Annotated in this window: 49 protein-coding genes and 15 tRNA genes (1 of these 64 running past the window's edge); 36 read left to right on the forward strand and 28 right to left on the reverse strand. The window is 40.5% G+C overall.

Annotated features, from left to right (window positions below):
- Positions 1 to 316: 316 nt before the first annotated feature.
- Both bcp and LPA49_RS09860 read right to left on the reverse strand, forming a co-directional pair.
- Positions 317 to 799, reverse strand: coding sequence for a thioredoxin-dependent thiol peroxidase (gene bcp / locus LPA49_RS09855; RefSeq protein WP_036969646.1), 483 nt, complete (start codon positions 797 to 799; stop codon positions 317 to 319).
- Between the two features lie 10 nt (positions 800 to 809).
- On the reverse strand, positions 810 to 1,343 hold the full coding sequence (locus LPA49_RS09860; protein WP_036969643.1) for a glycine cleavage system protein R: 534 nt from the start codon (positions 1,341 to 1,343) through the stop codon (positions 810 to 812).
- A 367-nt stretch (positions 1,344 to 1,710) separates the two neighbouring features.
- Here LPA49_RS09860 and bamC point away from each other — a divergent pair, with 367 nt between their 5' ends.
- Together bamC and LPA49_RS09870 are read left to right on the forward strand one after the other, a co-directional pair.
- Positions 1,711 to 2,772 carry an outer membrane protein assembly factor BamC gene (gene bamC / locus LPA49_RS09865; RefSeq protein WP_230236447.1) on the forward strand — a complete coding sequence of 354 codons (1,062 nt, stop codon included), beginning with the start codon at positions 1,711 to 1,713 and terminating at the stop codon, positions 2,770 to 2,772.
- 71 nt (positions 2,773 to 2,843) lie between these two features.
- A complete protein-coding gene (locus LPA49_RS09870; protein WP_074988603.1) occupies positions 2,844 to 4,211 on the forward strand; it encodes a YjiH family protein in 1,368 nt (455 codons plus the stop codon).
- A 31-nt stretch (positions 4,212 to 4,242) separates the two neighbouring features.
- On the opposite strand, the gene LPA49_RS09875 is transcribed toward LPA49_RS09870, so the two are convergent.
- Both LPA49_RS09875 and LPA49_RS09880 read right to left on the reverse strand, forming a co-directional pair.
- Positions 4,243 to 4,386 (reverse strand): DUF2897 family protein, encoded by a 144-nt coding sequence (locus LPA49_RS09875; RefSeq protein WP_074988602.1) that lies wholly within the window; start codon positions 4,384 to 4,386, stop codon positions 4,243 to 4,245.
- Between the two features lie 249 nt (positions 4,387 to 4,635).
- Positions 4,636 to 5,172 carry an acyloxyacyl hydrolase gene (locus tag LPA49_RS09880; protein ID WP_065979777.1) on the reverse strand — a complete coding sequence of 179 codons (537 nt, stop codon included), beginning with the start codon at positions 5,170 to 5,172 and terminating at the stop codon, positions 4,636 to 4,638.
- Between the two features lie 237 nt (positions 5,173 to 5,409).
- On the opposite strand from LPA49_RS09880, the gene LPA49_RS09885 reads away from it, so the two are divergent.
- Together LPA49_RS09885 and LPA49_RS09890 are read left to right on the forward strand one after the other, a co-directional pair.
- Positions 5,410 to 6,003, forward strand: coding sequence for a phospholipid-binding protein MlaC (locus tag LPA49_RS09885; RefSeq protein WP_065979778.1), 594 nt, complete (start codon positions 5,410 to 5,412; stop codon positions 6,001 to 6,003).
- A gap of 256 nt (positions 6,004 to 6,259) precedes the next feature.
- Positions 6,260 to 7,597: an ankyrin repeat domain-containing protein gene (locus tag LPA49_RS09890; protein WP_036969633.1), complete on the forward strand. Its 1,338-nt coding sequence runs from the start codon at positions 6,260 to 6,262 to the stop codon at positions 7,595 to 7,597.
- A gap of 281 nt (positions 7,598 to 7,878) precedes the next feature.
- Here LPA49_RS09890 and LPA49_RS09895 read toward each other — a convergent pair whose 3' ends face one another.
- Genes LPA49_RS09895 through LPA49_RS09915 form a run of 5 tightly spaced genes read right to left on the reverse strand, consistent with a single transcriptional unit; the run spans position 7,879 to position 11,418 of the window.
- The gene (locus LPA49_RS09895; protein ID WP_036969630.1) at positions 7,879 to 8,340 is read right to left on the reverse strand and encodes a DUF2069 domain-containing protein; all 462 of its coding nucleotides are present in this window, start codon (positions 8,338 to 8,340) and stop codon (positions 7,879 to 7,881) included.
- Positions 8,337 to 8,891 (reverse strand): NAD(P)H:quinone oxidoreductase, encoded by a 555-nt coding sequence (gene wrbA, locus LPA49_RS09900; protein WP_036969628.1) that lies wholly within the window; start codon positions 8,889 to 8,891, stop codon positions 8,337 to 8,339. The genes LPA49_RS09895 and wrbA overlap by 4 nt, the downstream gene beginning before the upstream one ends.
- Positions 8,891 to 9,238, reverse strand: a complete 348-nt coding sequence (gene arsC / locus LPA49_RS09905; protein WP_230236449.1) for an arsenate reductase (glutaredoxin) — start codon at positions 9,236 to 9,238, stop codon at positions 8,891 to 8,893. The genes wrbA and arsC overlap by 1 nt, the downstream gene beginning before the upstream one ends.
- A gap of 55 nt (positions 9,239 to 9,293) precedes the next feature.
- The gene (locus LPA49_RS09910; RefSeq protein ID WP_036969619.1) at positions 9,294 to 10,751 is read right to left on the reverse strand and encodes a M48 family metalloprotease; all 1,458 of its coding nucleotides are present in this window, start codon (positions 10,749 to 10,751) and stop codon (positions 9,294 to 9,296) included.
- Between the two features lies 1 nt (position 10,752).
- Positions 10,753 to 11,418 (reverse strand): hypothetical protein, encoded by a 666-nt coding sequence (locus tag LPA49_RS09915; protein WP_036969618.1) that lies wholly within the window; start codon positions 11,416 to 11,418, stop codon positions 10,753 to 10,755.
- Positions 11,419 to 11,785: 367 nt separating this feature from the next.
- Between LPA49_RS09915 and LPA49_RS09920 the strand changes: the two genes are divergently transcribed.
- On the forward strand, positions 11,786 to 12,853 hold the full coding sequence (locus tag LPA49_RS09920) for an AI-2E family transporter (protein ID WP_230236451.1): 1,068 nt from the start codon (positions 11,786 to 11,788) through the stop codon (positions 12,851 to 12,853).
- A 118-nt stretch (positions 12,854 to 12,971) separates the two neighbouring features.
- Positions 12,972 to 15,242, forward strand: coding sequence for an aminotransferase class V-fold PLP-dependent enzyme (locus LPA49_RS09925; RefSeq protein WP_230236453.1), 2,271 nt, complete (start codon positions 12,972 to 12,974; stop codon positions 15,240 to 15,242).
- A 261-nt stretch (positions 15,243 to 15,503) separates the two neighbouring features.
- Here the strand turns inward: LPA49_RS09925 and LPA49_RS09930 are convergent, their stop codons facing one another.
- On the reverse strand, positions 15,504 to 16,538 hold the full coding sequence (locus tag LPA49_RS09930) for a LacI family DNA-binding transcriptional regulator (RefSeq protein ID WP_230236455.1): 1,035 nt from the start codon (positions 16,536 to 16,538) through the stop codon (positions 15,504 to 15,506).
- 349 nt (positions 16,539 to 16,887) lie between these two features.
- On the opposite strand from LPA49_RS09930, the gene pgi reads away from it, so the two are divergent.
- The 4 genes from pgi (at position 16,888) to LPA49_RS09950 (ending at position 24,249) form a co-directional block, all read left to right on the forward strand.
- Entirely contained in the window at positions 16,888 to 18,534 is a 1,647-nt protein-coding gene (pgi, locus tag LPA49_RS09935) for a glucose-6-phosphate isomerase (RefSeq protein ID WP_118844156.1), read from the forward strand.
- 269 nt (positions 18,535 to 18,803) lie between these two features.
- Positions 18,804 to 20,276, forward strand: a complete 1,473-nt coding sequence (zwf, locus tag LPA49_RS09940) for a glucose-6-phosphate dehydrogenase (protein WP_036969609.1) — start codon at positions 18,804 to 18,806, stop codon at positions 20,274 to 20,276.
- 5 nt (positions 20,277 to 20,281) lie between these two features.
- Positions 20,282 to 20,992, forward strand: a complete 711-nt coding sequence (pgl, locus tag LPA49_RS09945) for a 6-phosphogluconolactonase (protein WP_036969607.1) — start codon at positions 20,282 to 20,284, stop codon at positions 20,990 to 20,992.
- 608 nt (positions 20,993 to 21,600) lie between these two features.
- Entirely contained in the window at positions 21,601 to 24,249 is a 2,649-nt protein-coding gene (locus LPA49_RS09950; protein ID WP_036969601.1) for a TonB-dependent receptor, read from the forward strand.
- A gap of 33 nt (positions 24,250 to 24,282) precedes the next feature.
- Here the strand turns inward: LPA49_RS09950 and LPA49_RS09955 are convergent, their stop codons facing one another.
- Positions 24,283 to 25,296 (reverse strand): cupin-like domain-containing protein, encoded by a 1,014-nt coding sequence (locus LPA49_RS09955; protein WP_230236457.1) that lies wholly within the window; start codon positions 25,294 to 25,296, stop codon positions 24,283 to 24,285.
- Between the two features lie 62 nt (positions 25,297 to 25,358).
- Between LPA49_RS09955 and LPA49_RS09960 the strand changes: the two genes are divergently transcribed.
- From LPA49_RS09960 to LPA49_RS09970, 3 genes are all read left to right on the forward strand, one after another.
- A complete protein-coding gene (locus tag LPA49_RS09960; protein WP_074988592.1) occupies positions 25,359 to 26,063 on the forward strand; it encodes a SapC family protein in 705 nt (234 codons plus the stop codon).
- Positions 26,064 to 26,208: 145 nt separating this feature from the next.
- Positions 26,209 to 26,913: a SapC family protein gene (locus tag LPA49_RS09965; RefSeq protein ID WP_036969596.1), complete on the forward strand. Its 705-nt coding sequence runs from the start codon at positions 26,209 to 26,211 to the stop codon at positions 26,911 to 26,913.
- A 127-nt stretch (positions 26,914 to 27,040) separates the two neighbouring features.
- Positions 27,041 to 28,075 (forward strand): isoaspartyl peptidase/L-asparaginase family protein, encoded by a 1,035-nt coding sequence (locus tag LPA49_RS09970; protein WP_036969594.1) that lies wholly within the window; start codon positions 27,041 to 27,043, stop codon positions 28,073 to 28,075.
- 118 nt (positions 28,076 to 28,193) lie between these two features.
- Here the strand turns inward: LPA49_RS09970 and queF are convergent, their stop codons facing one another.
- Complete coding sequence (queF, locus tag LPA49_RS09975) at positions 28,194 to 29,039, reverse strand: NADPH-dependent 7-cyano-7-deazaguanine reductase QueF (protein WP_036969589.1); 846 nt, start codon at positions 29,037 to 29,039, stop codon at positions 28,194 to 28,196.
- Positions 29,040 to 29,098: 59 nt separating this feature from the next.
- On the opposite strand from queF, the gene syd reads away from it, so the two are divergent.
- Positions 29,099 to 29,638, forward strand: a complete 540-nt coding sequence (gene syd, locus LPA49_RS09980) for a SecY-interacting protein (RefSeq protein WP_036969587.1) — start codon at positions 29,099 to 29,101, stop codon at positions 29,636 to 29,638.
- 242 nt (positions 29,639 to 29,880) lie between these two features.
- On the opposite strand, the gene LPA49_RS09985 is transcribed toward syd, so the two are convergent.
- From LPA49_RS09985 to LPA49_RS09995, 3 genes are all read right to left on the reverse strand, one after another.
- A complete protein-coding gene (locus tag LPA49_RS09985; protein WP_036969585.1) occupies positions 29,881 to 30,654 on the reverse strand; it encodes a Zn-ribbon-containing protein in 774 nt (257 codons plus the stop codon).
- Positions 30,654 to 30,920 (reverse strand): hypothetical protein, encoded by a 267-nt coding sequence (locus LPA49_RS09990; RefSeq protein WP_036969583.1) that lies wholly within the window; start codon positions 30,918 to 30,920, stop codon positions 30,654 to 30,656. The genes LPA49_RS09985 and LPA49_RS09990 overlap by 1 nt, the downstream gene beginning before the upstream one ends.
- Positions 30,921 to 31,075: 155 nt before the next feature.
- Positions 31,076 to 31,306 (reverse strand): DUF2789 domain-containing protein, encoded by a 231-nt coding sequence (locus tag LPA49_RS09995; protein WP_036969581.1) that lies wholly within the window; start codon positions 31,304 to 31,306, stop codon positions 31,076 to 31,078.
- A 148-nt stretch (positions 31,307 to 31,454) separates the two neighbouring features.
- Here LPA49_RS09995 and LPA49_RS10000 point away from each other — a divergent pair, with 148 nt between their 5' ends.
- Positions 31,455 to 32,105, forward strand: coding sequence for a GNAT family N-acetyltransferase (locus tag LPA49_RS10000; RefSeq protein WP_118844163.1), 651 nt, complete (start codon positions 31,455 to 31,457; stop codon positions 32,103 to 32,105).
- Positions 32,106 to 32,794: 689 nt separating this feature from the next.
- Here the strand turns inward: LPA49_RS10000 and LPA49_RS10005 are convergent.
- The gene (locus tag LPA49_RS10005; protein WP_036969572.1) at positions 32,795 to 33,094 is read right to left on the reverse strand and encodes a DUF3301 domain-containing protein; all 300 of its coding nucleotides are present in this window, start codon (positions 33,092 to 33,094) and stop codon (positions 32,795 to 32,797) included.
- Positions 33,095 to 34,123 carry a DUF3549 family protein gene (locus tag LPA49_RS10010; protein WP_036969569.1) on the reverse strand — a complete coding sequence of 343 codons (1,029 nt, stop codon included), beginning with the start codon at positions 34,121 to 34,123 and terminating at the stop codon, positions 33,095 to 33,097. It abuts the gene before it with no gap.
- A gap of 107 nt (positions 34,124 to 34,230) precedes the next feature.
- Between LPA49_RS10010 and LPA49_RS10015 the strand changes: the two genes are divergently transcribed.
- The 11 genes from LPA49_RS10015 (at position 34,231) to msrB (ending at position 45,056) form a co-directional block, all read left to right on the forward strand.
- The gene (locus LPA49_RS10015; RefSeq protein ID WP_036969562.1) at positions 34,231 to 34,554 is read left to right on the forward strand and encodes a YqcC family protein; all 324 of its coding nucleotides are present in this window, start codon (positions 34,231 to 34,233) and stop codon (positions 34,552 to 34,554) included.
- Positions 34,547 to 35,320 carry a tRNA pseudouridine(65) synthase TruC gene (gene truC, locus LPA49_RS10020; protein WP_036969558.1) on the forward strand — a complete coding sequence of 258 codons (774 nt, stop codon included), beginning with the start codon at positions 34,547 to 34,549 and terminating at the stop codon, positions 35,318 to 35,320. The genes LPA49_RS10015 and truC overlap by 8 nt, the downstream gene beginning before the upstream one ends.
- Entirely contained in the window at positions 35,307 to 35,753 is a 447-nt protein-coding gene (locus tag LPA49_RS10025; RefSeq protein ID WP_036969555.1) for a flavodoxin, read from the forward strand. Before truC ends, LPA49_RS10025 begins: the two co-directional genes overlap by 14 nt.
- Positions 35,754 to 36,020: 267 nt before the next feature.
- Positions 36,021 to 36,752 carry an RNA methyltransferase gene (locus LPA49_RS10030; RefSeq protein WP_036969551.1) on the forward strand — a complete coding sequence of 244 codons (732 nt, stop codon included), beginning with the start codon at positions 36,021 to 36,023 and terminating at the stop codon, positions 36,750 to 36,752.
- A 60-nt stretch (positions 36,753 to 36,812) separates the two neighbouring features.
- Positions 36,813 to 40,208 carry a chromosome segregation SMC family protein gene (locus LPA49_RS10035; RefSeq protein ID WP_230236459.1) on the forward strand — a complete coding sequence of 1,132 codons (3,396 nt, stop codon included), beginning with the start codon at positions 36,813 to 36,815 and terminating at the stop codon, positions 40,206 to 40,208.
- Positions 40,209 to 40,244: 36 nt separating this feature from the next.
- Positions 40,245 to 40,949 carry a cell division protein ZipA gene (gene zipA, locus LPA49_RS10040; protein ID WP_036969545.1) on the forward strand — a complete coding sequence of 235 codons (705 nt, stop codon included), beginning with the start codon at positions 40,245 to 40,247 and terminating at the stop codon, positions 40,947 to 40,949.
- 84 nt (positions 40,950 to 41,033) lie between these two features.
- Positions 41,034 to 43,055: an NAD-dependent DNA ligase LigA gene (gene ligA, locus LPA49_RS10045; protein WP_230236461.1), complete on the forward strand. Its 2,022-nt coding sequence runs from the start codon at positions 41,034 to 41,036 to the stop codon at positions 43,053 to 43,055.
- Positions 43,048 to 43,392: a DUF3392 family protein gene (locus LPA49_RS10050; protein ID WP_036969540.1), complete on the forward strand. Its 345-nt coding sequence runs from the start codon at positions 43,048 to 43,050 to the stop codon at positions 43,390 to 43,392. Before ligA ends, LPA49_RS10050 begins: the two co-directional genes overlap by 8 nt.
- A complete protein-coding gene (locus tag LPA49_RS10055) occupies positions 43,389 to 43,883 on the forward strand; it encodes a DUF2919 domain-containing protein (protein ID WP_065979790.1) in 495 nt (164 codons plus the stop codon). The genes LPA49_RS10050 and LPA49_RS10055 overlap by 4 nt, the downstream gene beginning before the upstream one ends.
- A gap of 2 nt (positions 43,884 to 43,885) precedes the next feature.
- Complete coding sequence (locus LPA49_RS10060; protein WP_036969534.1) at positions 43,886 to 44,344, forward strand: hypothetical protein; 459 nt, start codon at positions 43,886 to 43,888, stop codon at positions 44,342 to 44,344.
- Positions 44,345 to 44,612: 268 nt separating this feature from the next.
- On the forward strand, positions 44,613 to 45,056 hold the full coding sequence (gene msrB / locus LPA49_RS10065) for a peptide-methionine (R)-S-oxide reductase MsrB (protein ID WP_036969532.1): 444 nt from the start codon (positions 44,613 to 44,615) through the stop codon (positions 45,054 to 45,056).
- 5 nt (positions 45,057 to 45,061) lie between these two features.
- On the opposite strand, the gene LPA49_RS10070 is transcribed toward msrB, so the two are convergent.
- From LPA49_RS10070 to LPA49_RS10115, 10 genes are all read right to left on the reverse strand, one after another.
- Positions 45,062 to 47,011 carry an ATP-binding protein gene (locus tag LPA49_RS10070; RefSeq protein ID WP_065979791.1) on the reverse strand — a complete coding sequence of 650 codons (1,950 nt, stop codon included), beginning with the start codon at positions 47,009 to 47,011 and terminating at the stop codon, positions 45,062 to 45,064.
- Complete coding sequence (locus LPA49_RS10075; protein ID WP_167330958.1) at positions 47,008 to 48,366, reverse strand: extracellular solute-binding protein; 1,359 nt, start codon at positions 48,364 to 48,366, stop codon at positions 47,008 to 47,010. Before LPA49_RS10075 ends, LPA49_RS10070 begins: the two co-directional genes overlap by 4 nt.
- Positions 48,367 to 48,392: 26 nt before the next feature.
- Positions 48,393 to 50,027, reverse strand: coding sequence for a response regulator (locus tag LPA49_RS10080; RefSeq protein ID WP_036969529.1), 1,635 nt, complete (start codon positions 50,025 to 50,027; stop codon positions 48,393 to 48,395).
- A gap of 690 nt (positions 50,028 to 50,717) precedes the next feature.
- A tRNA-Val gene (locus tag LPA49_RS10085) sits at positions 50,718 to 50,793 on the reverse strand.
- A 38-nt stretch (positions 50,794 to 50,831) separates the two neighbouring features.
- Positions 50,832 to 50,907 (reverse strand) — tRNA-Val (locus tag LPA49_RS10090).
- Between the two features lie 35 nt (positions 50,908 to 50,942).
- Positions 50,943 to 51,018: transfer RNA gene (locus tag LPA49_RS10095), tRNA-Val, on the reverse strand.
- Positions 51,019 to 51,061: 43 nt separating this feature from the next.
- A tRNA-Val gene (locus tag LPA49_RS10100) sits at positions 51,062 to 51,137 on the reverse strand.
- A 38-nt stretch (positions 51,138 to 51,175) separates the two neighbouring features.
- Positions 51,176 to 51,251 (reverse strand) — tRNA-Val (locus tag LPA49_RS10105).
- A gap of 46 nt (positions 51,252 to 51,297) precedes the next feature.
- Positions 51,298 to 51,373 (reverse strand) — tRNA-Val (locus tag LPA49_RS10110).
- 34 nt (positions 51,374 to 51,407) lie between these two features.
- Positions 51,408 to 51,483: transfer RNA gene (locus tag LPA49_RS10115), tRNA-Val, on the reverse strand.
- Between the two features lie 647 nt (positions 51,484 to 52,130).
- On the opposite strand from LPA49_RS10115, the gene LPA49_RS10120 reads away from it, so the two are divergent.
- From LPA49_RS10120 to LPA49_RS10165, 10 genes are all read left to right on the forward strand, one after another.
- A tRNA-Ala gene (locus tag LPA49_RS10120) sits at positions 52,131 to 52,206 on the forward strand.
- Between the two features lie 38 nt (positions 52,207 to 52,244).
- Positions 52,245 to 52,320, forward strand: a tRNA-Glu gene (locus LPA49_RS10125).
- A 129-nt stretch (positions 52,321 to 52,449) separates the two neighbouring features.
- Positions 52,450 to 52,525: transfer RNA gene (locus tag LPA49_RS10130), tRNA-Glu, on the forward strand.
- Between the two features lie 94 nt (positions 52,526 to 52,619).
- Positions 52,620 to 52,695: transfer RNA gene (locus tag LPA49_RS10135), tRNA-Glu, on the forward strand.
- Positions 52,696 to 52,789: 94 nt separating this feature from the next.
- Positions 52,790 to 52,865, forward strand: a tRNA-Glu gene (locus tag LPA49_RS10140).
- Between the two features lie 94 nt (positions 52,866 to 52,959).
- A tRNA-Glu gene (locus LPA49_RS10145) sits at positions 52,960 to 53,035 on the forward strand.
- A 182-nt stretch (positions 53,036 to 53,217) separates the two neighbouring features.
- Positions 53,218 to 53,293: transfer RNA gene (locus LPA49_RS10150), tRNA-Glu, on the forward strand.
- Positions 53,294 to 53,475: 182 nt separating this feature from the next.
- Positions 53,476 to 53,551, forward strand: a tRNA-Glu gene (locus LPA49_RS10155).
- Positions 53,552 to 54,262: 711 nt separating this feature from the next.
- Entirely contained in the window at positions 54,263 to 55,345 is a 1,083-nt protein-coding gene (locus LPA49_RS10160) for an extracellular solute-binding protein (protein ID WP_230236463.1), read from the forward strand.
- Entirely contained in the window at positions 55,342 to 57,573 is a 2,232-nt protein-coding gene (locus tag LPA49_RS10165; RefSeq protein WP_230236465.1) for an ATP-binding protein, read from the forward strand. The genes LPA49_RS10160 and LPA49_RS10165 overlap by 4 nt, the downstream gene beginning before the upstream one ends.
- Positions 57,574 to 57,594: 21 nt before the next feature.
- On the opposite strand, the gene gloA is transcribed toward LPA49_RS10165, so the two are convergent.
- Positions 57,595 to 57,671, reverse strand: partial view of a lactoylglutathione lyase gene (gloA, locus tag LPA49_RS10170; RefSeq protein WP_036969520.1) — the final stretch only. The gene runs 322 nt beyond the window's last position; the window shows 77 of its 399 coding nt (coding positions 323-399); its start codon lies off the right edge, out of view; its stop codon occupies positions 57,595 to 57,597.

Consider the following 57,671-nt stretch of genomic DNA (forward strand, 5'->3'; position numbering starts at 1 on the left):
GCAACGCCTTATAGAGCTGATTTAGCTTAGTCACAGCTATAAGGTGAATAACACTGCTAGAGTAAGCCGAGTAAAGGTAAGTAGAAAACGAATGTAATGTGATGACAAGCACGCAAGGTGAAACCTGAGAGTTGCGATGGTACGTGGATACCTTAACCTCGATAAGGAGCCTTGAATACAGTGGATTAAGCCATTCAGGTCTCGGGGTAGCTCCCCACAATAAGGCCGAATATACGTGAACTTGCTATTATCAAATTACACTTTGAATTTTCTTGCCTTACAGGGGGAGTCCATATACGTAACTCGTAACTCGTAACTATTTATTCTGCGCTAAATAATCAAGCACAACCTGATGATGATCTTTGGTTTTAAACTTATCAAACACGTGCTTGATTTTACCATCTTGGCCAACTAAAAAGCTGATGCGGTGAATACCCTCGTACTCTTTACCCATAAACTTTTTGTAACCCCAAATACCGAATGCATCGGCAATGGCGTGATCTTCATCGGCTAACAGATCAAAGTTAAGCTCTTTCTTTGTTTCAAAATTCTTTAGTCGTTTGATTGGATCAGGGCTAATACCAACAACGTGCGTATTGAACTTAGCAAGCTCTGCTTTTTCATCACGAAGGTTTTCAGCTTGCACTGTACAACCAGGAGTTGATGCTTTAGGGTAAAAATAAACCAGTACTTGCTGCTCTTTTAAAAGATCAGCTAAGACAACGGTTTCGTCGTTTTGGTTTTGTAAACTAAAAGCAGGGGCTGTGTCGCCAGCTTGTAGTGGATTAATTTTCTTCATGCTTTGCTCCTTAGCGAATGCGTCTGAATATATAGTCTACGTTCAAACTACGAGAAAGATCTTCAAAGCTCACTTTAAAGTGATCAATATCGACTTCTACAGGGATATTAAACTCTAGTTCGCAGCGCATTTTAAGTTCGTCATTCTCTTCATAGGTATCTGATTTAAGAGAACAAATACTGATATGATTGTCAGCAAAAAAGCGCGTTACTTTGCTTAGTGTTCCCGGTGTGTCAATACCTGTGTATTCGAGGGTGTAACCAGCACAAAATTCACACGCAACATGACTTGCTGTGCGTTTCATCATGGTTAATAAGCCAAGCTCCATGCCTTTTGTAGGCAATGTATGCTCAATGCGGCTAATTGCTGACATATCGCCAGCCAATAACATGATAAAGGTAAATTCGTTGCCCAAAATAGCAATGCGACTGTCAATTATATTGCAATGGCAATCACTCACTAACTGAGTCAATTCGCTAACGATACCGGGTCTATCTTCGCCAATCGCAGTGAGCACTATCTGATGATTTGTAAAAACAGTCATGGAATTTTAAGTACCTAGTAATTAATAATACCAATAGATATAAGCCAGAATAAGCCTTGATTTCACGTGAGTTTAATAACGCACGGCGGCAAAGTTTAACATAATTTACTCAGTTAACGATAGCGACGATTAATTAAGCCGTGAATAAAGTGCGCTCTTTCTTGTTTTTAGGGGCATCAGAAAGTACCATAGTTAAAATTTTGCAAGGTGATAAGCAAACACATACGTTACGCTAACCCAAACCATTCGGGTTTTTTGCATAAAATAAAAAATGTAAAGTTAAAAGTGATTTTACAGTGAACCAAATCGGCATTACCCACTCATATATTTGTTAAAAAAATTAAGGGTTTGCTAAGGAGAAATATCTGTGCAGTATTGGATCTCAAAGGCGCTTGCTGTAAGCGTATTGGTAAGTTTAACTGGGTGCGGTGTATTTACCGATGAAGCACACCATAAACGTAATTATCGTGCTAACGAACCGGTTAAAGCGCCTGAAGGACTTGCGCAACCAGCTCAAGATCCGACTTATAAAATGGAAGTGGCTCAGTACGACAATAATCCTGAAGCGAGAAATTATCGTCCACCGGCGCAAGTGATCACCATTGCACAAGGTAGCTGGGTTGAAGAAGGCGATAAAGACGCACGTGTTTATTTTGATAAAAATGACGGTATCGTTGATTTAGATGAATTTATTTGGGATTCCGTTCACGCGGTACTGAATGAGAGTAATACCCGTGCCGTTAAAGAAGATAAGTTATTAGGCAGCATAGAAACTGATTGGTACACAATCATCAAGCCTGAATATAGCTGGTTTTGGGAAAGCGAAACGGAAGTGTCACAGCAGCGTTTTCTTTTTACAATTGAAGAGAAATCGCATCAGCGTACAGCATCTTTAAATACAAAACTGGTTGATTATAAAAGTGACTCACAAGAATTAACACCGCTTCTACAACAACAATTAGAAGTGCGTGCTTTAAACCAAGTAATCGCTGAGTTTGACTATCGTTATCGTCAACTTGAGGTTGAAATGCGTAAACAACAAGGCATTATTTCGCTTGAAATGGGCTTTGATAACAAAGGTAACGCCGCATTAGTTACTGAGCAAGATTACTTTGTTGTGTTTGATCGTTTTTCTGGTTTCTTAGAGCGTTTATCTTTCACCATTGTTGAAATTGATCAAGAGCGCGGTTTGATCACGGCTGATTACAAAAAGCCAGAGTCAAGCGTGTGGGATTCTATTTGGGGTGAAGAGCTTGCAGAACTGCCTATTGAAGATGGCCAATACCAAATTCTTGTTAGTCGTACCAATGAAGGTGGCACAAGCCTGACTTGGATGGACTCAGAAGGCAATACACTTGAGCCGGGTACAATGAATGACCTACAACAAGCATTAGAAAATGCGCTGCGCCAACGCGGCATCAATATTTAATAATTAAAAAAGTTAAAACCACCACAAAAAGAGCCTAGCCGCTCTTTTTGTGGTTTTTACAGGTTGAAAATATGTCTAACTTAAACGCTGCAAACCGCAGTAACTTGCGAACTTTGTTTACCTTTTTCGTTCCTTCACTTATAGGTGTCTTCTTGTTTATGACGCCGGTACCCATAGGTGAAGCAATGACAATTCCAATTGCTGTTATGGCAAAAGCTGTGCAGGAGTGGATTGCGCCATTTGCATTGGGGTTAATTACCACAATTGTGTGTATCACAGGTGTTATGTCGTTAATAATAAAGTTTTTTAAGCCAAGAGCGCTGTTAAAAATATTTATTATTAAACATTTGTTTGATGTAAGTTGGCTGTGGTTGACTGTGCGTTTGCTCGGTATGGTATTTATTATATTAACGTACACGAAGCAAGGTCCCGAAATGATTATTTCGGGTGATACAGGGGCATTAGTTTTAAACGACCTCCTGCCGGTACTTTTTTCGGTGTTTATTTTAGCGGGTTTACTGCTGCCATTATTACTCAACTTTGGTTTGTTGGAGCTTGTTGGTACGTTACTGACAAAGGTGATGCGCCCTTTATTTGGTGTACCAGGACGAAGCGCAGTTAACTGCGTAGCGTCGTGGCTTGGTGATGGTAGTGTCGGTATTTTAATGACCGCACGCCAATATGAAGACAAGCATTATACACAACGTGAAGCTGCGATTATTGGTACCACATTTTCTGCGGTATCAATTACTTTTTGTTTGGTTGTTATTGGCCAAGTAAAATTAGAACACTTGTTTGCTCCATTCTATTTGACCGTGTGTTTAGCGGGTTTTGTTGCCGCTTTAATTGTTCCGCGCTTACCGCCTTTACGTTTTAAGAAAGATTTGTATGTTGACGGCACAGAACCCGACAAGCATGCAGAGTCAGTGCCAGAAGGGAAAACTCTTATTACGCATTCTCTCGATGTTGCTTTAGCTAAAGCACGCACAGCCCCAGGCGTTGTAGGTACGCTAAAAGAAGGCTTACACAACGCATTTGACATGGTTTTTGCTGTATTACCCGTGGTGATGGCTGTGGGTACATTTGCCCTGATTATCGCTGAATACACTGCCATTTTTGAATACATGGGCAAACCATTTGTGCCATTTTTAGAATTACTGCAGGTCCCTGAAGCAGAAGCAGCGGCGCAAACTATTATGGTGGGTTTTGCCGATATGTTTATACCGTCAATATTAGCGGCGGGAAACATTGAGAGCGATGTCACCCGTTTCATTATTGCTGCTATGAGTGTCACGCAGTTAATTTACATGTCTGAAGTAGGGGCATTGTTATTAGGCAGCAAAATCCCAGTGAATATCGTTGAATTGTTTTTAATTTTTATTTTAAGAACATTAGTAACGCTGCCGGTCATTGTATTGATGGCGCATTGGTTAGTGTAAACTCGTCAGCGCATAATCAAAAAAGCCCTGATCAATCAGGGCTTTTTTGATCATTCTCGTCTTTTTTTTCGGGCTTTTTAAAGTCCATTTTTGCTGCATGTTTTAATAAAGCAAGGTTGCCAATAACAACCCCAAACACGGCCACGACGATTGCAATTTTTTGCCAGGTTTCCATAGGTACACTCAGCTAATTCATCAACCTAGATAGTAGCACTTATATCAATCCGCAAAAATACTTAATCATTTTGAGTGTTCAAACCAGTCGCTACCTGCGTTAAAAATGTCTGATTTACGACTGCATGGATGCAGGAGGTAGATCAATGCAGGAGCAATTGCCGAGAACAACTAAATAACTAAATTTTTGCCTTGTTATCAACGCGGTTTTATTGCCTCAAAATAGATCTCTTAATTAATCACAATGGTATTAAAAGCGTTTTGCATAAGAAAGAGAAATAAAATCAAGTCCAGGGTTTGGGCTTTTGAATCCCGCATTAGAGTAATGTAAATAGCGTAGTGCTAACGAACGGTTATCACCTAAATCAGCAACCAAGCCTAACCTATCTTCAAACTGGTAGTGAGTGCTAACATTTTTTCCTGCAAAGTGGGTGTCATCTAAAATTGAGACGCCTATACCAAACTCAACCGACACCGGTATACCTTTAACATTGAACACGGGGTATTGAATCACGGGTGACATTGCTAACACCACGTTAGTTTGATGATTGTTTTCTTTACCGTATTGCCAAATGTTAAAACTCGATTCGAAGTATAAACGACCGTACTTGAGTGGTAATTTCTCGCTCGGGATATGATATTGGTAGGCTAATTTAATGCCTTTCACGTCGCCTTCACCTTGAATATAATCAATTGCATAACCATGATTTGAAGCTGCATAAAGCGGGCCTGCGACCAAAGCCGTTGCGCAAAGTATGAGGGTTTTTAATTGATGCATTTTTTTCATATCGGTACTTCTCTTTGTGACTGTGAGAATGTAGATAAGGGCAGGGGGTGGCCGTTTTCAATGTGCGAAAATACACAGACGCTGTGCAGGCTCGTGGTTTTAGAAGTAATTATATGAAAATGCTAATAAAAACTGATTGGTGTCATTTTGGCATTAAAAAGGTGTCGTATTGGTTCTTTTTCTTTGGGGTAGTAATCGGTATATTAGCGAAAATTTTTTGATCCAGAAGCACACACAATGACCAGATTAGTTAATTCATTCTTGCTAATTGCAACACTCTTTACGGCCAGTGTAAGCGCCAGTAATGTGAGTTCGCCAAAGCAGTTATTAGAATCAGTAACAGCCGATTTATTTGTTGATATCGCCAATGTGAATGCCAAAGGTGATGCAAGCCCTGAAGCAATGAGCAGTATTGTAGAGCAACGTTTACTGCCACACATGGATATTAAATTTGTATCTTACAAACTGCTAGGTAAGCATATTAAAGGTTTACGCCGCGAACAGGCTGTTGAGTTTATTGCTGCTGTTGAGCACTATTTAACGGTGACTTATGCGGGTGCGCTTATGAAGTACACCGGGCAAAAAGTTATTTTCGATCAATCTCAGTTAGTCGATGGTGAATATGCAACAGTGAAAACGCAAATTGTTGACGATAATGCCCCAGCCATTGATTTACACTTTAAGTTGCGTCAAGGCAAAGACAAGCAATGGAAAGTTTACGATATCGTTGCTGAAGGTATTTCGCTCTTAAGTGCAAAGCAAAAAGAAGTATTGCAACGCATTAGCCAAGTAGGCATCGACCAAGTAACACACGAATTAGCCAGTAAATAAGTTTATATAGTCTCCAACCAAGCAGTGTGCTCCGTGTGTGTGCCACTGCTTTTCTATTTTCTTTAAAAATCACCTACTTTGCGCTAGCACCTCGTACCCTCTGTGGTAGAATCAAGCTACTTTTCTTATTAACCTAAGTATCTGTCAAGATACTCGTTTTTTGGTCGCAATATTAAGCTCAGTGTCAGTTATATTTTGTTATAACTGAGTGCTTAATAAGACCTCGAATAATGTGCAGCGGAGTTGTGTTTTTTTAATGGAAAATGTACTGATTTGGCCGAAGGAATACCCGTTACTGATCAAAGGATTAGCTGAGCAAAACGGGGCTTATATTTTAGATGCTTTAGAAGCTTGGCCTGCATGTCGTTCAACAAATGAAGATGACGGTGTGTGCACGACGGTTCTGCCACCTATTTATTACCTTACTTGGTTAACACCGCTTGAGCCTTTTGAAGAGTGCTACTTTCAGCATATTTCTGAGTTTGATGAATCTGCGCAGCACTATATAAATGCAATGAAAACGCATTTTCTAGACAACGATTACACCCCAGAAAGCCTTGTACTTATGCTCTGCCAGCGTCTTGAAAAATACGCCAGTGCATTTGCGCAATCAGCGGTTAAAACACCGATTACACTTATTCACCAGCTATTCAATCGTCGTTATTTTACGGTGATTGAGCATGTGCTGAATCAAGGTGCAAAAATGTCTGCACAAGACGTGCTTGAGCTGTGGACTGAAGTGGATTTTAGAGATCGTCTTAGTGGCTTTATCCCTGAAACGGTTGCTGACCTGGAACACTTAACCAGCCTTGCAGCAGATAAAGTCGCGCAAGGGGAAGACTACTTTACGTTATTGAAGTTGGTCTCGCCAGACGTTGATTCTGTCGCGTTACTTGAGCAAGCTCTGTTAGCGCATTTAAGTCATGAAAGTGCAAAGCAAACAATGGCAAAGCGCTTTATTGAGCAAGGGGCAACAGGCACACTTGCTGACGAAAACGGTAAAACTGCGTTTATGTGGGCGATAGAAAAAGGCTACGTAAATGTTGTTGAAACGATACTCGAACATCAAGATAAAACGCGACAAGATAACAAAGGTAATACCGCATTACATTATGCCGTGTTTGCCCAAAGTGAACCTTTGTTAGTGTTTTTGTTAAAATCGGGGTTTGATTTTCGAGTCCGTAATAACGAAGGTTTAAGTTGTTATCGCTTAGCGGTCAGTATAAAAGCAGATAACTTGGTAAAATGCCTAGAGCGCGATTTTGGGATTAAAGAACTTTCACCAGAAGGGCAGTTCGAACGTGTGAAAAAAGTGCATTTGCTGCATGCCATCGTCACTTTGCTTTTCCCTGTGCAGTTGTTCTTCTTTTTTGATGATAGCATTGCTATAAAAAGTGAATTAACGCTGAGCTTTACCTTGCTTGCCATCATGTGCTTTTTCTTTGCAACGAGCTTAAAGCGTTGCGCGCTTTACCCACATTTACGCCACCCTTGGGGACTCTTTCTACTGCGTATGTTTTCGTTGTTTAGTTTGGTCGCACAAGTTGGTTTGGCAAGCATTGTAGCATTAGCGACACTTTCAGAGCTTGTTTAATACCATTAATTCGTAATAATACTTAATCATTTTGAGGGTTTAACCTGTCGCTATCTGCGTTAAAAATTGCTGATTTACGACTGCATGGATGCAGGAGGTAGAGCAATGCAGGAACCATTGCCGAGAACAACTAAATAACGATTTTTTTGCTTTGTTATCAGCGATGTTTTAGCCTCAACACTGCTCATTTAATTAACCGAATTGAATTGGGATAAGTATAGAAGTGTGGAGTTTCCGCTTTTATTTCAATAAAAAAACGGCAACCTTGGTTGCCGTTTTTGCTATTTTTTAGACTCGCTTTCGTGGGCGGCTTTTTCTTCTGCTAACTCTTCTTTGAGCTTACGAATTTTTAATCCTAACTCTTGCCCTCTATGGCGTGCATAATAAGTGCAACCAATAAACATGAGGCTTGCAAAGGTTAACTCAAGTAACACCCAAATAAGCTGATCTTGGGCTACCCAAAGCAAGGTAAAGCCATGAATAAAATAGAACATGACAATAAAGTTAGCCCATGCGTAGGTGTAGGGCTTGTCTTGAATAATTCCTTTTAATGGCAATAGCAATGGCACAATATAAACAACAAATATAAATGCGTTGCTGTGGCCTTCTCGTGGTGCAATTAAAAATAACCAAATTGGCATTAAAATTAATAAACCAATGTAACCAATTAATGCAAAACGTTGAAAACGCTTTGTAATCGGCTTTTTGGCTACAGGGTGGTTTAACTCAGACTCTGAGCTCATTGTAATTTACTCGCAATCAGTGCCAGACGTTTTCCAACACTCTGACAAATTTTTATTTCGTCTTTACTTAGAACATTGCTGTTATTACTACCCGCGACATGTGTTGCGCCATAAGGCGTACCCCCTGTTTCGGTGCCAAGCAGTTCAGGTACGTCATAGGGAACACCAAGCAACATCATACCGTGATGTAACAGTGGTAATGATAAATTAAGCAGTGTGGCTTCGTTTCCGCCATGCATACTACTTGATGACGAGAAGACACAAGCAGGTTTATCAATCAGCTGGCCTTTAAGCCATAAATCGCTGGTTGTTTCCCAAAAGCTTTTTGCTTGTGAGGCCATCATACCAAAGCGTGTAGGAGTGCCAAACGCAAGGCCATCACAGTTAATCAAATCATCTTTACTGATCACGATGTCGTGCGGTTGACGTTGTACAAACGTACGCAATAAGGCGTTTGCCCCTTGCTGCTCAATAGCATCGCAAATCTCATGGGCCATGGCTTCTAAAGAACCATGGCTTGAGTGGTATAAAACAACAATATTGGTTGTCATTAAAGCACGCTTAATACGTTTTCAGGTGGACGACCTAGGGCCGCTTTGTTGTTATTTATAACAATTGGACGCTCAATTAATTTAGGATTAGCAACCATTGCAGCACGCAGTTTGCTTTCATCTTGCTCGTTCTTTAAATCAAGTTCTTTATAGATATCTTCTTTGGTGCGCATTAATTCTCGCACAGAAGAAAAACCAAGCTGGTCTACAAGCGTTGCGATTTGCGCTTCATCTAGTGGCGTTTTTAAGTATTCAACCACGGTAGGTTGTACGTTATTGCTTTCGAGTAGGGCAAGTGTCTCACGTGACTTTGAACAACGTGGGTTATGATAAATAGTAACAGACATGGTGTGTTCTCTAAATTTATGAATTTGGTTTATTTTAGGGCAAGCGTGGCGAGACTTAAAGTCTCGCTAGTTCTTTTTGCAGTTGACGATATTGTGTTAGAAGTGCTTTTAAGCGTTGTTGCTTAACGAGCTCTTCAGGCTCAACAAAATTAAGCGCTTTTTGAATTTCGTCAGCGGCTTTTAAATAGGCTCCATACTGGGCAAGTACATCGGCATTTGCTTCATGATATGACGCCATATTTTCTTGTTTTTTATAAACAGAGGCAATTAATTGCTTCCCTAAGTTATGTTCTGGCTTTGCTAATAAAAACGATTTTAAAATACGCTCAGCGAGTTCGTATTGTTCCGCTTCAATTGCTGCATTTGCGTAGTTTAGGGTAATTACTTGATTGTTTGGCCTATCAACATCCAGTTTTGCTAAATACGTCACAGCCTCAGCGGCTTTGCCTTGCGCAATAAGTAAATCAGTGTGGGTGTCGATATAAAATAGGTTTTTAGGGTCTTCCTTCAGTAAAGGCTCAAGAATATTGGCTGCTTCATCCAGCTTTTTTTGATCTAACAAACTAATGCCTAATCCGTATTTCAGTGCGGTGTTGTGTACGGTATTTTCACGCATTAACTTACGAAATAAGTCTTCAGCAGCTTTTGATTTCTGGTAATAGCGAGCAATAACTCGGCTTTTTGCTAAATTGAACTCGAGGCTGTCTTCGAAATGTTTTTTTGGATATTGCTCGGCACGTAGGCGAACATCAGACACCCTGCTTTCAGGTAATGGGTGAGTTAACAAAAACGCCGGTGGCTTATACTTGTAACGAATTTGTGCAGCCAGTTTAGTTAAAAATTCACTCGATTGGCGCGGATCGAAGCCGGCATTATTGAGTGTTTGCATACCAATACGGTCAGCCTCTTGTTCTGCAGCTCGGCTGTGTGTTAGTTGGCTAAATGCCGCTTGTGTTTGGTTAGCTGAAATAATAGCAATACCGGCATCGGGAGCAACGACGGTTGCTAAAATACCAGCAATCATACCGGCAATGGTTAAAGCATTATTGTCTTGTTGTTGTTGAATACGACGCGCTAAGTGACGTTGTGTTACGTGTGCAATCTCGTGACCTAGTACCGAGGCAAATTGACTTTCATTATCGGCTTGTGCAATGAGACCCGTGTGTACACCAACATGACCACCGTAAAAAGCAAACGCATTTATTTCGGGGTTGTCGATCCAAAAAAATGAAAAGGGGAAACGCACATCATTGGCATTGGCCACCAATCGACGGCCTAAAGTGGTGAGGTATTCATCAAGTACCGGATCAGATACGACAGGGGATGAGCCGCGAATTTGCATCATCATAACTTCGCCGATTGCTTGCTCTTTTTCAATCGGCAATGCTTGCAGTGCTGAGGTACCTAAATCTGGAAGCTTAAAATTTGTTTGTGCCTTCAACGGCTCACTATGCAGTATCGAAAACGTTAATAATGCACTGCATAGTGTAATAAAGGCTGATTTTATTCGCATTTTATTCCTTGTTGATTTGTTCACCTAGCATGACTTTGGCTATATCAATTTCGTCGCTGCATGCACGGCTATCTTTTTCGCACAATTGATAGAAATCTTTTATTGTGACTCCATCTAGCTTAACAACGTTCAACTCCCGTTGTAAAAAAGTTATGATTTTATGCACAACTTTATGAGCATGAAGGATCAGTGCTTTATCTGCTTTATCGCCTCGTTCAAAGTAAAATGCAATAAATTTATGTAGCTGATTGATACGAATCAGATTTTTCATAGTATGTGGATCCCACACACGAAACTCCATAAAGCGATTATCTTTAATATACTGATCGACCGTGACATCTTTTGCATAAGGATAAGCCCACAGCTCGAACCCTCGGTCCGTGAAGCTTTGGTGCAAAGCAAGGCGCGGCTTATTATTACACACTATTTCGCCTAATTCTGTTTCGTGTCCATCAAGTATATCAAGATTCCAATTTCGCGGGTCGATAAGCCGCTTTACTGCATTGTCAAAACCATGATCTAAAATACCTTCCGATTCGCTGACCGAAGATGCCACCATGTGATAAAATGGAGGCAATTCCCCCCAGTTTATTTGTTTTTTAAACCAATTAATCTCTTTAAGAGTTGGATTCGCTGGTAATTGCGCTTTATTATGCGAGCCAGGCATCGTGTTTCCTTTACTATCCGGTATCCGATAAGGATAAACTATTGCTTTGCGTGTTTTAAGAAAAAAATGATTTATTGCTCATTATAAAGACTTATTTTTTAATGAGTGCTGTGATCTAATACTTATTATTCATATAAATTACGTAGTTGATTCGTTATGTTGATGTGTGATTTGCGGCCATTTAAATGCCCGCAACAGTTTATTCAGTTTAAATTAGGGTTAAATAAGGCAGTATCTGCCAATCAATCAGTTACTTTTACATTTAATGCTGCTGAGTCGAGTGAGGATATGCAGCGATTTTTAGAAAAACATCATTACCATTTTAAAATTGACCTAAAATTAGGTGTACTCATTGTGGAGCCAATTCGTGTTTGAATATGTAAAAGCTTGGTACGAAAATAAATTTTCCGACCCCCATTCGGTCACCTTATTGTTGCTGCTAATTGCAACGGTGGCGCTGTTTTACTTTTTTGGCTCTCTTATTGTGCCGGTGTTGGTTGCGCTGGTCATTGCATATTTACTTGATTGGCCTGTTGTTCATTTAGAAAAGCTAGGCATGAAGCGCTTTACGGCCTCTATTTTAGTGATGCTGTTATTTAGCGGTTTGATGATCATGATTTTAATTGGAATGGGGCCTGTACTTTGGCAGCAAACCAGTAATTTAGTGCAAGAAACCCCCTACATGATAGAAAAAGGGAAAGCGCTGCTGCTACATTTACCTGAAGATTACCCCAGTTTAATTACCTCTGAACAAGTTAAGTCGATAGTCAGTAGCGTTGAAGCAAAAGTGATTGAATTTGGTCAACTTGCGCTGTCGGTTTCGTTAACGTCGTTAAAAGATGTGGCTGCTTGGCTTATTTATCTGATTTTGGTGCCACTGTTAGTTTTCTTTATGCTTAAAGACAAGCAAGAATTAACACAAAGTGCTGAACGATTAATTCCAAAACAACGCCGCCTTATTATCCAAGTATGGCAAGAGATGAATCAGCAAATCATGAATTACATTCGTGGCAAGGTGTTTGAAATTTTAATTGTCGGTACTGCTTCATTTATTGCATTTGCGGTGCTTGATTTACGTTATGCAGCATTACTTGGCGTTTTAGTGGGCTTATCGGTGCTTATTCCATTTGTTGGCGCTGCTTTGGTGACGATTCCGGTTGCGGCTGTTGCGCTATTCCAATTTGGTTTAGAGACCCAATTTTGGACAATCCTTATTATTTATGGGGTAATTCAGGCGCTCGATGGCAATGTGTTAGTTCCGCTGTTATTTTCGGAAGCTGTTGATTTGAATCCTGTATTTATAATCGTTGCGGTTTTATTTTTTGGTGGCTTATGGGGATTCTGGGGCGTGTTTTTTGCGATACCGCTGGCGTCGCTTGTTAAAGCACTAATTAATGCCTGGTCATCAAAGCAGGTCGATCTTACTCCTAACTAGCTTAGTATTAAAAGCTATATAAAACGCACTTTACTGACTAATTGATTATTATAATTTACACGTGAAAAATGTAAAATAGGTTATAAGATATATCTTTTAGTAATATGGTGCGTTTTTCATGGCAAATTTTTTTCTTCCAGACGATGCTAATCAGCAGATTTATTTAGATGCAAACGCAACGACACCGGTACTTCCACAAATTGCAGATGTAGTGTCTCATACTATGCAAGTCTGTTTTGGTAACCCATCGAGTTCACACATCACAGGTATTCAAGCAAAATATCTATTAGAACAAACACGAAGCAAAGCACGTGATGTGATTGGGGCGTCTGATGGCGACATATTGTTTACCTCGGGAGCAACTGAAGGTATTCAAACTGCTGTTGTATCGACATTAATAGCGGCAAAAAATCATCAAATTGAAAATCCAGTGTTGCTTTATGGCGCCACAGAGCACAAAGCGGTTCCAAATACACTAAAGCACTGGAACAATGTGCTGGATATTAATGCGCAAGTGTTGGCTATTCCGGTTGATAAATACGGCATTTTAGATCATGAGTTCATCCGCAAGCATGCTGCAAATGCTCTAATGATCTGCACTATGGCAGTCAATAATGAAACGGGTGTGTTTCAAGACTTAGCGGCTATCGAGCAAGTGATCCGCAGTGAAAACACGCGCGTCGCTTGGATGGTCGATTGTGTTCAAGCTTTAGGTAAAACCCGTTTGGCTTTAAGCCAAACCACAATAGACTATGCGCCTTTTTCTGGCCATAAACTGTATGCACCCAAAGGCATTGGGGTGCTATATATTCGTAAAGGCAGTGCATACACTCCGTTTATTGCCGGTGGTGGTCAAGAAAGCGGCATGCGCTCTGGCACAGAAAACTTACCGGGTATTGCTGGCCTGAACGAGTTGTTTTCGTTATTGCTTGATAAAGATAATCACACCTTTAAACCACTAGAGCAGTTACATGCTTTTCGCAAGCAGCTGCATGAAGCACTGATTGATACGTTTGGCAGTATTACGTTTAATCATGAATTTGAGTATTCAGTGCCAACGACATTAAATTTTGCTGTGAACGAATTAACCAGCAAAGAGGTGATGGACTTATTTGATGCTGCGGGTATTCGTGTTAGTGGTGGATCTGCGTGTAGCTCTGGTGCGAATCGCAGCTTTGTACTTGATGCAATGGGCGCATCTGATTGGCAGAGTGAAAATGCAATTCGGATGTCATTTGGTCCAGCGGTAACCGAGCAAGAAATTAATTATGCCTGCGATAAAATCCGTTCGCTTAAACCTATTCTTGAAGCAAATTGCTTGGTGGTTTCGGACAGCACTTCACCTCAACAAGAGGTCTGTGCAATTGGTTTGACTCAATTACGTCATCAAGCAGCGTGTTGTTGGTTATACGTTGATAGCAATAAGCATGCAGTTGTGATTGATCCAATTATTGAGCTGATACCGCGAATGGCTAAAATTGTCGCAACACAAGGTTTGTTAGTTAAAGCTATTTTAGACACACACAAACATCAAGAACGCTTATCTGCTCGCTGTTTACTTGCTAAAGAATTAGCAGAGCAGTACGTAGGCAATGAAACAGACGAATTAGGCTGGCCTGTTAATGATGAAACAATAGCACTTAATACCGCGCGTTTACGTAAAGTCGCGACACCGGGTCACAGCCAAGACAGTGTGAGCTATTTACTCGAAAATAGCCTAACAAATGATGTTAGCTATTGTTTCTGCGGTGATTTAATTCTTCCTGGTGGGTTAGGTAACACAGTAATTAGTGGCAGTGATACGGCACAAATGGTGCAATCATTAAGATCTCTCGCTACGCTGATTGATGATACTACGCTGATTTGCTCGGGACATGATTACCAGCAATGCTTTGCGATGGATTGGCATGCACAAAAAGCGACGACTCCTTTATTAGCGACGTTGCTTAATGGGCAGTTAAGTGAGGCTGAATTTATTGAATTAAAGCAGCAAGCCGATCAACAAAAGCAGCACACAAGTCACCCATTGTGTGGTTACGTTGATGTGCTTGAAAGCTCGCCAATGAAACAGCTTACATCAACGGATGCCAAAGCTATGTTAGGCGATCAAGCAACCTATTTGATTGATACCCGTGAACCTTACGAACATGGTGTGGCTAATCTTGCTGAGGTATTTAATGTTGAGAACGCGAAAGTTATCAATATTCCATTGAGCCGTATGGCAAATGCGATAGTGCAAGGACAACTCGATAAAGCGAAAAATTATATTTTAGTGTGCCGCAGCGGTAATCGCTCAAAGCAGGCTGCAAATAATTTATCGCAATTAGGGTTTGAACATGTTTATAACTTGAATGGCGGACTCGCACTGATCAATTCCAATCAGCAATAATACTTAATTTTTGAGGGATTAAACCTGTCGCGACCTGCGTTAAAAATGCCTAATTTACGACTGCATGGATGCAGAGCAATGCAGAAGCAATTGCCGAGAACATCTAAATAACAACATTTTTGCCTTGTTATCAACGCGGTTTTATTGCCTCAAAATAGGCCACTGAATTAAGCGAATTGGTATTAGCGCGACACAGCACCATTGAGTTATAAAAAACAAAGCCGCTATTTATAGCGGCTTTTGTATAGTTGATGTGTTTTATCAGGAGGCGCTGTTAGGCCCTGAGCTTTCACGTATCACCAACGAAGGGGTGAATGTGGTAATAATGTCTTTATCTTGATTGCGCGCACCACGTGTTTTTCTGAATAACAGGCGCGCTGCATGTTGTGAAATCACATCATTAGCCTGATGCGCGGTTGTTAGTTTAGGCCATGTTTGGCGCGAGAATGGTGAATCCTCGAACCCGGTGATTGATAATTGCTCTGGAATTTCAATTCCCATTAGCCGAGACGCGAACAACGCACCGGCTGCCATTTCATCGTTTCCGCCTAAAAGCGCAGTAATTTTCAGTGGGTTGTTCTCACCAAGTAACGCTTTGGCTCCTTCAACGCCTGATTCAAATGAATATTGGCCTTCATAAACCAGTGCATTGTTGAGCGTGATGTTGTGATCTTTTAGCGCAGCTTGATAGCCTTCTAAGCGCTCAGTGGTTGACTTATGCTCTTTGTCGCCGCATAAAAAGCCAATGTTTTTATGACCAAGCGATAATAAATGAGCAGTAATTTCATACGCAGCTGCATAATCGTTCACATAAATACACGTATCTTGGTCTTCGTCTGTAGGGCGGCCAGATAATACACGCACATAGTGGATACCCATTTCATCGAGCATATCAATAATACTATTTTGCTCGGATAGTGGGGGAGTGAGTACTAAACCAGCTAAACGAGAGCGTTTTATCATGGTCTTAAAATCTGCTTCCATATTGCTGTCTGTGTAGCTACATGGGTGGATTACAAGTTCATAGCCCTCTTCTTTACAACGAGATAAAACCCCATTTTGCATATCGATAACGTAATAGGCATTCGGGTTGTCATACACTAAGCCGACAGTGAAAGAAGATGTACCCGCAAGATTTCGAGCTGCAAGATTAGGTTGGTAGTTAAGCGTATTAACAGCGTCCATCACGATGTCATACGTTTTTTTTCTGACCGATGGCTCTTTATTGATCACTCGCGAAACGGTTTTCATAGAAACACCCGCAAGTTTAGCTACATCATTTATGGTTACTTTCATACGGTTACTTTATAGTTCGTTATAATTGTATTATAATATTACTCGAAAGATGTGCTCCTGCACGCTTTTCTTACTTAAGTACATTAATATTTAATATAAGTTGTTTAGTGTATCTAATGTTCTACCAAATTAGCAGTAAAATAATTGAGATAATTTTTATGATACCGGTGTCAAAAGAGAAAAATTGCGCTATTATCTCGACTATAAAATGTAAAAGTAGAACATTGACAGCGTTGTCATTTTAACTTAGTGTTATTTTACTTCGTGTTTTTAGTTGCTGTCTTTATTCTAAATTAATAAAAAGATAGTTTTAAATCAGTTTGTTGCAAGTTTTTAGGGGATTATGTTTATGAGCAGCCGTTCGCAATTAGCTAGTTGGCAAGCACTGTCAGAAAGTGCAAAGAAGATGAAACAAATTCATCTTAAAAATTTATTTGCCGAAGATAGTGCGCGTTTCGAACAATTCTCTACTCAAATCCCAGGCGTATTATTTGATTATTCAAAGCAACATATTGATAAAACGGTTTTTGAGCAGCTCATTTCATTAGCCAAAGAGTGCAATGTGAGTGCATGGCGTGAAAAAATGTTCAGTGGTGAAAAAATTAATATCACTGAAGATCGTGCCGTACTTCATACCGCTCTTCGTAATCGTGCAAACACGGCTATTGTGGTTGATGGTGAGAATGTGACCGATGCAGTCAACGCAGAACTGGCTAAAATGAAGACCTTTGTAAATAAGGTGCGCAGCGGTGAGTGGCGTGGTTACACTGGCAAAGCAGTGAAAGATGTTGTCGCTATTGGTGTCGGGGGTTCTAACTTAGGACCGCAAATGGCAACTGAAGCATTGGCCGCTTACGCTGACGATACGTTAAACGTGCATTATGTATCGAATGTTGATGGTGTACAGATTGCATCTGTTTTAAAAGAATTAGACGCAGAAACCACGCTTTTTGTGATTTCTTCGAAAACATTTACAACGTCTGAAACGATGACGAATGCTAAAACGGCTGTTGAGTGGTTTTTACAAGCGGCAGAGGCACAAGCGCATATCGCTAAGCACTTTGTAGCAGTCAGCACAAATTTAGAAAAAACAGCTGCATTTGGTATTGCTGATGAAAACGTATTCACAATGTGGGATTGGGTCGGTGGTCGCTTTTCTTTATGGAGTGCGATAGGATTACCAATCGCGTTGTACCTAGGCTTCGACGCGTTTGAAGCGATATTAGAAGGTGCGTTTGAAGTTGATGAGCATTTTAAAAATGCTGACTTTGAAACTAATATTCCTTTATTAATGGCACTTTTAAGTGTGTGGAATACAAGCTTTCTAGGTCATACGTCGCACGCTATTTTACCGTATGATCAAGCACTGCATATGCTACCTGCGTACTTACAGCAAGGTGAAATGGAAAGTAACGGTAAGCATGTTAACTTTGCAGGCGACACTGTACCGTATACAACCGTTCCAATCATTTGGGGTATGACAGGTATTAATGGCCAGCACGCATTTTACCAATGTTTACACCAAGGTAATGTGATTGTGCCAGCTGACTTTATTGCGTCAATTGAGCCGCAAGTGAATGTTGGCAAACACCATGATATTTTATTATCAAACTTCTTTGCACAAACAGAAGCCATGATGGCCGGTGTCGATGCAGAGCAAGTAACAGCAGATTTGACCGCGAAAGGTAAATCTGAAGCCGAAATTGCAGAATTACTGAATCATAAGATTCATCAAGGCAATCGCCCAACAACGTCAATGCTACTAGACAAAGTAGATGCAAAAACAGTGGGTCGTTTAATAGCGCTTTATGAGCATAAGATTTTCTGCCAAGGCATTATTTTAGAAATTTGTTCATTTGACCAATGGGGCGTTGAACTAGGTAAAGGACTTGCCTCTAAAATTGAAGCTGAATTATGTGATGACTCAGTGAGCCATCCTCATGACAGCTCAACCAACGGATTGATCGCTTACTACAAAACACATCGTAAGCAGTAACAGATTCGCAGCATTGCTGCAAAAAAAATACCTTTGAACGGGTAGCGCTGGAGTTCTTAGGGCCTGTATTTTTGTGAGAGGATTTACAGAGCCCCTAAGACTCATTTACTTCAGCACACTATAAGAATAATGAGTAAGCTACTTACAAAAAAATTCAACAGGCTTTGTTAAGGGAACCTGCTAACACGGCCAAATCATCCGTATAACAATACGCACTGCCATACAACATGAAGTGAACTAAATGGCATTGCCAATGTAGAGAGTGATATATGCTAAATCCATTTGATATCGTAATTTTTGGGGGCGGTGGTGATCTTGCGTTACGCAAATTACTTCCTGCCATGTATCGCGCTTATCAAGAGGGCAACCTTCCTCAAGGTTCACGTATCCTTCCTACCGTACGTGAGCAAAGCAAATGTGAAGAATACATAGAAACTGCGCACAAAGCATTACAAGACTTCTTAGGAAAAGGCGAGTTTAACGCAAAAGACTGGAAAGCCTTTTCAGCATATTTAGTACCCGTTGTCTCTAATGTGACAGAAGCCGATGATGACTGGGATAAATTAAGAGATATTTTAGATGAACACGATACCGACAAGTCTCGTGTTTTTTATCTTTCGCTTCCTCCTGCCGTGTACGGTAGTTGTTGTGAAATTTTATCTAAAAAAGGGCTTATCACGGAAACTTCACGTGTTGTTGTAGAAAAGCCAATTGGTTATTGCGGTGCGTCTGCAGAAGAAATTAATGCCAAAATCGCTGAGTATTTTACTGAAGAGCAAATTTTCCGTATCGATCATTATTTAGGTAAAGAAACCGTACAAAACTTAATGGCGCTGCGTTTTTCAAATTCATTATTTGAAAATATGTGGGATGCAAAGTCTATCGACAATATTCAAATTAGCTTATCTGAAACTGTGGGTCTTGAAAGCCGAGCTGGTTTTTATGATAAAGCAGGTGCTTTGCGTGACATGGTACAAAACCACTTGTTGCAGTTACTTTGCTTAGTGGCGATGGAGTCACCAAATAAATTAACAGCGAATAGCATTCGTACTGAAAAATTAAAAGTACTTGAATCACTGCGTCCATTGGTTGCAGAAGATGTTGATGCAAATATTGTTCGAGGACAATATGTACCAGGTAACCTTGACGGTAAAATCGTCCCTGGTTATTTAGAAGAGTTAAACGAAGGGGCAAGTAAAACAGAAACTTTCGTTGCTATTCGTGCACACATTGACAACTGGCGTTGGGCGGGTGTGCCATTTTATCTTCGTACAGGTAAACGCATGAAGAAGCGTTGTGCTGAAATTGTCGTTGAATACAAAAAAGTATCGCACAATGTGTACAGCGATAAAGTCGGAAATATTGAGCCGAACCGCTTAGTGATCCGACTACAACCTGAAGAAACAATTCAGTTAACCTTGATGTCGAAGCGTCTTGATAACCTTGAAATGCAATTAGAGCCAGTGACAATGAACATTGAATTATCACAAGCTTACAGCAATGGTTTCCATTCTGATGCCTATAAACGTTTAATGTTAGATGCAGCAGCAAATAATCCATCACTTTTCATCCATCGTGATGAAGTTCGTCAAGCGTGGAAATGGATTGATCCAATTATCGAACGCTGGCAAGAAAAAGGGGCACCATCGTTATACCGTGCAGGTAGCTGGGGCCCAGAAGATGCAGATGAGCTACTCGAAGAAAATAACCATGTATGGTTTAACACTGGCGACAAGGCATAATTAAGATGGCTACAATTGTTGAAAAATTCTTTGCAAGCAAAGACGAATTAACAGCTGAGCTTTCAGCAAGTTTAGAGCAACGTTTAGTTGCAGGCATTAAAGATGATGGCCGTGCTGTATTAATGGTATCGGGTGGTTCTTCACCTGCACCTGCGTATAAGCATTTATCTAACCTTGATCTTGATTGGCAAAATATTGATGTTGCAATGGTCGATGAGCGCTGGGTTGATGCCTCACATGACAAAAGTAACGAAGCATTTATCAACAGCACCTTATTGCAAAACAAAGGCGCAGCCGCTAATTTCATTACAATGAAAAATGATGCGTTAACGGCACACAATGGTGTTGCTCAATGTGAAGCTGCTTATCAGACATTAAAGCGCCCATTTGATGTAACCATTTTGGGAATGGGGCCAGATGGCCATACTGCATCGTTGTTTCCACACGCTGATGGATTAGAGCATGGGCTTGCCACTGATGATTTGGTGTGTGCAATAAATGCGATTGAAAGTGATGTGACAGGTAAAATTACTGAAAGAATGACATTAACGCTTGCAGCGATTGCTCATTCAAAAGTGGTTAAGCTGTTGATCAGTGGTGAAGAAAAACTGGCTGTATACAAACAAGCGAAAGAGGGTGGTGATGTTGCAGACATGCCACTTAGAGCAGTTCTTAACCATCCAACAATTAATATTGAAGTTTATTGGGCACCTTAGTTTCTAATCAACATCTCTGTATTTAAAGCGAGCTTAGGCTCGCTTTTTTGTTTCAATAACAAAATATAAAAACGATAGACATCGTAAGAATGACTCGTTATACTTAAAAATGACAACGCTGTCATTGATATTGATTTTTATTATCATAACCCTTGACTCTTTCTGCCCTGAAAAAAGTTAACATTTCTTTTCCAGTGACAGTGCTGTTCCAAAATAGTACGTTTTTTTAATTCTAACATATTGTAAAAACAGTGGTTTATTATAACTTTTTGTTATGGTTAATAAGTGGTCACTGGCAAGTTAAGCTTACAAAAAAGTCCAAAAATGATGTCAATTTCACAAAGTTATCATTTGTGACTTGTCATCAGCCTCATTACTCATGTTATATTTGCGCCGTTTAAATGTAACAATTCTTAAATATCTAATAATTAATTTTCTTCTATATCAATAACTTTGTTTATTTGTTGCCAATTTTTTGCACAAATTCACCAAAAAGATGTAGCACAAATGTAATTTAGAGTGTATGGTTTGTTACTAGATGACAGCGTTGTCATCATCACTGGGCAGAAGTGATATAAAAACCAACAAAATGATTCAAGGGGAATCCTGTGTTAGCTAAAAATTTTAAGAAAAGCTTATTAGCAGTTAATATCGGTCTTGTAATGAGTGCCGGGTTCACTGGCGCTGCATATGCAGCTGATGAAACAAAAGTTCAAGAAGACGTTGAAGTTATTGAAGTACGTGGTATTCGTGCTTCAGCTAAATCTGATATTAATAACAAACGCTTTGCCAATGCTGTAGTAGATTCAATCACGGCTGAAGATATTGGTAAATTTCCAGACAAAAATGTTGCCGAGTCACTTTCACGCATTACTGGCGTAGGTGTAAGCCGTGAGTTTGGTGAAGGTGAAAAAATTACGGTACGTGGTTCAGATCCAACTAAAAACCGTACGTTATTAAATGGTCAAAACGTTGGTACTGCAGATTGGTTTATTCTAGATAATCCTTCGCGTAGCTTTAACTTTACTATGCTTCCTTCCTCGCTTGTTAGCAACTTAGAAGTATATAAGTCACCAGAAGCGCGTTTAGACGAAGGTTCAATCGGTGGTACAGTTATTCTTCATACTCGTAAACCTCTAGACTTAGATGCAAATACGACCTATATAAATCTTCAGAGTCAATATTCAGAAACATCTGAAAAACATGACCCTTTAATTGAAGGTTTATTTTCTTGGAAAAATGAAGATGAAAAGTTTGGTATCTTAGTTTCGGGTTCTAAATCAGATCGTACTGTGCGCCGTGAAGGTTTTGAAGTTCTTGGTTGGGATGCGCAAGATGATGGTACGTATACACCACGTACCATGGGTGTACCAGTATTCCGTCAAGATCGTGAAAGAACAACATTTTTTAGTGCAATTCAATTTGCGCCATCCGATTCATTTAGTGCGACTCTAAATATTTTAGATTCAAATATGGATGTGAATAACACAAACTCAAACTACTTACTTATGAATCCAGCATCTAACGCTACTTTGAGTTACGAAGGAGCTAATGCTGTATATGGTAGTGGTGGTACTGATGTTCGCTGGAATCATATAAACCGTATTTCAAGCACCGACACTAACTCAATTCATTTAGATATTGATTTTGCGACCGATTCTTTCAATATGAACGTTGAATTAGGTACTACTGAAGCAGAAGGTGGTACTTTGAATGAAACGTCTTGGGAGTATGGTGGGCAAGGTAATTACAATTTCGATTTAACGGGAAGCACACCTACAGTTAATGCAGGCATCGATGGTACAGATCCTTCTAAATTTAACGGTGGTTGGATTTGGGGGGGGAATAAACCTACTACAGATGAAGAATCATATGCTCAAGTAGACTTTGATATTCCAGTAGATATGGGGGCATTTACTGCTGTTAAAGTGGGTGTTAAGTATCGTGATCAGAAGCGTACTCAAGATAGAGAAGCTTACAGTTGGCATTGGGGTTATGCAAATGATGGTGTAAGCCCTAACTACATGACTCAAATCATTAGCACTGATTGTCCTACTTTGGCTAAGTGTGATCTTGCTTTAGGATCTGATAGTGTAGGTGCTGATGTTGTTAATGGTGATATTACACAGCAATTAACACATAACAGCGCTAAAATGCTTGAACTTGGCTTAGGTCCAGACGCATCATATGCTGCACATAAAGTGCTAGGTGAAATATTTGAGGTTGAAGAGAAGAAAACATCATTCTATTTACAGGGTGATTTCTCTGGTGATGATTATCGTGGTAACCTAGGTGTTCGTGTCGCGAAGACAGATCAAGACTCTTCGGGCTACTTATTCTCTTCGGATTCATCTGGCCTATTAACAGTTGATAACCCAGGGTTAAACCCAGATTTAGTTCCGTCAACGCTTGAATGGGTAACTGAATCTCGCAGTTATACGGAAATTCTTCCTAACTTTAACTTGTCATATGATCTAGCGGAAGACCAAATTGTGCGTCTATCAGCGGCAAGAACGATGGCTCGTCCTAACTTCTTTGATATTTCACCAATTACCGCACCTGGCGATTTAGAGGAAGATAACCCAACAGCACAAGCGGGTAACCCTAATTTAGACCCTCAATTAGCAAATCAGTTTGATGCTGCATGGGAATATTATTTTGATGATGCATCACTTTTTGCCATTACGCTATTCTACAAAGATATTGAAAGCTATCAGACATCAGGTACATACAATCAAGATTTTTATGACCAAAAAACTGATAAATGGGTTACTGCTAGAGTTACACGTCCTGAAAATGGCCCAGGTGGTACAACAACAGGTTTAGAAGCTACATTGCAGTATGATTTAGGAAGTGGTTTTGGTATATCAGCTAACTATACTTACACAGATGCAAATAATGATGGCGAACGTGATGTTAATAACCCAGGTTCAGGCTTAGTTTTGGGGGCATCTGAAAATATGTTAAATGCTTCGGCATACTATGAAAGTGACTTATTCTCAGTTCGCGCGATGTATAACTACCGCACTGAATGGTACAAAGGTTTACACTCTTCAGGCGCAGAGCTATGGAATGATGACTATGGTCAACTAGACTTCAGTACAACTGTAAATGTCACCGATAATATTTCAGTTGTTTTTGAAGGTATTAACTTAACTAATGAAAAAGTGGTTGAGTATAATACAAGTAAAGACCGTGTTTTATCAATTTATGAAAATGGTCGTCGATTTGTATTAGGTGCGAATTTCCGCTTCTAATATTAATAGTTAAAAATAAAAATGCCGCTAACTTTAGCGGCGTTTTTGTTTGTTAATTCTTTTTATTATGACTTCTTCAATATCTTTTATATCATCCTTGCTTGCTGATAATATTCCATTGTAATTATTTTTTTCATAAGTATTTTCATCATTATTGAAGATATAATAATTAAATATAGATTGCCATCCGGATTTTTGTTGTTTTGGCAGGTTTCTTATCGTTAATAATGTGTGTAGTAAACTATCAGAAGGTTGTTGAGTCGTATTTTTTAATAAAAAATCATCCTTCCACCAATAGTTAACTAGCATATTAAATTTATCTTTAGCTTTTACATTATGCCACCATAAAGGAGGGATATATAATGCCTCACCAGCTTGTAAATTTGCTGTAACTATTTGATTTTGGACAGACTTGAATTTAGGAAACTTATCTAGATCTGGGTTTTCAAAATCGACTAAACTTATTGCTGGTCCTGTGATTGCGCGGTCAATCGGTGCTAGATACAAAGAAGAGATAGCATACGTTGGGAGTAAATAAAAAGTTCTTTTACCACAAAGGTTTAGTGCTATGTTGTGCTCTGTGTCATAGTGCCCAGGGACTGTGGTTTCGTTACCTAACCAAATTCTAGGTGTAATACTTTCTAAGAAATCAGGTGATGGATTAAGGGTGCTAAAATTTGGCAGGCATTCAGATAATAATGCACTTTGAATCGCGACTCTATCGATATCAACCTTGTTGTAATCAATAGTCAACCTTTTTAAAACTGATTGCAAGGGTACTTCATATTTAGTAAAAGTATGATTGTTAAAGCTCTCATCAGAGTAACCGATTATTCCATTGTGTTCTTTTCTAATTAATAATGTATCTACATTCACATTATTGGCTTGCGACATTAGACTTCTTAAAAATTTAAGTGGCGACTCTTTCGCTAAAGAAATGCAAGGCCAATCACTAAAAAGATTTGTTATAATTACAGGCTTTTCTGATGATTCTAAATGGCTTTTAAGTTGGGTTGTGCTTTCTGCTTTTATTCTGTTTAATTCCATGCTTTTAATGGCCGATAATACATGTTAATTTAAAATTAATTATAACAATTAAAGAGCGAGTTATGTCAGAGGTTTATGAAATTTTTAGTGTGGATCAGCATCAAAATTATCACATAGATATTGATATATATTATCCCCATATTGCGTCGCAACATGTAATTAATGTGATACCAAGTGAATTGGCTAAGGTTGCCCTAAATTTTCCCATTTGTTTTATGAAGTCATCCAATAATGAAGAACGCTTCTTAATGGTTGCTGTATTAGGGCTTGAAGCGGGTAAAAATGTATTCATGAAAAAAGGGAAATTTGATTCGATTTATATACCACAACATATTTCAAAGTACCCATTTTCACTAGCTAAAGGGGAAAATGGCGATGTAATGATGGCCGTAAACTCGTCAGCCTTAAATGATGAGCAAGAAGGTATAGCGCTTTTTAATGCTAACGGCGAACCATCAGATTATTTAAGATCGAAACAAGCCCAACTTAAAAACATAGCAGAACAAGAAGCGATGTCAGAACACTTTTTAAATAAGTTACGTGAATTAGGTTTATTGGCAGAGTTTCCGTTTAAGTATGATCTTGGTGACGGTAATAAAAAACAAATCTTAGGACTTTATGCGGTAGATCGCGACCTTCTTAAGTCTTTAGGTGATGATGACCTTTTAATGTTGCAAAAAAATGGCATGCTAGAAGCTATATATGCGCATTTAATGTCACTTGGACAATTCCAGCGCCTAATAAACCTTTCTGCTGATGCCATCTAAAAAGTTGTAGTGTATTTTGTTACCAGTGGTTGCTTGTATTGCTACAAACTGCCACAAAATTTTCACTTCCTTTTTGTTGCCAAAACCTATAGGCTTTGGGCACTAACAGCAAAAAACATATTATAAAATTTAATGGAGCAGTATCATGGCGGAGCAACAAGTACAGCCTTTACATAACGAAAAACATGCCAACACTAAAATTCAAAACGGCATCAATATTGAGTTCATGAAAACTCAGCATTTAGTTCCTGTGGTTGCACACGAATTTGCACGTATCGCAAATGAATTCCCAATGGCATTTGTTAAAAACAACGAGTCAGGTCAATTTCAAGCCGTTGCGTTATTTGGTCTAGAGCCAGGTGAAAACCTTTTCATTCAAGACGACAAGTGGACAGCTGCATTTGCACCAATGGCAATGACTCGCTACCCACTGGGTCTTGTTAAGCACCCAGAAGCTGACCAATTTGGCATCGTTATCGACGAAGCAAGCCCTTTAGTTAGCGAAGAAACTGGTAATGCACTTTTCGAAAATGGTGAAGAAACTGAGTACCTTAAACGTCGTAAAGAAGCGCTTGTTTCTTTCATCGAGTTTTCTCAAGTAACTGAAGCATTCACTAAATACCTTGCAGATAAAGAACTACTTGTAGCACAAACGCTAACAGTAGAAATCAAAGGTGAGAAGAAAGACATTAACGGTATCTACCTGGTTGATGAGAAAAAACTTAACTCATTAAGCGATGAAGAGTTCTTAGACCTTCGTAAACGTGGTTACCTAGCACCTATCTACTCTTTCTTAACGTCTACTCATCAAGTAGCACGTTTAGCGCGTTTAAAAGCGGCTAAAGCTTAATTTTAAACAGCAAACAGAAAAGCGCCATTAGGCGCTTTTTTTGTTTCTTTCGTCGGTTAAAGCTTGAAAAACAGTCGTAAATTATTCACATTGGACTTACAAAATACACTCAATTTAAGTGCCCACTATGCTAAGAACATTACTCACTTCAGTCGTTGCATTCAGTGCGTTAACGACAAGCACGTTTGCTTACTCAGCAGAGCAACCATTCGCTATTGCCATTCATGGTGGAGCGGGAACCATCGAGAAAAGCCGTTTTACCCCAGAGCAAGAAAAAGCCTACCGTGCAAAATTAAAAGAGGCGGTTGAAACAGGCTATTCTGTGTTAGAAAAAGGCGGAGAAAGCTTAGATGCCATCACTGCGGCAATCAATGTACTTGAGAATTCACCTTATTTTAATGCAGGGCGTGGTGCGGTATATACCTACGACGGGACACACGAATTAGATGCGTCAATTATGGATGGCCGTTCTCGTCAAGCCGGTGCCGTGTCTGGTGTAAAGCATATTGAAAATCCCATTAATCTAGCGCGTTTAGTGATGGAAAAATCGGTGCATGTGATGTTAAGTGGCCAAGGAGCCGAAGAGTTTGCAAAAACTCAGGGCATGCCATTGGTTGAAAATAATTTATTTGATACCGAAGACCGATATGAAGCTTTACTAAAAGCCAAAGAAAAACTCGATAAAGAGAAAGTGACCAGCAAAGATTACCAAGCAGCACATAAAGCGTTACCTGTTAATTACAAAATGGGCACGGTTGGTGCCGTTGCACTAGATAAAAATGGCAACATTGCGGCAGGTACTTCAACGGGGGGAATGACAGCTAAACGCTTTGGACGCGTTGGTGATGCGCCTGTGATTGGTGCGGGCACCTTTGCCGAAAATGCATCGTGTGCTGTGTCGGCAACCGGCCATGGCGAGTACTTTATTCGCTACAACGTTGCCGCAGATATCTGCGCACGTGTGAAATACCAAGGTAAAACGATTGCTGAAGCGGGTAACGAAGTCATCCACGATGTATTAATGCCTGTTGGTGGCACTGGCGGCGTAATTATTATTGATACGAAAGGCAATATTAGTTTGCCGTTTAATACTGCTGGCATGTATCGCGCGAGTAAATCAAATACAACACCAACGTATGTTGCGATCTTCAACGATGAGTAACGAAGCTGGGCTGTTAAAAAAGAAATCGACGCGTTAATCTCTTCTGCAATGCTGCTTAACGATTAGATAAGCAATAAAAAACCGAGTTTTACTCGGTTTTTTATTGCTTGAGTTCTGCTTATTGGCGATTAATTTTCACGTTAAAGGGGGTTGCGTCTTGATTCGTCGAGCGATAAGGATTGATATCTAAACCACCTCGGCGTGTATAGCGAGCATACACTTCAAGCTCATCAATGTTTAAGTGCTGCATTAAGTCACAGTAAATACGCTCAACACATTGTTCGTGGAACTCATTGTGAGTTCTAAACGAAATCAAATACTTTAATAAGGCTTCGTGACTGATTGCTTGGCCGGTGTAACGAATGATCACGCTGGCCCAATCTGGCTGAGAGGTGATTAAACAGTTCGACTTTAAAAGGTGGCTGTGTAAGGTTTCAGATACCTTTTCATCATGGCTATGGCAAAGTGATGTTGCATCAATGTCATAACTTGAGATTTCAATATCGAGATCATCAATACACTCACCCGGTAGCGCACTAAATGGTAAGCAATTATGATCATCTGCACGATACAAAGTAACGTTCACGTTTGCATTCACTGCCGCTGACAAATCGCGTGTAAGTGCTTGGTGCACTTCTTCAGTCGATGCAAAGCGAGTTTGGTTAAAACTATTCAAATAAAGCTTGAATGACTTTGATTCAATAATATGACTACTTTGGCAAGGAAACACGAATGTAGCGACAGCAACCATCGGCTTACCTTTACTATTTAGCCATGATAATTCATAGCCTGTCCAAATATCTTGGCCCTTAAAAGGTAAGTTATCTTCGCTCACACCGAGTGCATCGCGGTTTAGTTTACGGGCAATAGGAAACAACAAGCTAGGTGTATAGGTATCAACATAGTCCGTTGACTTACCAAGCACGCTGTTTTTCAGTTCGGGGGAGTTGCTGTAATCTGTCATCTTTACACTTTTGTGGTTACAATAACGGCATTATACCTAAAGCTAATGAGTTTCGCAGTATGTCTGTTTCTTCAAAACTGGATAAGTTACACCAAGCATTTAGTGAAAAATGCCTAGAGCGTACAGGAAAGCTTCCTGTCATTGAACATGACACCGCTTGGCCAAGTCCTTGTGAACACGGTGAAGTGGACGAGCAAGGTTTAATTCAATGGCGTGCCGTTGCGCAGCAGCCAGCAGGTTCTTTAGATGACCTAGCCAGTGCGCTTGAGCTTCGCTTCCCTGAAGGGTTAAATGCGTTATTTGGCCACCTTTATGCGGGCAACGTGCTGTTAAATATAAACGATCATCATATTGAGTTATTACAAGCATGGAATGAAGACGATTTTAGCCGCCTGCAACAAAATATTACCGGGCATGTGCTTATGAAACGTAAGTTAAAACAGCCTGAGACCGTATTTATTGGCCTCACAGAGCAAGATGATTTGCTGATTACGGTGTTAGTTGAAAACGGTCAGGTGTGTTTAGAATACGTGGGCAAAAAACCGCACCATGTACTTGCTAACAGCATTAGTGAGTTTTTAGATAAGGTAACGGTTTAATACCAACCTGCAATAATACTTAATCATTTTGAGGGATTAAACTTGTCGCTACCTGCGTTAAAAATGTCTGATTTATGACTGCATGGATGCAGAGCAACACCTAAATAACGACATTTTTGCCTTGTTATAAACGCGCTTTTATTGCCTCAAAATAGACCACTTAATTAAGCACAGTGGTATTAATTAAGCGCATTGCATTGGTATAGTTTAATAAACAAAAAGGGGCTGTGTGCCCCTTATGTTTACTGAAAATCCCACGATATATTCGATACAAGGCCACAGGGCTCACATCTAAAATCAAATAAGCCAAACCATGGCTCAGGCAGTTTCCAGTCACCATCACAGCTTGGACAACGTCGTTTGAGTTCTGATTCTTTATCAATACCACCAACACGATATAAGTAATAGTAGACAGGTTTTTTAGTCAAATAACTTATTCGCTTAGTAATGTCTTTACCACGACGATACAAATCACTTTGTGTGCTCGCCATTTCCTCAAGGGCTGGAAACTCGCAACGCGTAGCGCCATTGATCTGGATTTGATCGCATGCTTGCCAGTCTTCTTGCCATTTGATCAGTGTTTTGTAATCACCATTAGCAATGGCTGGAATACGAAACAGGGGGACAGGCAAAAAGTCATCACCACAATAAAGTGGGCTGCAGGTATGCACATAAGTGGTGTATAAAATATAACACGATGGGTCCTGACACGCGTCAGCCCCATTTGAATGTATATCTTGGCCGATCACTTTCACTTTAGGCGCTAACAATCCCGCCGAGTGCAGTTGCTCAATGCTGTGTTTAACAAACGGGCTGTTGTTAAGCGGGTGCATCGCATCTTCGGTTGGGCACATAACACGCGTAATAAAATAGCCATCTTTTAAAACAGTGGGGAATTCATCACCAATTATTTGGCCATTAAATCGCAATGCATTCACAAGGCGGTTTATTGCCTGTTCAGCAAGCTCTAGGGTGGTATCTTGGTAGCAATCAAAAGTCAGATCGACAACAAACATTATTTTTTCTCAAGTAATGCTAATAACCTATCTAGTTTTGCTTCAATACGATCTAATTGACTTTCTTTTGGCGCACTAACATGTTCATTTGACGGGTTATTAATAAAATTTTTAATTGAATCCGGATTGTTTTTATACTGACTAACAGCTGCAATAATTACAGGCATTGGCATCGGTTGTGATAGTTTGCTTTTTGTTAGCGCAACTGTAGGGGTTTTACCTTCATCAAGAAGGGTTTTAATTGCATCAAATACAACGGCATTCATTTTTGTATAAACTCTGATTAAAGAATAAAAAGCACTGTAGCGTATGGGCTGCAATGCGCGCGTATGGTAGCAATAATAGAGGTGATGTGAAATTACTTTCCTTATCCATAACCCAAAATTGGTAGATTTTAGGTTATGGATAACTAATCGTGTGTTTATTGACGCAATCGGGCGTCTAATTCATCAATAACCTCACTCCACGCCCCATCTTCAGCTAAAGATTCTGCTAGAAAATGTTGCTGAGCTTCGTCCCAGAATGGAGCCTCCTGTAGTAGGGTGGTATCAGACAGCTGATGCGAGGCAATAAATGCATCGATTTCACTTTCTTTGCTGGGTAAACCTAATTGTGCAAATAAGGTCGAAATATCATGTTTTGTCGTATCCATAATTCTGCTCCTTGTGTATGGCGGTCTTTATTACTGCTCAACCATAATAATGATGAACAGCAGTTTAACTCACGCTGAATTTGTCTTTAATCGCGCTTGGGTATATACCTTATAGTCTAGTACTAAAAATAATAAAACACAGAAAAGGATGAGTATGACAACTGTTGCTGAACCCGAGACCTTACGTGTGCAATACCTAAGTGCTGAAGATATCAGCACGGCCGCTAGTCTTATTTACCAAGCCTATCATGATGACCCCGTACTTCAGAATGTGCTGGGCTACAAAGAAGATAATCCCAGTAAGTATGAAACCAAACTACGCGCTTTAGTACGTGAAGAGCTCGCGAGCTTTTGGCAAGAAAAACAACCTTTAATTGGTTTGTACTCGCAAAGCCGATTAAAAGCCATTGCATGTGTGTTTGATTCATCCAGTGAGTTACAAGCAGAGCGCTATTGGCACTGGCGTTTAAAGTTAATGCTTAGTGCAGGATATTTACAGACAAATCAACTTATTGAAAAAGAGCGCACAATTCGTGAAATGTTAGCTGAAAAAGGGCAGTATTTGTTTTTAGCTTTTATCGCTGTAGACCCTCATTTTCAGGGGCAAGGTTTAGGGCGTTACTTACTTCGAGGACTAGATGATTTAGTAGACAGCCACCAACAAGTATCGGGTTTAGCCGTATTTGTCACACGTGGTGAGCAGCGTGAATTCTTTAGTTCCGAAGGGTTCGAAGTCTTTAAAGCATTAAGCTTTAATCAGGTCGAAGGTGAGTTAATGTTCAAAGCGGCGAAAGAGTAATTGGGACGTTTTGGAAAGTAGTGTGTGCGATTTCTCTTACATTGCTGTGAGTATTATCACTTTAATACAGTTATTTTTGTACCTAAAATGACTTATTTAAATGATTTATAAGGATTTATTGTTTTTTGCAATTTTGTGACTTAAGAAAAATTACTTTTTATGCCTATCTACATCTCAGGAATTCTCTAAACTTAACCATGTCAAGAAGACACAGGTTCAATGAATGAACTGATGCCAAGGATTAGGATTATGGCACACCAAGCATGATGCTTAAGCAGGAAGCAAAAGGACAAGTTCTAAGGAAGGCAAGGACGAACAAGGACACTGCCAGGACGCAGTACAATTGCGGAGCAATTGAAAAGGATTGACCAAAGGATGATATTAGCAGGAAGCTAAAGGAGCGTTTGGAAACGTAGAGGATAGCCAGTGAAGGCAAGTGGACGACACTAGGATGTGTTAAATGTGACATGATGTTGCATGGTGGGTGTATCGGATGTATACCCGTTCAGGGGATAGATGAAAACGGCAGCTTCGGCAAAAGTACGGATACTTTATCATGGAAGTAGCAAGATTGGGGCGTGGCTTGAAGCTACGCCTTAGTTCTTTATGGGGTTGTATTTTTAGCTGAGCAACTTAGTATTGTTAACTCGCAACTCGCAACTCGCAACTCGCAACTCGCAACTCGCAACTTAAATCTTATGCGGTGGTATCACCACACTTTTCAGCATTTCATTTTCCATAAACAGCACACCTTGATAGACACTTTCCCCATCACTTGAGAATTCAAAAATAAACTCGCTTTTGATACCAGGTTTGCCATTTTTTAGAATGCCAATACGTCGCTTATTACATGCAACACTCACCAATTGCACATTTAACTGTTCAATTTGCCTTTGTGCATGAAGATTGGCGGCCTCAGCTACTTTTCTGTTTAACCAAAAAAAGTAGATAATGCTGCCAATAATGATGAGTGTCCATAAACCTGCCATTTACGAAAATAACCTTCCTATTGCTCGCGCGAGTGTTTCGCTGCGATTTTCTAAACGTAACAAACCTAATAAGTGAGGTCGAATAGTTGGAATTGCAACTAGGTCTGTGAAAATACTCACAAACAACTGTTCGATATCGGTGTGATGCGCACAACAATCCATAAACACATGTAGGCGCGCAGGATCTTCTAAGGTACTAAAGCAACGTCCGGCAATGGTTAAAAGCACATCTGAATGCGTGTTCATTTCAGAGTTCAATACGGCATCAACCAGTTGGGCTGTTAAACCTTGTGCTGATGCTTTTGATATACTGCGAAGTGCAGCGACGAGTGCTATCTCATCTTTTTGCTCTATGGCATTTAAGCCATAAGCTAAAAGTTGCTCCGCAAAAGCGGGAGGAATTGTAACGTGTTCAAGCATAGCGCTGAGTGGTTGTAACACTTCAACAGGTAGTTGCGGCCACGCTGATTGCAAGTTAGTTAGGTTTTTATCGTTGTCTAATCGCATTGCGAAATCAGCAATGCCTTGTACAGCAACACTTTGCCAATTTTCAAAACCTAGGGTGCCAGAAAAATAAAGTTGTGCATATTCATAATATTGCGATGCACTTTGTTTGAGTAAGCACTTAACTTGGGCATTAAATGCGGCCAATTTATTGGCGTTTGGTGTAAATACATACGGGTTATTGTCGAGCTTGCCTTCGGCATTTTCACCGGTAATTTCGGTACCTAATGCTTCGATGACCATGTTCGCAAAATGATCACGGCTAGCACTGACTAAACGGCTTTGTTCATCGAGTGGGAACTTCAAAAACCAGACATAAGGCTCTTTGGATGCTTTGACATCCCAAAACTGAATCGCAAGCCAAGCGTGACCAGCAAGAGGGTAAGGGTAAGGGATTTTAGTTTCTTCAATCGCAAGAAATTGTTTTTTGTCTAACTTAGTGATGTGTCTACCAATATCAAAAGCACGCCATGTAGTGCCCGCAGCATCAAGAAGTTGCCCTAAAGTAGCAATTTGCTCTGTCATAAAATCCCAATCGTCGTTTATAAATCGTTATAAGATGCGAATTATACGCCATACCATGGCGCCTTGGAACAGGGTATAATAAGTCCAAAGGTTTTAAGAGTTATATAATGTATCAACAGACTTTGGCGCTGCTGCGCGAATTACAAACGACACTCCAACGTCATGAACTATGGCAAACAGCTGCAATTGATCCTGCAGCATTAAATTCATCTGTTCCGTTTTGTCATGACACCATGGCGTTTGAGCAGTGGTTACAATTTGTATTTATTGAAAAAATGCAGGTGTTAATCACCAATAACCAGCCATTGCCTCGAAACTTTGCTATTGCGCCTATGGCTGAAATGATGCTGGCACAACATGCCGGTGGCCATGATGTTATTAGCGTTTTACTAAAGCTTGATCAGCATTTGAGTGATAACCAAGATGGATGAAATTGTTAAACCGCACTATGAAGAGTTAACGGTTTTATATCGCGACGAAAATTATATCGCAATAGACAAACCGTCTGGTTTACTGGTGCATCGCTCATTTTTAGATAAACACGAAACACAATTTGCCATGCAAATGCTACGTGATCAAATTGGTCAACATGTGTTTCCGGTGCACCGTTTAGATAGACCCACCTCAGGTGTTTTATTGTTTGCATTGAGCTCAGAAGCGGCTCGAGACATGAATCAATTGTTTATTGATGGGCAAATAGAAAAGCGTTACTTAGCCTTGGTTAGGGGCTTTTTAAATGAGTCAATCTTCCTTGATAAGCCTTTAAAAGAAGAACTCGATAAAATAGCCGATAAGTTTGCTGATCAAAATAAGGCTGCACAAGAGGCGCAAACTCACTTTAACTGCTTGCACCAAGCTGCTTTGCCGATCCCAATTGGTAAATACCCCACTGTGCGTTATTCGCTAGTGGAGTGTTTTCCTAAAACGGGGCGAAAGCACCAAATTAGACGGCATTTAAAACATTTATCGCTACCGATCATTGGTGATGTAAACCACGGTGATAACCAACATAACCAATTTTTTAGAGAGCACTTTCAGCTGCGTCGTCTGATGTTATTTGCGTCTGAGCTAAAGTTTGTGCACCCTTATAATAAACAAGTAATAACGATTAGAGCCCCCCTTGGAGAGGCGATGTTAACGATTTGCCAGCAACTAGGCTGGCCAACAGAAGAAAAGGATTATTATGGCAACCATTAGTATTTTTGTCGGCAGTGTGTACGGCGGTGCAGAGCGTTTAAGTGAGCAAGTAATTGAGGTGATTGAAAAGTCACCGCACCAAGCACAGCTTATTGAAAATGGCACAGTAGAAGACATGCTGGCTGCATCACATATATTGGTGATTACCTCGACCACAGGCCAAGGTGATATTCCTGATAATTTAGTGACATTGTACAGCCAATTAAATGATCAATTCCCCATGTTAACAGGCAAGCAGTATGGCATTATCGCTATGGGTGACCGCAGCTATGGTGATACATTTTGTGGGGCAGGGCGCAGTTTTGATGAACTATTTCGTGATTTACAGGCAAAGCCTGTTGGTCATCGCCTTGAAATTGATGCCTGTGAAGACTTTGAACCGTGGCCGGTAACTGAGCCATGGTTAAATGAATGGCTAACAAAAATTAGCTAATAGCTTATAGCCTATTCACACGTGCCGATTGGGGAAAGCAATTGGCACGGTCTGCGACTTTAAGTGCGCTCTTACTGTGCGATACCTCATTCACCGCGAGACACCTCCTGTAGTCGGTTTAACGGTGATTTTTATGATTTAAAGATTTAAATATCGGAATAATCACACTTTGCAATTAATGCCTGCCTAAATCGCGTTTAATTCTAACTGAAACTCGCATCTTTAGGTGGTTTGGGTATACTAACGGCTTCATTTTATGAGGCTGTTATGATTTCAAAAAACCAACTGAAACTTATTCGAGCATTAGGTCAGAAGAAATACCGCAAGCAATACAACCAGTATTTAGTTCAAGGTGAAAAAAATGTCCTTGAGTTATTAAACAGTGGTTTGAGTATCGCAAATATATTCGCAACACCCGCGTTTATTGCCGCGCATCGCTCAGCACTTGCAGCCCATCAAATTATCGAAGCCGATGAAGACAGTCTAACGAAAGCCAGCACCTTGGTGACCAATAACGCAGCCATTGCTGTTGTTGATATGCCAAAGCAGCAAGCATTACCCACCTCGGGCCTTATTTTAGCGCTAGACGGCGTATCAGACCCCGGTAACTTAGGCACAATTATTCGCGTGGCGGACTGGTATGGAATTAACCATATAGTGACAAGCCAAGACAGTGCCGATGCATATAATCCAAAAACCATTAGTGCAACCATGGGGTCATTTGCCCGTGTGACAGTGTCGCAAACCGATTTAACGTGCTATTTACCGAGCTTAAACCTGCCCGTTTATGGGGCTTTTTTAGCGGGTGATAATATTCATCAAGCAAAGCTTAAACAAGATGCTGTTCTTTTAATGGGCAGTGAATCGCACGGTATTCGTCCAGATTGTGAAAAGCTGGTCACTGATAAAATAACCATACCAGCTTATGGTCAGGCTGAATCGCTGAACGTAGCCATGGCAACAGGCATTATTTTAGATAATTTTAAACGTCACGCTTAACCTTTTGTTATAAAATGAGTTAAATTGCAGAATAATAATAAAAATCGGTAAAACAACTAGATGCGCTTAAGCACCATAAAGTTAGCGGGTTTCAAATCGTTTGTTGAACCCACTAAAATCCCATTTCCTGATCAAATGACTTGTGTTGTCGGGCCTAACGGCTGTGGCAAATCAAATGTTATTGATGCGGTGCGCTGGGTGCTTGGTGAAAGTTCAGCGAAGAACTTACGTGGCGATGCCATGACCGATGTTATTTTTAATGGCTCAACCAATCGTAAGCCGATTTCACAGGCCTCTGTTGAGCTAATTTTTGATAATACCAGTGGTCATTTACCGAATACATTTGCTGACAGGAACCAAGTTGCTATTAAGCGTTTGGTAACGCGTGATGGGCAATCTATTTATTTTCTTAATGGCAGCAAATGTCGTAAGCGCGACATTACTGATATTTTCTTGGGAACAGGGCTTGGGCCGCGAAGCTATGCCATTATAGAACAAGGCATGATATCGCGACTAATCGAGAGTAAGCCTGCCGATTTGCGTGTGTTTTTAGAAGAAGCCGCCGGGGTGTCTAAATACAAAGAGCGCCGACGCGAAACACAAACCCGTATTAAAAGTACTCGCGAAAACCTTGAGCGCTTACTGGATGTTCGCAAAGAGTTACAAACGCAACTCGATAAACTTGCTGTACAGTCAGTCGACGCGAAAAAATACCGTGAGTTAAAAGCCACAGAGCGGACTCTAAAAGGGCAAATTGCGGTTTTAAAGTGGCAAAAGCTGCATCAACAGCAAGTTGATAAGGCTGCTGAAATAGATAAACTTAAAGAACAAATACAGTTTTTTAAAGAAGCCCACTCTGGTCATGATGATGTTTTAGCGAGCCTTGAGAATCAAGTACAGCTTGAGCAGCAAAAATTACAAGATGCACAACACGCGCAGCACCAAACTCACACTGAGTTAACGCGTAAAGAGCAGCAACAAATCAGCTTAAAGCAACAGCAGCAAAATATTAGTCAAAACTTGATTAAGCAGCAGCAACTGCAATTGCAAAACAAAGAGTTGCAGGCTGAGCAACACGCTGCGGCTTCTTTACTGCAAGAGCAGTTACAAGAAGCGATAGAGCAAAGTTTATTATGTGCAGAGCACGTGGCCGAAGTTGAACTTCACGCATCAGAACAACATCAGCACAGACATACTGCTTCACAGGAATACCAGCGTGCATTAGAGCAAAGTCAAACGCTCAGTAGTGAGGTGACAGTAGCCAAAAATCAGCTGGCGCATTTTTCGCAATCCATCGACCAACTAGAGACACAGCTTAAACAGCTTACGGACGAAATCAGTGAGCTTGAAGCGACTCCTGTTGCGACGCAGATTACTGAGCAGCAAACTCATATTCAAGCGCTCACCAAGGAACTTGCTCAACAGCAAACGGCTCTGAATCGGCTGACACAAAATCTAGTGCAAACAGAGACAGAGCAAGCACAGTTAGCGCAAGCACTACAACGGGTGCAACAACACAGCAATGAAAATAAAGCCAGTATTGCGGCACTGAGTTCAGTCCTGAGTGAGCATGCTGACAGTGACCGCACTTCTTTATTATCGCAATTAAAAGTAACGCCAGGTTTTGAGCCTCTCGTTGAGCAAGCTTTACTGGGTCTTGAGCATTTACAGGTCAGCAAAAATGCGCAGCCTAATAGTGTTTGGTCACAGACCCTTGCTGTGCCTGATCATTCATTAGCACAATACATTGAACAGGGGATTTACCCTGAATTGCTGACACGATTTGCATTTCAAGCAACGTTTGATGAAGCGATTCTAGCGGATCCATATTGGCTCGCCGTGATTGATGAAAAGGGCTGTATTTATGGTCGTAATTTTCAAGCTGATGCAAAAAAAGACACGGACAACTCACTGCTGTTAAAACATGCCCAGTTGAGTGATGCAGAGGAACTTGATGAAGAGCTCAATGAGCAAATCGCAGATAAGCAACAGCAGCTCGACAGTCACCTTACCAAAAAGAACACGCTCATCGCTGAAAAAGAGCAACACAGAGAGCGTATTCATCACGTTGCGCAGCAAATTGCCTCAGCAAGTACTCGTAGAGACATGCTCCTTGAGCAGCAAACGCAGTGGCAAAATCAACTGGCTAAATTACAGCTGCGCAAAACGTCGCTTAAAGAGCAAATGCAAGGTGTCGTTGAGCAACATGAAAACCAACAATTGCGCCTAGAAGATTTGCTAGAACACCACGCAACGCTTGAAAGTAACCTTGAACAGGCTAAGCAAGTGCAAATGGATGCTGACAATCAGTATCGCCAAGTTGCGTCTCAATTAGAGCATTACAAGACACTTGCCCATCAAGCGAATTTAGCGGAACAAAAAGCCCGTAGTGAGTGTCAACTCAGTGAAACAAAATTACAACATGCTGATGCAGCACATACAGCCGCAAGTGACGCTGTTTTAGAATTAACAGCGCAGTTAGAAGAGTTAGTGATCCCGCTTGAAGAGACGGCAGAGCATATTGTGTTATTGCTTGAAAAACATCAACAAAGTGACGTTGAGCTAAAAAACTTGCAAGCGTCACTGACTCACGCTAAAAAGGAACTAGCGGATAAGCAGGCATCGCTTAAATCATCGCAATCAGAGCTAGTTACGTTGCAAGAACAACTGCAATCACTGGCGTTAGATGAACAAAGTTTGCTTGTAAAAGCGCAAGCGGCGCTGGAGCCACTTGAAGAGTTGGATCAACACTTAAAAACAGTGCTTGAAGCACTGCCAGACAATGCCAACTTAAATAGTATGCAAAGCATGCTATCTAAAACGACGCAGGGCTTACATGAACTGGGGGCGGTTAACTTAGCCGCGATCGATGAGTTTGAGCAGGCTAAGCAGCGAAGTGACTATTTAGATCAGCAACTTGATGATTTAACTCAAGCACTTAATACGCTTGAGGGCGCGATTCAAAAAATCGACCGCGAAACAAAAAATCGATTTAAGGCGACGTTTGAACAAGTAAATAGTGATTTTGGTGAGTTATTTCCAAAAGTATTTGGCGGCGGAAGCGCTTACTTAGAATTAACCAGTGATGACTTGCTTGAAAGTGGTGTTAGTATAATGGCACGGCCTCCTGGCAAGAAAAATTCGACAATTCACCTGCTTAGTGGTGGAGAAAAAGCGCTGACCGCATTATCATTGGTGTTTTCAATATTCAGGCTCAATCCAGCTCCATTCTGTATGCTAGATGAAGTGGATGCGCCATTGGATGATGCAAATGTGGGTCGTTTTTGCCGTTTGGTAGAAGAGATGTCACAATCAGTGCAATTTATTTATATCAGTCATAATAAGATTGCTATGGAAATGGCAGGCAGATTGACGGGTGTAACTATGGCTGAACCAGGCGTTTCACGTATGGTTGCCGTAGATATCGAACAAGCTGTGCAATTGGCACATGCATAAATTTAGTTAGGCATATCAAATAATAAAGGTGAGGGGATGGCCGAAGAATTAAGATGGGCTTTAATCGTAATCAGTGTATTTGTCATTGGTGGTTTATTAATTCATGGTTTATGGTCTGTGCGCAAAAAGGATAATCCTGATGTTGAGCAGCAAGAACGGGTTGAGCCAAATGAAGCAAGTGCAGAAACGAGTGAGTCTTCACAGCCTTATGCGCAAGAGCGTGATGAGCCTGAGTTTGGTGATTTAAGCTTTACTGCTGAAAACACCGAAGAGCCAGACGTTGAAGTCGAAGAAGCGGCTGACACTGAAGAGCAACCAGAATCGCCTGCACCGACAGACTTTATAATTGTGCACTTACAGATGCCAGAAGGCTTAGCAATGGAGGGCAGTCAATTACTGCCAGCTGTTAATATGCTAGGTTTCAAATACTCGGATGAAGGCTTCTTTAATCGCCATCTAGACCCTGCTGGAACAGGCCCTGTGTTATTCCGTTTAGTGAATATGTACAATCCTGGAACGTTTGATATTGATAATATGGAACAGTTCAGCACAGCGGGTGTTAGTTTGTTTATGACATTACCATGCGATGGTGATGGCCTAAGTGCCTTTAATATGTTGCACAGCGCTGCTAAAAAGTTAGCGGATGAGTTTGGTGCGACTATTTTAGATAGCAACCGTGAAGAAATGACGGTTGATAGCGTACGTGAATATGTTGAAAAGGTAAGAAGCTTTTCAGCGTAATCCATATTCGCAAGTAAATGATTGTTAGGCCACTTGGCGTTAAGTCGTCTAAGTGGCTTTTTTATGTAGATTTTTGAGGTTTTCATGTCCAGCCCTATCTTTGAGCAAATTAGTCAACTACGTGCCCAGTTAGAAGAGCATAACCATAATTATTATGTGCTGGATGCACCCAGTATTCCCGATGCTGAATATGACCGCTTAATGCGAGAGCTAAGTAGCTTAGAGCAAGCAAATCCTGAGTTTCAGAGTCCTGATTCACCCAGCCAAAAAGTGGGTGGGGCCGCGCTTGATAAATTTGAACAAGTAACGCACCAAGTTCCTATGTTGTCGCTTGATAATGCTTTTTCACAAGAAGAGTTTGCGGCGTTTAATCGCCGAATTAAAGAGCGCGTGATGGATACCCGCGAACTCACATTTTGCTGTGAACCAAAGCTTGACGGTTTAGCTGTGTCGATTATTTATCGTAATGGTGCGCTGGTTCAAGCTGCAACACGTGGCGATGGTATGGTGGGTGAGAACATTACACAAAACGTGAAAACGATTCGTAATGTGCCATTAAAACTTCGCGGCAATGACTTTCCTGCTGAACTTGAAGTACGCGGCGAAGTATTTATGGACAGTGCAGGCTTTGCAAAACTGAACAGCGACGCTGAAAAGCGAGGCGAAAAGGTATTTGTTAACCCGCGTAATGCTGCGGCTGGGAGTTTACGTCAGCTCGATTCTAAGGTAACGGCAAAACGCCCATTAATGTTTTATGCATACAGCACAGGGCTGGTGGCTGATGGGCAATTGCCAGAAGATCATTACCAACAACTGGCAAAATTGACTGATTGGGGATTACCACTTTGCCCTGAAACTAAGTTAGTTGAAGGTCAACAGGCGGCGCTTGATTATTACCAAGACATCTTAGCGCGCCGAAGTGAGCTTGCCTATGAAATTGACGGTGTGGTTATTAAGGTCAACGACAAAAAGCTCCAAGAGCGCTTGGGCTTTGTTGCCCGCGCCCCCCGTTGGGCTATTGCGTTTAAGTTTCCAGCTCAAGAAGAAATTACACAACTTTTAGATGTTGAATTCCAAGTAGGCCGAACGGGTGCAATTACACCGGTAGCACGTTTGGTGCCCGTATTTGTTGGCGGAGTGACTGTATCGAATGCCACTTTGCATAATGGGGATGAAATAGCCCGTTTAGGCGTTAAAATTGGCGATACGGTGATTATTCGCCGCGCAGGCGATGTAATCCCTCAAATTACCCAAGTGGTACTGGAACGTCGTCCTGAGAGTGCAAGAGAGATTGTATTCCCAACCACTTGTCCAATTTGTGACTCGCATGTAGAGCGTATCGAGGGTGAAGCAGTTGCACGATGCACCGGTGGGTTGGTGTGCCAAGCACAACGTAAACAAGCAATTAAGCATTTTGCTTCACGTAAAGCGCTTGATATTGACGGGTTAGGAGACAAAATTGTTGACCAATTAGTCGATCGTGAGCTTATCAAAACGCCTGCTGATTTATTTATTTTAAAACAAGGTCACTTTGAGTCACTTGAACGAATGGGGCCAAAGTCTGCTAAAAATTTGGTGAATGCGCTGCAAGAGGCAAAGCAAACTACCTTAGCTAAATTTCTTTACTCTTTGGGTATTCGTGAAGTCGGTGAAGCAACAGCTCAAAACCTCGCTAATCACTTTTTAACCTTAGAGAAAATTACTCAAGCCAGTGTTGTTGCACTAACAGAAGTGAGCGATGTGGGTGAAATTGTTGCTAAGCATGTGCGCGGGTTCTTTAGTGAAGAGCACAACATGGCTGTTGTTAATGCGTTAATAGAGCAGGGAATTCATTGGCCAGCTTTAAATGCACCAAGCGCTGAAAAGCAACCTTTAGCTGGTCTGACGTATGTTTTAACAGGCACCTTAAGTGAGCTTAATCGAAACGATGCGAAAGCGCGTCTGCAAGCTCTCGGTGCAAAAGTATCGGGGAGTGTATCGGCTAAAACAAATGCCCTTATTGCAGGTGAAAAAGCAGGCTCTAAACTAACAAAAGCACAAGAGTTGGGTATTGAGGTGCTTACTGAAGCCGATTTAATTGCTTTATTAAGTGAACACAATGGATAGTTTGCAGCAAGCTGTCTCGTCAGTCGCTTTAACGATAGGGCAGTGGATTCAACCCCATTTGTATAATATTTCTTTATTGTTAGTGGTGTGTTTTATCTCATTATATGCCAACGATATTATTAAAGTGACTAAGCGCTTTGTTGCCAGACGTCACTTTATTATTCGCGTGTTATGCTTTGTTGCCGTGACAGGCTTTGGTATGGGGCTTTTGGTGGTGTTTGTGACGCCATTTTTAAGTAAGTTACTGATGTTATTAGGTATAAAGTGGTTAGGTTTAACGTTAACCGGTGCATTCTTGGTATTGGGTGTTATCGCAGATAAGAAGAATCAGCTATGATGCGTTACGGGCCAGAATATTGGGATAAACATGGCGCTTATCGAACCCCCATAGCGTTTCATTTAACCTTGTTAGTACTGCTTCGTAGTTATTTTATCTGGTTAATGGCCGCGTTAAGTCGGCGCCCTGATTTAGATATTATGTCGTTGTTTTTTAGCTCTAAATCAGAGTTTTTTATGGCGATAGGCATTGCAGCAATTGCGCTGTTACCCGCGGTTGTTTTTTGTTTTAGAAGGCCACAAGAAAACCCTGAAACCGCTAAGCGGTGGGCAACTGTGTGGCGTTTTATGCGGTGGCCTTTGATTGTGTGTGCTGTGATAGATTTAGGCTGGCTGACTTACCAAGCCGCGCACAGTTATTATCAATTCTCATTTTTTTTGGCGTGCCAAATGGTATTGGTGCTTTGGGTGCTACTTTATCTGGTAAAAAGTCGCTATTTATCCGTATTTTTCAATGATTGGCCCGATCCAATCGTAAAAAAAGGAAACTAACCATGCTGGCTATTAATCAATTACTAGCAAAAATTTCAGCATTGATTGCAGTGGTATTGATTGCCCTGTGGTTTTTTACACCACTTTGGCACAGTGTCGCGTTTTCTTTTTTTGTTCTTTTGTGGGCTTTTATTACAGTATCAAGTCTGTACCGTGTGACACCTTTATTCGTGTCACGCAATCCAATTGAAGATTCATTAAAGCGCGATGTTAACCAGTTAGCATTGATTAGCCTTTCCGGTTTGTTTGATTTTAAACGCAAAGCGGAATTTGTATTAATAGGGCAGATTAAAAAGATAAAAATTGGCGATGGCATTATTCATGTTACAGATATCAATGAACAGACATTGACCGCAGTTTTAAGTGTTGCAGAGTCGAAAATTGACGCTTATTTACATACCTTACTGTCTGAACGAGAACGCGAAAATATAAAAATAATTAAGCAGTCTAGTACCGACTAGCCATAATACAGAATCATTTTGATGGATTTAACCAGTTGCTATCTGCGTTAAAAATTGCTCATGAACGACAGTTTCGTTGTGGGCGTTAGAGCAAGGCAGGAGCAATGGCCGATAGCAACTAAATATCATCGTTTTTGCCTTGCGACCACACGGTTTTTTTGCATTAAAATAGATCATTTAAGTAAGTAAATTGGTATAAGGTTTAGTTTGCTTAACTATTTTTTAAGCAGTATTTTGAACGTGGATTTATCAATCCTAGGAGAACACAATGTTAACTTGGCAAGATATTTTAGAGTTTGCCCACAACGGCAATCCAACACCTCCCCGTAGAGTTGAAAAAACGCCATTAGAGTGGCAGCGTGAGCTTGCGCAAGATACTTTCTATGTAACACGCCAAAAAGGCACAGAGCGTCCGCACAGCTCTGATTCATGCACACTCTTTGAGCCTGGGAAATATGCGTGTGTATGTTGCGATAATTTATTGTTTGATGCCGATGAAAAGTTTGACAGTGGCACTGGTTGGCCTTCATTTACCCAACCAAGCAGCGTCGAAAGCATTGCGTACATAGCCGATACAAGTCACGGTATGCAACGTATTGAGGCTATTTGTAATGTCTGCGATGCCCATTTAGGTCATGTTTTTCCTGATGGTCCGCCGCCAAGTGGTTTGCGCTACTGCATGAATGCGGTTGCAATGAAAAAATGCGATTAGGTAAACTAATCTAAATATTGCGCAATAATAAAAATAAGGTGCTCTCGGTAAATTGGCTTACTGATAGTGTAGTCTGTTAAGATACTTGATTGTGCCTTATCATCCTTTAAAGCCGAGGCTGTTACAGCAATAATCGGGATATGTTTAAAACGATCATCACTGCGAATTAACTGGCTGGCTTCAAGCCCTCCCATTACAGGCATCTTCAAATCCATTATGATTAGGTCAGGCTGATGTTGCTCTATTTTTTTCAGTGCATCTTCACCATTAATTGCCGTATCGATAGTAAAACTCCAGCGCGATAAGAACGATTCTAAATAATCACGGTTATAGGGAATGTCGTCTACGATTAAAATGCGCGCAGGATTAAAGTGATAACTAGTGATTGCAGGGTAATTACGGTGCTCAATTTCTGTTATTGATTCAGCTAACTCGACGTTGGGAATTGAAACAATAAACTCACTGCCTTTGCCTTTTTCACTGATAACCGATAACTCGCCGCCCATCAATTTTATAAAGCGTAATGAAATAGCAAGGCCTAACCCTGTACCACCAAACTCAGAACTGCGTTGTCCTTGAACTTGTTCAAAGTCATTAAAGATTAAATCTTGTTGATCTTTTGGAATGCCTTTACCGGTATCTTTCACATGAATTTTTATATCAAGGTGGCTGTCGTCATCATGTGGTTTAAAGTCAAAGTATACGCTTACACTGCCTTGTGACGTAAACTTAATAGCATTACTTATTAAGTTGGTAAGTACTTGACGAAGCTTGTTACTGTCGAGCAATACGGGGGGAGTGAGATCAGGGTGTGCGGTTACTTTAAAATTGAGATCTTTTTGTGCGCTGAGCTGTAAAAACATCATATTTAATTCATGGCACATGGTGGGAATTTCAACCCGCTCAATATCGAGCTGCATTTTACCTGCATCGACTTTTGATAAATCAAGAATATCGTTTAGTACGTTTAATAACGAATTGCCTGAGATAGAAATCGCTTCAAGGTAGCGGCGTTTGTTTTTGTCGGTTTCGCTGTCTTGCAATAATTGGCTGAAGCCTAACACGGCGTTTAAAGGTGTTCTTAACTCGTGAGACATATTGGCTAAAAAGCGACTTTTTGCTTGGTTTGATTGTTCTGCTTGTTCTTTTGCATCCAAGTATTCTTGAGTGCGCTTAGCCACGGTTTCTTCGAGTTGACTGTGCTGTTCATGCATGCTGTTAATTTGCTGTCTAACCGCGGCTCGCATCATTTTAAAGCCACTGGCAAGTGTGCCTATTTCATCTTGGCTTTTAATATTAATAGGGCAATTTAAGTCGCCTGTGGTCACTGCATGGGAGAACTCAACAAGTTGATCAATGGGTTGCAAAATTATGCGCCTAATAATGATATAAGCAATAATGAGTGCTGTTAGCAGGTAGATTGCAAATAAAGAGACGGCGTTACTGATAATAGATTTGGTTTTTTGGGATAAATCGATGTCAGAAAACGTGACAATAACGTAACCAATATTTTCACCGTAATGATTTTTTACTGGCACTGTTACAGCGTACTGGTGATCAAGCGCGATAATCTTATTTCGTCTCGGATTGAGTTGCTGCAATATCGTTTGATTCGTCTCTAAGGTATCGACTTTGCTGTTATCGGGGTGAGCTGCAATAAAATTATTTTGATCAATAAAATAAATAGTTTTGAGGTCATCAAAGGTATTATGTTTGAGAATATTTTTTAATGTTATCCCCTGAATTTTTAAGACCCAACTGCCAGTGGTGTTATCTGATGTTAATGAGTTTATTTCAGACAGCATCGGCGAAACAATCGCGTCTGCTTTTTCACTCATATTAAGCAAGGTTTGCTCTTTTAATTCCAAGACATGTATAGCCGTGCTCACGCCTAAAATTAGCGTGATAGTAAAGCCTATGATTATCAGAATTTTATGCGCAATACTGATTCTCATTGGCTGCTCTTAGTTTGTGTTTTTAAAGCGTGCATGTTTGCATTAATTTTTGCATCAGTACTTTTAATTAATTGTTTAATGTCGGCACCATAAAATATTTGGCTAAATGTTTGCGAAATAATTTCACCAATGACTGGAAATTCAACCATACCGGCTTGCAGTCGATCAGGCGTAGCATGCTCAAACACCCATAGCATTGCGTTGTTAAAGCCGGGTTTATTGACTAAAGTAAATAGCTTTTCGTGCCATACCTTTTGTCTTGGTGGCGACCCCCCGGTGCTGAGTAAAGCGGCCGTTTGCTCACTCGTTGCCCATTGAATAAATAACCAGGCTGCAATTTTTTTATTAGAGTGGCTATTAATCGCAAATGCCCATGCCCATGGTGATGTTTCTCTGGCAACAGGTCCTTTTGGAAGGGGAGCGGCTTCCCATTTATTCCAAATATCGGATTCTTCAGCCGTGTCTATTTCATTGTAAAAGTGAGACGCAAGGATTGCTGAAGCCAGTTTGCCGTGCTTAAACAATTGACGTATCTCATAAAAATGCAGTAAGCGGCTATTTTCCGGATTACCGTAACCTGTAACTAAGTTTCGATACATTTTAAGGCTTTGTGCCGTCTGTGGACTATCAAATGTTGATACACCTTGTTCATTGAGCACTTCTGCGCCATAGGCACGCATTACGGGTAACACCGTCCATGTATTAAGCCCCGCACCGGGTAGTGTGCGTGAAGCAAACGCGTGCATGCCGGCGAGTTTAGAGTCGGCATCAATCGCGCGCTGTAATTTTATTTTAGTTGCGTGTAACTGCTCGTAAGTATCTGGCACTTCAAGGTTAAAGCGCTCAAATAAATCTTTGCGATAAAAATAAATAGGGGCTGAAAAATCAAAAGGTAAAGAATAAAGTTTGTTATCTATTTTGCAAAGAGTGAGGCTTCTTTCGCTAATATCTTCAAGTTGATACCACGTTTTATCAGTTATGAGTGGGTTATCTAGATAAGGTTGTAGGGGCTCTATCCAGCCTTGATTTTGTGCTTCACCTAAAAATGTAATGCCCATAGGCAATACATCGTATAGGCCTAAACCTTCGCTTAAATCTTGATGACGACGAGAGCGCATTTGAGATTGTTCCAGCGCATGGAAACCAACAGAAATCCCGGTAAGCTGCTCAAACAGGGGGATATAAGGTTTAAGAGCCAAAAATGCGGGCTGCTCGTCAGCCAGTATATTTATATGACTGCCTGCTTCACTTTGCCAATTTATATTAGCTTGCTGCCAATACTGCAAAGTAGCAGAAGCAATACTGACTGGACTGAAGAGTGCTATTGCAGCTAAAAGAAGCTTAATTGATTTCAAAAAAGGGCGCTCCATAATGAGAACATTTACTCAGATAGCTGAAGATTCATTTTTGCAGCTTGCGCTTTTATTTTTTCGAAGCGAGTGGCTTGCTCATCGTGTAATGTGTATTCATTAAGTAAAGCGTAGCATTTTTTTGCTAGCAATAAGTTAAATGATTGCCCTTGCGCATTAGAGTCGAATAAACATTGTAAAAGATTCAATGCAATACTGGCGTTTTTAGGCATAATTCTAAAGGCCTGTGTAAACGCTTCGAGCGCAATATTTAGCTGGCCTTTATTAAATTGCGTAACAGCATGGTTATTGAGTTCTTTCGGCCCCATTTTGATATCACGACGTTCAGTTTGCTGTTGTTGAATGTAGCGAAGAAACACAGGATCACTTACCGAAGGATGGCGCTCACAATGGCTTATAATTTGATTAAAGAGTGTTTGCGCTTTGTTGTGAAAACCGAGCTCGTGGAATGCCTTTGCTTTATCAAGCGCACCATCAACAGAACGAATTTGACTGTCACTCTCATCAAGTTGCTCGATTAGGGCCTTTGCTTTTTTATGCTCGTCTTTCAAATAATGTAAACGTGCGTTGAGTACATCAATTTGGGTTTGATTGTTACTATTTGGAAACTGTTGTTTTAAATCATTTAAATATTGATTTGTTTGTCTCGCAATACGATTAACTTGGTCTGTTTGATCTGTTGTCAGAGCAAAATCGATACCTGCCCGTGCTGCATTTAAGTATATATCAGGGTGATCGTGTATGGAGTGCTTTGCATAACTGGCGATATCTTTTTGCGTTAAGTAGCTTTTCTCGTAGTCATGATTTAACAGTGATACATGGCTGAGTGCTTTTTGTCGCTCAATGTTTCTTGGTGCTATATCAACAGCTTGACTAAAAAATAGTTGAGCGTCATCAAACTTATTAAGTTTAATGTCTAAACGACCTAACAAATCAAGGGCCACAAGGCGAGTTTCACTGCGCTGTAGCATGGTTTTTAACATGCGTTGAGCAAGAATATGCTCATTATTGGCAATAAGCGCCTCTACTAACCCGACTTTAGCCCACGTAAACTTTTGTATATCGAGTACGGATTTAAAAAATGTTTTTGCATCTTCATTTCGATTTAAACGAAGTAGGGCATCACCTTTTAATCGTAATAAAATGGCACTGTAGGTATTACTTTTATTTTGTAGTAATTCATCGATTTTCTTTATTGCTTTCGAGTCATTTTCATCATCAATTAGCTGATAAACACTGTAAAGGTGGTGCTTACGTAGTAGTACTTTCTCAATACGGCTTTTTAATTCATAAATGGTAAATGGCTTTACTAAAAAATCGTCAGGCTGGAGCTCTAACACACTGTGAACTAGAGAACCGCTTGTTTCGGCTGAAATGAAAATAAACCCTGTGGAGTTTTTAATTAAGCGTTTAACTTTAAGTTCTTCGTAAAGTTGGTAGCCATCTTGGTGCTTACTTAAATTGAATGAGCAAACGATGAGATCAAATTGTTCGTCCTGACATTGTTCTTTGGCTGAAATGGCATGGTCAGCAAAGCGCAGTTGTCGAAAACCTAATCCTTCGAGGGATTGTTTCATGTAGCTTTGAGCGAGTGGTTGCTCTTCAACTATTAAAATTTTGGCTTTCGAAAAAATCTTTGCAGGCATTGGACTTGCGATCGAGTGATATTAACAGTGACTATAATAAACAGTCTAGCTGCTGACAAGGCAAATTACAGGTTTTCAGTTAATTTAAAAACCTGACTCATGCTATAGCATGACTTATGTCGTATTTTTTATTTCCTTTTTATCTCAAAGAATTAGCTTAACAATCAGCTACAAACGTGATGATATTTATATTAGTGAATATCAAAAATGGCACAACGACTAGACGTGTTTTACAGGTGGTGGGTCGTACTGGACTAGCACCATCGAGCCGAGTCTTTGTAGAGAGTAACGATGCTTTTAGAAAATTTTTAATATGGAGCATAGAAAAGAGTGTTTTATAGCTGGTGGGTCGTACTGGACTTGCACCATCGAGCCTAGTCTTTGTAGAGAGTGGCGATGCTTTTAGAAAATTTTTAATATGGAGTATGGAAAAGAGTGTTTTATAGGGGTGGGTTGTACTGAACTTGAATCATCGAGCTTAGTCTTTGTAAAGAGTGGCGATGCTTTTAGAAAGTTTAGAATATAAAGTACAAAGTATGGAGTATGAAAAGAGAGTTTTATATGTGGTGGGTCGTACTGGACTTGAACCATCGAGCCTAGTCTTTGTAGAGAGTGGCGATGCTTTTAGAAAGTTTAGAATATAAAGTACAAAGTATGGAGTATGGAGTATGGAAAAGAGTGTTTTATATGTGGTGGGTCGTACTGGACTTGAACCAGTGACCCTCGCCTTGTAAGGGCGATGCTCTCCCAACTGAGCTAACGACCCACATATAATTGCCGAAAGGCTAATTTGTAAAGATTAAATGGTGGGTCGTACTGGACTTGAACCAGTGACCCTCGCCTTGTAAGGGCGATGCTCTCCCAACTGAGCTAACGACCCAAATAATTTTTTTCTTCGCGATACCATTTTTAAAATGGTGGGTCGTACTGGACTTGAACCAGTGACCCTCGCCTTGTAAGGGCGATGCTCTCCCAACTGAGCTAACGACCCGCGAAGAATAATCTAAATGAGAACACCATTAAACTTGGATTAATGGTGGGTCGTACTGGACTTGAACCAGTGACCCTCGCCTTGTAAGGGCGATGCTCTCCCAACTGAGCTAACGACCCATTTAGATTGTGTAATATGAAGTACCATTAAAAGATAATGGTGGGTCGTACTGGACTTGAACCAGTGACCCTCGCCTTGTAAGGGCGATGCTCTCCCAACTGAGCTAACGACCCATATTACATGCAATAAATTCTTAATGTTGAGTTTACACCATTTAAATGGTGGGTCGTACTGGACTTGAACCAGTGACCCTCGCCTTGTAAGGGCGATGCTCTCCCAACTGAGCTAACGACCCATTAAGAACTTTAGATATGAACACCATTTAATAATGGTGGGTCGTACTGGACTTGAACCAGTGACCCTCGCCTTGTAAGGGCGATGCTCTCCCAACTGAGCTAACGACCCATATCTAAAAAACAACTCATTGCTGCGTTGTTGTGGGGCGCTATTATAGATAGAGTTGTAAATGTGTCAACACTTGAATGAGTAAAAATGTGCTAGATGCAGCTTTTATAAACAACGACATGGCTTTTTTACATTTTTTGATGAACAATTATGCAATTCAGTGCTTTTCCTTCTATACGCAAGCTGACTTTTAGGCTGTTTGGGGTCAATTACTTTAGCGAGGATGAGCTGTGTTAGTTTTGTTTATATGTAAATGCATTTGTCGGTTGTATAAATAAGTACAACGCAGTGCTCTTTTTTAACGTTAATTAAAAGGGCGTGGGGGAGGGGAAGAATGATCAATTTAGTTATAAAATTAAGATATCGCCGTTTTCCATATAAATGTATACCTTTTAGTAAGCGAAACCTCCTTTCATTGAGGCACAATAAAATCTAAACAGCACGCTAATATGTAAAATTCAGCTATTTATTAGTGGATTGTATAAAATAGCTTCTCCTCGGGGTGTTATTTAGTCAGCTTGTTGAAATTTAAATCATTTAAATAAAGTTAGATAAAAAACTGTTGACTTTATTTGGGGGGCTGCATAGAATGCGCCCCGCACTCAGCGATACACGTCAGCATTAGTTGGTAGTGTGTATGCAAAGTCGGGGCTATAGCTCAGCTGGGAGAGCGCTTCGCTGGCAGCGAAGAGGTCTGCGGTTCGATCCCGCATAGCTCCACCAATTTGCATAGTGTTTGTCCTAGGGTAGCAGTTTTCTGCGTCCCCATCGTCTAGAGGCCTAGGACACCGCCCTTTCACGGCGGTAACAGGGGTTCGAATCCCCTTGGGGACGCCACTTATTTATGTAAGTGAGCTAATACCAAGGCGCTAAACATGTCAATCTCGAGTATTTACATGTTAATTTAGCAACCTTACTCTGATATGAGTCAAACTATCATTTAATGTCCTAGTGACACATTTTTGTGTCCCCATCGTCTAGAGGCCTAGGACACCGCCCTTTCACGGCGGTAACAGGGGTTCGAATCCCCTTGGGGACGCCACTTACTTTAACCGTGTTAAAGAGGGTGTTGTGTTATTAAACAGCTCGCCTGAATCGAGCTTAACTATTCAGTTGTCCTAGTGACACATTCTTGTGTCCCCATCGTCTAGAGGCCTAGGACACCGCCCTTTCACGGCGGTAACAGGGGTTCGAATCCCCTTGGGGACGCCACTTACTTTAACCATGTTAAAGAGGGTGTTGTGTTATTAAACAGCTCGTCTGAATCGAGTTTAACTATTCAGTTGTCCTAGTGACACATTTTTGTGTCCCCATCGTCTAGAGGCCTAGGACACCGCCCTTTCACGGCGGTAACAGGGGTTCGAATCCCCTTGGGGACGCCACTTACTTTAACAGTGTTAAAGAGGGTGTTGTGTTATTAAACAGCTCGCCTGAATCGAGTTTAACTATTCAGTTGTCCTAGTGACACATTCTTGTGTCCCCATCGTCTAGAGGCCTAGGACACCGCCCTTTCACGGCGGTAACAGGGGTTCGAATCCCCTTGGGGACGCCACTTACTTTAACAATGTTAAAGAGGGTGTTGTGTTATTAAACAGCTCGCCTGAATCGAGTTTAACTATTCAGTTGTCCTAGTGACACAGAAACTTTCTGTTTAAGCTAAGGCCATTCGCCTCACAGGCTCGGTCTCATCTTACGCAGAAATAGCAAATCAGTGATTTGCAAACCAATTTCTGCGTCCCCATCGTCTAGAGGCCTAGGACACCGCCCTTTCACGGCGGTAACAGGGGTTCGAATCCCCTTGGGGACGCCACTTACTTTAACCGTGTTAAAGAGGGTGTTGTGTTGTTAAACAGCTCGCCTGAATCGAGTTTAACTATTCAGTTGTCCTAGTGACACAGAAACTTTCTGTTTAAGCTAAGGCCATTCGCCTCACAGGCTCGGTCTCATCTTACGCAGAAATAGCAAATCAGTGATTTGCAAACAAATTTCTGCGTCCCCATCGTCTAGAGGCCTAGGACACCGCCCTTTCACGGCGGTAACAGGGGTTCGAATCCCCTTGGGGACGCCATTTACTTGCGTAATTTATATTTATTACACAGTGAATACCATAAGATTCAATTCAAAAATTCCTATTTATACATCCCATACTTATCTTATAAAAATCAATTATCTACGCTATTTAATTTCGACTTTTCTCTGATATTTTTAAAAATCACAGTACAGATCTTTACTTCTCACTGCGACAGACCGTTTTAATCTATTTCTAATGCTTCCTGCGACACATCATTTATGTCTAATTTGAGGCATTGTTTTTATAAGGTGTGACGTTAACGAGTATGAGTGGAGACCTTATACCAATCCGCAAAAATACTTAATCATTTTGAGTGATCAAACCAGTCGCTACCTGCGTTAAAAATTTCTGATTTACGACTGCATGGATGCAGGAGGTAGAGCAATGCAGGAGCAATTGCCGAGAACAACTAAATAACTAAATTTTTGCCTTGTTATCAACGCGGTTTTATTGCCTCAAAATAGACCACTTAATTAAGCGGAATGGTATTATTTGGTTAATTTGTTTTGCAATTGTTGGTTTAGTGATCACAACGTTGAGATGTAAGAAAACTCCTGATTAAGCTAGGCAATTGTAAACAAGTGTGCTTAACTAAATTTATAATTTTCTGTTTATTAAGTAGATACGAGCGTGTGGCGAGTATTTGGGTTGGTAGTGCTGTTGGCAATGTTCCCGTGTTATGCCACGACAATTAAGCTGGCCTATACAATGAAGCATGATAACTTCAATCAACTGTTAAGTGAGCTGGCTGAGCAAACAGAATTAACGGTTGATTCTGTGTTGGTTGACCAAAAAGCGTTAAAAGTACGGCTTGTTCAAGCCAATAGTGCGACAACCACCGATGCCGTAATTTTTCCTGCTGACCATCTGGGTCTGAACAAATACGCTAATTTTAGTGTTATTCCCGAATCACTAATAGCTGAAACAACAGATAAACGCACTTTAGATACAACAAGAGTAAATGGCCAATTACTCGGCATTCCCATTATTCAAGGTAATCATCTACTGCTTTTTTATAACACTCGGTACGTAAAGAAAAAAATAAATGACTGGCAGGATATTATTAAACTAAAACCTATGCTGCCTGAACAGGTGAAACTAATCACCTGGAGTTTTATGGAAATGTATTGGTTTATTCCATTTTTAAGCGCATTTGAAGGCGACCTGATTGTTGATGACAAAGTACTGTTGAATACATCTGCAATGCAATTAGCTCTGCGATATGTATGGGATTTAAATCAGCAAGGTATCGTGGACAGAGAGTGTGATTACAGCTGTTCACATGCCGCATTTCAAAACCAACAGGCTGCATTTATTATAAACGGTGCTTGGGCCCTCAATACTTACAAAGAAGCACTGGGGGAGCAGTTGGGCGTACAACCACTACCAAAACTGAATGGTCACTTCATGCAGCCGTACTACTCAACGTTTGTTTTAGCTTTTCCGAATAATAGTTTACAGGGCCCTAATAAAGACAACTTAATTAAGTTTGCAAAGGCTGTGCAACATGCACCATTTCAGCATTTAATTTGGCAAAAACTTCACGATATCCCAGTGAACACGCAAGTTTTAACGCAGCTTTTAGAGCAAAACGATGATTCGTTACTTACCTTGCTTGCTGCTTTGCAACACACCAAACCAATGCCATCATCGGCTGCGATGATAATTGCATGGGAAGTGTTAACAAAAGGCTTTTCTCGTTATGGCAGTGGTGCGCTGACTGCCGAACAAGCAGGTTTATTTATGCAGGGACTCGCAGAGCGCTCAATTGCGAATGAAGAGGTGCAATGAACAGCCCACGGTTTAGCCAAGCATTATTCGCAAGTGTATTATTGCTGGTTATTATTCCGCTTTTGGTGCTGGCAGGCTTGATGATCGGGCGTTTTTATTTAAACTCGATTGAACAAGCTAAAACAAGCTTACAATGGCAGGCAAGAAATAACGCGGCAAGCTTGGAACAACTGATCTTCAAATTAGAAAAAAATAGTCAGTTATTAAGTAGTACAAAAGCGATAGCTGAGCTTCCAGATACCGTGGTGTATTCGCAATTTGCATTGGTTCAATTACAGCAATTTGTAACAGATAACCCACAAATAATTGCATCAATTGTTTTAGATAATCAAGGATTTATTGTTGAAGGTTACCCAATAACATCGTTAACGCTAAATTACGCACTAACAAAAAGTATTCTCGATAGTGCGCAGATCTCGAACAATCAAAATAGCATTCAAGTAATTAATAAGCCGCAGTTGAATGAATTGCTCTTTCAAACAGAAGCCAAACAAAATGCATTAATAGCAATTACTTCAACGCTGTTACATGAACAAGACTCGTTAAGTGAACCAATCCGAAAAACGGGGTTATTAGTGTCGTTCATTCCGTTATCTGAAGCATTAAAGTGGCTTGCTGTTCACAATGAGCAGCCTACTTACCAATCAGGTAAACAAGTACAAATTACCGTGCAAGATCATGTTTTATACAGTTTAGGGGTCGTTGAAAGTACAGCGTTACTAACAGGAAGTGCATCGATTAGTAACGTGCTGTTTAATAATGAACGAACAGCATTACACTTTAGAATTAATGAAGCTGAAACTGCATATACCAATGCGGTAAAGGAAACAGCGATAGTTGGAGGTTTGTTAATTATAGGTCTTTCAGTTGTGTCATTGTTTTTGGTTCATTGGTTAACGCAACGTTTGCATAATCCACTTAATCGTATTACTGCACTGAGTCGGGAGTTTGCATGTGGTAACTACAAAAAAATAACCGATGATTTCCATTATCAAGAGTTTAAAGATATAGCTCAGTCACTCAATAGCATGGCTGAAACAATTGATATTCAGATCACTTCTTTACAGCTTGAGAAGGTTAGGGCGGAGCATTCTGAGCAAGTTAAAAGCCAGTTTTTAGCAAATATGAGCCATGAAATTAGAACACCAATGAATGGGATTGTTGGTTTTTTACAGTTGTTGAAAAAAAGCCAATTAAATCCAGAACAAGCTGATTTTGTGAGACAAATTAATAACTGCAGCGATGTGTTACTCACAGTGATTAATGACATACTCGACTTTTCAAAAATTGAGGCAAATAAAATAGAACTCGATACGCGAGAATGCAATTTAATCGCGCTATGCCAAGATCTCATTGTGTTATTTAAACCCAGCTGCGATGCTAAGGGGATTGCTTGCCAACTTAATATTAATCAACTCAAAGCAGTCAACGTCGAGTGTGATGAAATTCGCGTTAAGCAAGTGCTCATAAACCTGCTGTCAAACGCGATTAAATTCACAAAAGAAGGGGAAATTACTCTATCAATTAATGTCATTGACAAAGATGCTCACACGACAACAGTTGAATTTACAGTGACTGATACAGGTATTGGTATAGCAGAAGATAAATTAACCGCTTTGTTTAACCCCTTTGTACAAGCGCAAAGTAATATCATGCGTGAATATGGCGGCACAGGTTTAGGGCTTGCCATAAGTAAAGGCTTAGTGGATTTAATGGGCGGCGAAATTACGCTTAAAAGTGAGCTTGGTGAAGGCACTACATTTACTATTATGGTGAGTTTTAAAACCCACTCACACGTGCTTAGCAAAGCAAAAACAAGTCAACTCGACACGGCGATAACGGTCGACTTTTCAAGCATAAAAACACCGTTGTTAGTCGCAGAAGATAACCCAATTAACCAAATTGTTATTACGAAATACTTATCGCAATTAGGTTTGAGCTATGAACTTGCTGAAAATGGCCAAATAGCCTGTGATAAGGCATCAATGAATAACTACGCGTTAATTTTAATGGATATTCAAATGCCTGTGATGGATGGTTTAACGGCCAGTAAAACACTGCTGAAGCAAGAAGGGTTTAATACACCCATTATCGCAGTGAGTGCGAATGCAATGAGAGAAGATATCGAAAAAAGTATGGAAATAGGTATACACGATCACATTGCGAAGCCAATCGATTTCACAGAGCTTGAACGGGCGCTTGCAAAGTGGCTATTTCAGTCAATTTAATGACTGAAATAGCCAAAACAATTAAAATTGACTGTAGTCTTTTTTCTGAATTAGCTCAATTGCATAACCATCAGGGTCTTTAACAAAAGCGATTTCAG

The organism is Pseudoalteromonas sp. MB41 (assembly GCF_020966275.1).
In the GTDB taxonomy this organism is placed as follows: Bacteria; Pseudomonadota; Gammaproteobacteria; order Enterobacterales; family Alteromonadaceae; genus Pseudoalteromonas; species Pseudoalteromonas lipolytica.

Excerpts from the sequence above, each read along its gene's own strand:
- LPA49_RS09965 (WP_036969596.1), top strand. The coding sequence starts at position 26,209 with ATGGCGGAGCAACAAGTACAGCCTTTACATAACGAAAAACATGCCAAC.
- bcp (WP_036969646.1), bottom strand. The coding sequence starts at position 799 with ATGAAGAAAATTAATCCACTACAAGCTGGCGACACAGCCCCTGCTTTT.
- LPA49_RS10060 (WP_036969534.1), top strand. The coding sequence starts at position 43,886 with ATGCTGGCTATTAATCAATTACTAGCAAAAATTTCAGCATTGATTGCA.
- arsC (WP_230236449.1), bottom strand. The coding sequence starts at position 9,238 with ATGTCTGTTACTATTTATCATAACCCACGTTGTTCAAAGTCACGTGAG.
- LPA49_RS09870 (WP_074988603.1), top strand. The coding sequence starts at position 2,844 with ATGTCTAACTTAAACGCTGCAAACCGCAGTAACTTGCGAACTTTGTTT.
- queF (WP_036969589.1), bottom strand. The coding sequence starts at position 29,039 with ATGACAGATTACAGCAACTCCCCCGAACTGAAAAACAGCGTGCTTGGT.
- LPA49_RS10005 (WP_036969572.1), bottom strand. The coding sequence starts at position 33,094 with ATGGCAGGTTTATGGACACTCATCATTATTGGCAGCATTATCTACTTT.
- LPA49_RS10165 (WP_230236465.1), top strand. The coding sequence starts at position 55,342 with ATGAACAGCCCACGGTTTAGCCAAGCATTATTCGCAAGTGTATTATTG.
- LPA49_RS09895 (WP_036969630.1), bottom strand. The coding sequence starts at position 8,340 with ATGAGCTCAGAGTCTGAGTTAAACCACCCTGTAGCCAAAAAGCCGATT.
- ligA (WP_230236461.1), top strand. The coding sequence starts at position 41,034 with ATGTCCAGCCCTATCTTTGAGCAAATTAGTCAACTACGTGCCCAGTTA.
- LPA49_RS10015 (WP_036969562.1), top strand. The coding sequence starts at position 34,231 with ATGTATCAACAGACTTTGGCGCTGCTGCGCGAATTACAAACGACACTC.
- LPA49_RS09925 (WP_230236453.1), top strand. The coding sequence starts at position 12,972 with ATGGCAAATTTTTTTCTTCCAGACGATGCTAATCAGCAGATTTATTTA.
- zwf (WP_036969609.1), top strand. The coding sequence starts at position 18,804 with ATGCTAAATCCATTTGATATCGTAATTTTTGGGGGCGGTGGTGATCTT.
- LPA49_RS09860 (WP_036969643.1), bottom strand. The coding sequence starts at position 1,343 with ATGACTGTTTTTACAAATCATCAGATAGTGCTCACTGCGATTGGCGAA.
- LPA49_RS09880 (WP_065979777.1), bottom strand. The coding sequence starts at position 5,172 with ATGAAAAAAATGCATCAATTAAAAACCCTCATACTTTGCGCAACGGCT.
- LPA49_RS09960 (WP_074988592.1), top strand. The coding sequence starts at position 25,359 with ATGTCAGAGGTTTATGAAATTTTTAGTGTGGATCAGCATCAAAATTAT.
- LPA49_RS10000 (WP_118844163.1), top strand. The coding sequence starts at position 31,455 with ATGAGTATGACAACTGTTGCTGAACCCGAGACCTTACGTGTGCAATAC.
- LPA49_RS10035 (WP_230236459.1), top strand. The coding sequence starts at position 36,813 with ATGCGCTTAAGCACCATAAAGTTAGCGGGTTTCAAATCGTTTGTTGAA.
- truC (WP_036969558.1), top strand. The coding sequence starts at position 34,547 with ATGGATGAAATTGTTAAACCGCACTATGAAGAGTTAACGGTTTTATAT.
- LPA49_RS09990 (WP_036969583.1), bottom strand. The coding sequence starts at position 30,920 with ATGAATGCCGTTGTATTTGATGCAATTAAAACCCTTCTTGATGAAGGT.
- syd (WP_036969587.1), top strand. The coding sequence starts at position 29,099 with ATGTCTGTTTCTTCAAAACTGGATAAGTTACACCAAGCATTTAGTGAA.
- msrB (WP_036969532.1), top strand. The coding sequence starts at position 44,613 with ATGTTAACTTGGCAAGATATTTTAGAGTTTGCCCACAACGGCAATCCA.
- LPA49_RS09970 (WP_036969594.1), top strand. The coding sequence starts at position 27,041 with ATGCTAAGAACATTACTCACTTCAGTCGTTGCATTCAGTGCGTTAACG.
- LPA49_RS09915 (WP_036969618.1), bottom strand. The coding sequence starts at position 11,418 with ATGCCTGGCTCGCATAATAAAGCGCAATTACCAGCGAATCCAACTCTT.
- LPA49_RS10055 (WP_065979790.1), top strand. The coding sequence starts at position 43,389 with ATGATGCGTTACGGGCCAGAATATTGGGATAAACATGGCGCTTATCGA.
- LPA49_RS09995 (WP_036969581.1), bottom strand. The coding sequence starts at position 31,306 with ATGGATACGACAAAACATGATATTTCGACCTTATTTGCACAATTAGGT.
- zipA (WP_036969545.1), top strand. The coding sequence starts at position 40,245 with ATGGCCGAAGAATTAAGATGGGCTTTAATCGTAATCAGTGTATTTGTC.
- pgi (WP_118844156.1), top strand. The coding sequence starts at position 16,888 with ATGAGCAGCCGTTCGCAATTAGCTAGTTGGCAAGCACTGTCAGAAAGT.
- LPA49_RS09885 (WP_065979778.1), top strand. The coding sequence starts at position 5,410 with ATGACCAGATTAGTTAATTCATTCTTGCTAATTGCAACACTCTTTACG.
- LPA49_RS09875 (WP_074988602.1), bottom strand. The coding sequence starts at position 4,386 with ATGGAAACCTGGCAAAAAATTGCAATCGTCGTGGCCGTGTTTGGGGTT.
- LPA49_RS10050 (WP_036969540.1), top strand. The coding sequence starts at position 43,048 with ATGGATAGTTTGCAGCAAGCTGTCTCGTCAGTCGCTTTAACGATAGGG.
- LPA49_RS10080 (WP_036969529.1), bottom strand. The coding sequence starts at position 50,027 with ATGCCTGCAAAGATTTTTTCGAAAGCCAAAATTTTAATAGTTGAAGAG.
- LPA49_RS09955 (WP_230236457.1), bottom strand. The coding sequence starts at position 25,296 with ATGGAATTAAACAGAATAAAAGCAGAAAGCACAACCCAACTTAAAAGC.
- pgl (WP_036969607.1), top strand. The coding sequence starts at position 20,282 with ATGGCTACAATTGTTGAAAAATTCTTTGCAAGCAAAGACGAATTAACA.
- wrbA (WP_036969628.1), bottom strand. The coding sequence starts at position 8,891 with ATGACAACCAATATTGTTGTTTTATACCACTCAAGCCATGGTTCTTTA.
- LPA49_RS10160 (WP_230236463.1), top strand. The coding sequence starts at position 54,263 with ATGAAGCATGATAACTTCAATCAACTGTTAAGTGAGCTGGCTGAGCAA.
- LPA49_RS10025 (WP_036969555.1), top strand. The coding sequence starts at position 35,307 with ATGGCAACCATTAGTATTTTTGTCGGCAGTGTGTACGGCGGTGCAGAG.
- LPA49_RS09890 (WP_036969633.1), top strand. The coding sequence starts at position 6,260 with ATGGAAAATGTACTGATTTGGCCGAAGGAATACCCGTTACTGATCAAA.
- LPA49_RS10070 (WP_065979791.1), bottom strand. The coding sequence starts at position 47,011 with ATGAGAATCAGTATTGCGCATAAAATTCTGATAATCATAGGCTTTACT.
- LPA49_RS09985 (WP_036969585.1), bottom strand. The coding sequence starts at position 30,654 with ATGTTTGTTGTCGATCTGACTTTTGATTGCTACCAAGATACCACCCTA.
- LPA49_RS09910 (WP_036969619.1), bottom strand. The coding sequence starts at position 10,751 with ATGCGAATAAAATCAGCCTTTATTACACTATGCAGTGCATTATTAACG.
- LPA49_RS10010 (WP_036969569.1), bottom strand. The coding sequence starts at position 34,123 with ATGACAGAGCAAATTGCTACTTTAGGGCAACTTCTTGATGCTGCGGGC.
- LPA49_RS09930 (WP_230236455.1), bottom strand. The coding sequence starts at position 16,538 with ATGAAAGTAACCATAAATGATGTAGCTAAACTTGCGGGTGTTTCTATG.
- LPA49_RS10030 (WP_036969551.1), top strand. The coding sequence starts at position 36,021 with ATGATTTCAAAAAACCAACTGAAACTTATTCGAGCATTAGGTCAGAAG.